48 protein-coding genes and 1 pseudogene are annotated in these 49702 nt (G+C 66.1%); 27 read left to right on the top strand and 22 right to left on the bottom strand.

What is annotated here, in order from left to right; translation table 11 throughout:
- Positions 1-382: 382 nt before the first annotated feature.
- The 4 genes from JMJ55_RS27110 to JMJ55_RS32195 form a co-directional block, all read right to left on the bottom strand.
- A complete protein-coding gene (locus tag JMJ55_RS27110) occupies positions 383-2221 on the bottom strand; it encodes a sensor histidine kinase (RefSeq protein ID WP_202828740.1) in 1839 nt (612 codons plus the stop codon).
- Positions 2222-2455: 234 nt separating this feature from the next.
- Entirely contained in the window at positions 2456-3895 is a 1440-nt protein-coding gene (locus JMJ55_RS27105) for an HWE histidine kinase domain-containing protein (protein ID WP_202828739.1), read from the bottom strand.
- A complete protein-coding gene (locus JMJ55_RS27100) occupies positions 3888-5405 on the bottom strand; it encodes an ATPase domain-containing protein (protein WP_202828738.1) in 1518 nt (505 codons plus the stop codon). The genes JMJ55_RS27105 and JMJ55_RS27100 overlap by 8 nt, the downstream gene beginning before the upstream one ends.
- Positions 5405-5623 (bottom strand): type II toxin-antitoxin system ParD family antitoxin, encoded by a 219-nt coding sequence (locus JMJ55_RS32195; protein WP_202828737.1) that lies wholly within the window; start codon positions 5621-5623, stop codon positions 5405-5407. The genes JMJ55_RS27100 and JMJ55_RS32195 overlap by 1 nt, the downstream gene beginning before the upstream one ends.
- 421 nt (positions 5624-6044) lie before the next feature.
- On the opposite strand from JMJ55_RS32195, the gene JMJ55_RS27090 reads away from it, so the two are divergent.
- The 3 genes from JMJ55_RS27090 to JMJ55_RS27080 all read left to right on the top strand — a co-directional run bounded on the left by JMJ55_RS27090 (position 6045) and on the right by JMJ55_RS27080 (position 7205).
- A complete protein-coding gene (locus JMJ55_RS27090; protein WP_202828736.1) occupies positions 6045-6251 on the top strand; it encodes a cold-shock protein in 207 nt (68 codons plus the stop codon).
- Between the two features lie 366 nt (positions 6252-6617).
- Positions 6618-6833: a hypothetical protein gene (locus JMJ55_RS27085; RefSeq protein WP_202828735.1), complete on the top strand. Its 216-nt coding sequence runs from the start codon at positions 6618-6620 to the stop codon at positions 6831-6833.
- A gap of 177 nt (positions 6834-7010) precedes the next feature.
- On the top strand, positions 7011-7205 hold the full coding sequence (locus JMJ55_RS27080) for a hypothetical protein (protein ID WP_202828734.1): 195 nt from the start codon (positions 7011-7013) through the stop codon (positions 7203-7205).
- A 235-nt stretch (positions 7206-7440) separates the two neighbouring features.
- Here the strand turns inward: JMJ55_RS27080 and JMJ55_RS27075 are convergent, their stop codons facing one another.
- Entirely contained in the window at positions 7441-10314 is a 2874-nt protein-coding gene (locus tag JMJ55_RS27075) for a PAS domain S-box protein (protein ID WP_202828733.1), read from the bottom strand.
- A 13-nt stretch (positions 10315-10327) separates the two neighbouring features.
- A complete protein-coding gene (locus JMJ55_RS27070) occupies positions 10328-10525 on the bottom strand; it encodes a type II toxin-antitoxin system ParD family antitoxin (protein ID WP_202828742.1) in 198 nt (65 codons plus the stop codon).
- A gap of 1234 nt (positions 10526-11759) precedes the next feature.
- Between JMJ55_RS27070 and JMJ55_RS27065 the strand changes: the two genes are divergently transcribed.
- Positions 11760-12707: a hypothetical protein gene (locus JMJ55_RS27065; RefSeq protein WP_202828732.1), complete on the top strand. Its 948-nt coding sequence runs from the start codon at positions 11760-11762 to the stop codon at positions 12705-12707.
- A gap of 175 nt (positions 12708-12882) precedes the next feature.
- Here the strand turns inward: JMJ55_RS27065 and JMJ55_RS31780 are convergent, their stop codons facing one another.
- Positions 12883-13011 carry a hypothetical protein gene (locus JMJ55_RS31780; protein ID WP_268885431.1) on the bottom strand — a complete coding sequence of 43 codons (129 nt, stop codon included), beginning with the start codon at positions 13009-13011 and terminating at the stop codon, positions 12883-12885.
- Between the two features lie 628 nt (positions 13012-13639).
- On the opposite strand from JMJ55_RS31780, the gene JMJ55_RS27060 reads away from it, so the two are divergent.
- Positions 13640-13909 (top strand): hypothetical protein, encoded by a 270-nt coding sequence (locus tag JMJ55_RS27060; RefSeq protein WP_202828731.1) that lies wholly within the window; start codon positions 13640-13642, stop codon positions 13907-13909.
- A 211-nt stretch (positions 13910-14120) separates the two neighbouring features.
- On the opposite strand, the gene JMJ55_RS27055 is transcribed toward JMJ55_RS27060, so the two are convergent.
- Positions 14121-14447 (bottom strand): hypothetical protein, encoded by a 327-nt coding sequence (locus JMJ55_RS27055; RefSeq protein ID WP_202828730.1) that lies wholly within the window; start codon positions 14445-14447, stop codon positions 14121-14123.
- Positions 14448-14656: 209 nt separating this feature from the next.
- Here JMJ55_RS27055 and JMJ55_RS27050 point away from each other — a divergent pair, with 209 nt between their 5' ends.
- On the top strand, positions 14657-14902 hold the full coding sequence (locus JMJ55_RS27050; RefSeq protein ID WP_202828729.1) for a hypothetical protein: 246 nt from the start codon (positions 14657-14659) through the stop codon (positions 14900-14902).
- A gap of 861 nt (positions 14903-15763) precedes the next feature.
- Here JMJ55_RS27050 and JMJ55_RS27045 read toward each other — a convergent pair.
- From JMJ55_RS27045 to JMJ55_RS27025, 5 genes are all read right to left on the bottom strand, one after another.
- Positions 15764-16720 (bottom strand): diguanylate cyclase, encoded by a 957-nt coding sequence (locus JMJ55_RS27045; RefSeq protein ID WP_202828728.1) that lies wholly within the window; start codon positions 16718-16720, stop codon positions 15764-15766.
- Positions 16717-19536 (bottom strand): hybrid sensor histidine kinase/response regulator, encoded by a 2820-nt coding sequence (locus tag JMJ55_RS27040; protein ID WP_202828727.1) that lies wholly within the window; start codon positions 19534-19536, stop codon positions 16717-16719. The genes JMJ55_RS27045 and JMJ55_RS27040 overlap by 4 nt, the downstream gene beginning before the upstream one ends.
- Entirely contained in the window at positions 19529-19882 is a 354-nt protein-coding gene (locus tag JMJ55_RS27035) for a hypothetical protein (protein WP_202828726.1), read from the bottom strand. Before JMJ55_RS27035 ends, JMJ55_RS27040 begins: the two co-directional genes overlap by 8 nt.
- Positions 19883-20126: 244 nt before the next feature.
- The gene (locus JMJ55_RS27030; protein ID WP_202828725.1) at positions 20127-20270 is read right to left on the bottom strand and encodes a hypothetical protein; all 144 of its coding nucleotides are present in this window, start codon (positions 20268-20270) and stop codon (positions 20127-20129) included.
- A 174-nt stretch (positions 20271-20444) separates the two neighbouring features.
- Positions 20445-21200: an alpha/beta hydrolase family protein gene (locus JMJ55_RS27025; protein ID WP_202828724.1), complete on the bottom strand. Its 756-nt coding sequence runs from the start codon at positions 21198-21200 to the stop codon at positions 20445-20447.
- A gap of 203 nt (positions 21201-21403) precedes the next feature.
- On the opposite strand from JMJ55_RS27025, the gene JMJ55_RS27020 reads away from it, so the two are divergent.
- The gene (locus JMJ55_RS27020; RefSeq protein ID WP_202828723.1) at positions 21404-21610 is read left to right on the top strand and encodes a hypothetical protein; all 207 of its coding nucleotides are present in this window, start codon (positions 21404-21406) and stop codon (positions 21608-21610) included.
- A 190-nt stretch (positions 21611-21800) separates the two neighbouring features.
- Positions 21801-22148, top strand: a complete 348-nt coding sequence (locus JMJ55_RS27015) for a MarR family winged helix-turn-helix transcriptional regulator (protein WP_202828722.1) — start codon at positions 21801-21803, stop codon at positions 22146-22148.
- Between the two features lie 93 nt (positions 22149-22241).
- Here JMJ55_RS27015 and JMJ55_RS27010 read toward each other — a convergent pair whose 3' ends face one another.
- Positions 22242-22520: a hypothetical protein gene (locus JMJ55_RS27010; protein ID WP_202828721.1), complete on the bottom strand. Its 279-nt coding sequence runs from the start codon at positions 22518-22520 to the stop codon at positions 22242-22244.
- Positions 22521-22723: 203 nt separating this feature from the next.
- Here JMJ55_RS27010 and dctP point away from each other — a divergent pair, with 203 nt between their 5' ends.
- A complete protein-coding gene (gene dctP / locus JMJ55_RS27005) occupies positions 22724-23764 on the top strand; it encodes a TRAP transporter substrate-binding protein DctP (RefSeq protein WP_202828720.1) in 1041 nt (346 codons plus the stop codon).
- A gap of 96 nt (positions 23765-23860) precedes the next feature.
- Here the strand turns inward: dctP and JMJ55_RS27000 are convergent, their stop codons facing one another.
- Both JMJ55_RS27000 and JMJ55_RS26995 read right to left on the bottom strand, forming a co-directional pair.
- The gene (locus JMJ55_RS27000; protein ID WP_236034100.1) at positions 23861-24334 is read right to left on the bottom strand and encodes a response regulator; all 474 of its coding nucleotides are present in this window, start codon (positions 24332-24334) and stop codon (positions 23861-23863) included.
- Positions 24335-24433: 99 nt separating this feature from the next.
- Positions 24434-25180, bottom strand: coding sequence for a Crp/Fnr family transcriptional regulator (locus tag JMJ55_RS26995; RefSeq protein WP_202828719.1), 747 nt, complete (start codon positions 25178-25180; stop codon positions 24434-24436).
- A gap of 265 nt (positions 25181-25445) precedes the next feature.
- Between JMJ55_RS26995 and JMJ55_RS26990 the strand changes: the two genes are divergently transcribed.
- The 4 genes from JMJ55_RS26990 (at position 25446) to JMJ55_RS26975 (ending at position 28945) form a co-directional block, all read left to right on the top strand.
- On the top strand, positions 25446-25856 hold the full coding sequence (locus JMJ55_RS26990; protein WP_202828718.1) for a response regulator: 411 nt from the start codon (positions 25446-25448) through the stop codon (positions 25854-25856).
- A 313-nt stretch (positions 25857-26169) separates the two neighbouring features.
- The gene (locus JMJ55_RS26985; RefSeq protein ID WP_202828717.1) at positions 26170-27024 is read left to right on the top strand and encodes a GNAT family N-acetyltransferase; all 855 of its coding nucleotides are present in this window, start codon (positions 26170-26172) and stop codon (positions 27022-27024) included.
- A gap of 216 nt (positions 27025-27240) precedes the next feature.
- Positions 27241-27651, top strand: a complete 411-nt coding sequence (locus JMJ55_RS26980) for an ester cyclase (RefSeq protein ID WP_202828716.1) — start codon at positions 27241-27243, stop codon at positions 27649-27651.
- A gap of 178 nt (positions 27652-27829) precedes the next feature.
- Entirely contained in the window at positions 27830-28945 is a 1116-nt protein-coding gene (locus tag JMJ55_RS26975) for an IS110 family RNA-guided transposase (RefSeq protein ID WP_202828715.1), read from the top strand.
- A 604-nt stretch (positions 28946-29549) separates the two neighbouring features.
- On the opposite strand, the gene JMJ55_RS26970 is transcribed toward JMJ55_RS26975, so the two are convergent.
- Positions 29550-30437, bottom strand: coding sequence for a LysR substrate-binding domain-containing protein (locus JMJ55_RS26970; protein ID WP_202828714.1), 888 nt, complete (start codon positions 30435-30437; stop codon positions 29550-29552).
- Between the two features lie 111 nt (positions 30438-30548).
- Here JMJ55_RS26970 and JMJ55_RS26965 point away from each other — a divergent pair, with 111 nt between their 5' ends.
- The 5 genes from JMJ55_RS26965 to JMJ55_RS26945 all read left to right on the top strand — a co-directional run bounded on the left by JMJ55_RS26965 (position 30549) and on the right by JMJ55_RS26945 (position 36461).
- Positions 30549-31715, top strand: coding sequence for an acyl-CoA dehydrogenase family protein (locus tag JMJ55_RS26965; protein WP_202828713.1), 1167 nt, complete (start codon positions 30549-30551; stop codon positions 31713-31715).
- A 10-nt stretch (positions 31716-31725) separates the two neighbouring features.
- Complete coding sequence (locus tag JMJ55_RS26960) at positions 31726-32850, top strand: ATP-grasp domain-containing protein (protein ID WP_202828712.1); 1125 nt, start codon at positions 31726-31728, stop codon at positions 32848-32850.
- The gene (locus JMJ55_RS26955; protein WP_202828711.1) at positions 32847-33716 is read left to right on the top strand and encodes a succinate--CoA ligase subunit alpha; all 870 of its coding nucleotides are present in this window, start codon (positions 32847-32849) and stop codon (positions 33714-33716) included. The genes JMJ55_RS26960 and JMJ55_RS26955 overlap by 4 nt, the downstream gene beginning before the upstream one ends.
- Positions 33717-33779: 63 nt before the next feature.
- Positions 33780-34730, top strand: a complete 951-nt coding sequence (locus tag JMJ55_RS26950) for a Bug family tripartite tricarboxylate transporter substrate binding protein (RefSeq protein ID WP_202828710.1) — start codon at positions 33780-33782, stop codon at positions 34728-34730.
- An 849-nt stretch (positions 34731-35579) separates the two neighbouring features.
- Positions 35580-36461, top strand: coding sequence for a replication protein RepA (locus tag JMJ55_RS26945; protein ID WP_328702785.1), 882 nt, complete (start codon positions 35580-35582; stop codon positions 36459-36461).
- A 117-nt stretch (positions 36462-36578) separates the two neighbouring features.
- Here JMJ55_RS26945 and JMJ55_RS31775 read toward each other — a convergent pair whose 3' ends face one another.
- Positions 36579-37145 (bottom strand): DUF3102 domain-containing protein, encoded by a 567-nt coding sequence (locus JMJ55_RS31775; protein ID WP_202828708.1) that lies wholly within the window; start codon positions 37143-37145, stop codon positions 36579-36581.
- Positions 37129-37812 (bottom strand): ParA family protein, encoded by a 684-nt coding sequence (locus tag JMJ55_RS26935; protein WP_202828707.1) that lies wholly within the window; start codon positions 37810-37812, stop codon positions 37129-37131. Before JMJ55_RS26935 ends, JMJ55_RS31775 begins: the two co-directional genes overlap by 17 nt.
- A 416-nt stretch (positions 37813-38228) precedes the next feature.
- On the opposite strand from JMJ55_RS26935, the gene JMJ55_RS26930 reads away from it, so the two are divergent.
- The 7 genes from JMJ55_RS26930 to JMJ55_RS26900 all read left to right on the top strand — a co-directional run bounded on the left by JMJ55_RS26930 (position 38229) and on the right by JMJ55_RS26900 (position 43126).
- Positions 38229-38525, top strand: a complete 297-nt coding sequence (locus JMJ55_RS26930) for a type II toxin-antitoxin system RelE/ParE family toxin (protein ID WP_202828706.1) — start codon at positions 38229-38231, stop codon at positions 38523-38525.
- Between the two features lie 2 nt (positions 38526-38527).
- The gene (locus tag JMJ55_RS26925) at positions 38528-38827 is read left to right on the top strand and encodes an addiction module antidote protein (protein WP_202828705.1); all 300 of its coding nucleotides are present in this window, start codon (positions 38528-38530) and stop codon (positions 38825-38827) included.
- Positions 38828-38876: 49 nt separating this feature from the next.
- Positions 38877-39203, top strand: coding sequence for a DNA/RNA non-specific endonuclease (locus JMJ55_RS31770; protein ID WP_202828704.1), 327 nt, complete (start codon positions 38877-38879; stop codon positions 39201-39203).
- On the top strand, positions 39103-39375 hold the full coding sequence (locus JMJ55_RS32190) for a DNA/RNA non-specific endonuclease (RefSeq protein ID WP_407927568.1): 273 nt from the start codon (positions 39103-39105) through the stop codon (positions 39373-39375). Before JMJ55_RS31770 ends, JMJ55_RS32190 begins: the two co-directional genes overlap by 101 nt.
- Complete coding sequence (locus tag JMJ55_RS31765) at positions 39369-39839, top strand: DNA/RNA non-specific endonuclease (RefSeq protein ID WP_202828702.1); 471 nt, start codon at positions 39369-39371, stop codon at positions 39837-39839. The genes JMJ55_RS32190 and JMJ55_RS31765 overlap by 7 nt, the downstream gene beginning before the upstream one ends.
- Before the next feature lie 321 nt (positions 39840-40160).
- Positions 40161-41246, top strand: a complete 1086-nt coding sequence (locus tag JMJ55_RS26905) for a hypothetical protein (RefSeq protein WP_202828701.1) — start codon at positions 40161-40163, stop codon at positions 41244-41246.
- A 1205-nt stretch (positions 41247-42451) separates the two neighbouring features.
- On the top strand, positions 42452-43126 hold the full coding sequence (locus JMJ55_RS26900) for a hypothetical protein (protein ID WP_202828700.1): 675 nt from the start codon (positions 42452-42454) through the stop codon (positions 43124-43126).
- A 47-nt stretch (positions 43127-43173) separates the two neighbouring features.
- On the opposite strand, the gene JMJ55_RS26895 is transcribed toward JMJ55_RS26900, so the two are convergent.
- The 3 genes from JMJ55_RS26895 to JMJ55_RS26885 form a co-directional block, all read right to left on the bottom strand.
- On the bottom strand, positions 43174-45393 hold the full coding sequence (locus JMJ55_RS26895; RefSeq protein WP_202828699.1) for a xanthine dehydrogenase family protein molybdopterin-binding subunit: 2220 nt from the start codon (positions 45391-45393) through the stop codon (positions 43174-43176).
- A 14-nt stretch (positions 45394-45407) separates the two neighbouring features.
- Complete coding sequence (locus JMJ55_RS26890) at positions 45408-45878, bottom strand: (2Fe-2S)-binding protein (protein WP_202828698.1); 471 nt, start codon at positions 45876-45878, stop codon at positions 45408-45410.
- 396 nt (positions 45879-46274) lie between these two features.
- The gene (locus tag JMJ55_RS26885; RefSeq protein WP_202828697.1) at positions 46275-47840 is read right to left on the bottom strand and encodes an ABC transporter substrate-binding protein; all 1566 of its coding nucleotides are present in this window, start codon (positions 47838-47840) and stop codon (positions 46275-46277) included.
- 326 nt (positions 47841-48166) lie between these two features.
- Here JMJ55_RS26885 and JMJ55_RS26880 point away from each other — a divergent pair, with 326 nt between their 5' ends.
- A complete protein-coding gene (locus JMJ55_RS26880; RefSeq protein ID WP_202828696.1) occupies positions 48167-49174 on the top strand; it encodes a tripartite tricarboxylate transporter substrate binding protein BugE in 1008 nt (335 codons plus the stop codon).
- A 348-nt stretch (positions 49175-49522) separates the two neighbouring features.
- Positions 49523-49702 (top strand): annotated as a pseudogene (locus JMJ55_RS26875) (ISAzo13 family transposase); the annotation flags it as partial.

The raw sequence follows: 49702 nt of genomic DNA, 5'->3' as shown, positions 1-49702 counted from the left end.
GCGCGCGAGCGGATGCCGGGGCTGCCGGTGCTGTTCATCACCGGCTATGCCGGCACGGCGCTCGTGCCAGGCGTCGAAGTCATCGGTAAGCCCTTTGATCTCGACACGCTGGCATCTCGAATCCAAACCATCCTGGAAGCAGATCGGCTGAAGATCGGCGCACCAAATGCGGGTTGAGCCATGCCGGTTCTTGGAACCGGGATCAGGTAGTGCGGTTACGGCAAGCATCGAAGCGGCGTTGTAAATGACGCCCGGGCAGCCGATCGCTACAGCCTTCGGTTGCCTTTATCAGAAGGGCTGCCAATAGCTACGGCAGCGGCAGTCATCCAGACCCTCTGCGTAGTCGGTAGTTTCCGGAGCAGGAGCCGAGCGAACGCCCGCATCACCTTCCAGCCGGCACAAAACGGATGGCGGCGCGCAATCCTACGGGCTCAAAATGCAGTTCGACGGTGGCTCCAGGACCGAGGTCCCGCGCCAAGCCCTGCTCGAGGAGCCGAGTCCCGAAGCCGCGCCGCGCCGGTGCAGGCCTGATTGGTGGGCCACCGGACTCGACCCACTCGACGATCGCGATGTCGTCGGCGGCACGCGCGTGGCGGAGGTGCACGTAGCCGCCCGGCACCGACAGTGCGCCATGCTTCACCGCATTGGTGGCGAGCTCGTGCAGCGCGAGCACCAGCGCTTGCGCCTGGGCTGGGGAGACAGCAAAGGACAGGCCGTCGCTGATCCTGACCCGCTCGCCGGCTTCCGCCCCGAGCCAGGGTGCCAGCGCCGCCCGTACCACCTCGCCAAAATCGGCCGGCTGCCAGTCGTTTCGCGAGAGCAGATCATGCGCGCGCGCCAAGGTTCGCAGCCGCGCGGGGAACTCCTCGGCGAAGCGCGCTGGGTTGCCGCCCACGCCTTTCAGGCTCTGGGCAGCGAGCGACTGGACGGTGGCGAGCGTGTTCTTCACGCGATGGTTCAATTCAGCGATCAGCAAATCGCGCCGCCGCGCCGCTTCGCGCAGTTTCCCCGCCGTCTCCTCCGCTGCCGCGGCGCGGCCCTCAGCGAGGGCATTCGCGCGGAGCGCGGCGCCAGAGCGGCGCAGCGCGCACCGGATCGTCTCCACCTCGGCAACGCCATCCTCTTCCGATGGTGCGCGCGCTTCGGCCCCACTTGCGCCCAGCTGCTCGGCATCGCCTGCGAGGGTGCGCAGCGGCCGGAAGAGCCTGCGCGCGAGCAATGTGGCGAGGGCAGCACCGAGCCCAATGGTCAGCGCCGCACCAAGGGCGAAGCGGAAGGCCGGGTTGCGCCACTCCACCTCATGCGTGGCCAGCGGCAACGTTACCGCGAGTGTCCAGCCCGGCGCCTGCTCCAGGCGCTGGAAGGCGACAACAGCATCAAAGCCGGCCAGTGACGTGCCCTGGAGCAGTCCACCGTCGCGGCCACGCACGCCCTCGACATACCAGGCCGGCGCCGGCCGCCCAAGGAAGTGCCCGTGCTCGGCGGAGCGTGCCACCACCCGGCCCGCGCCGTCGGTGAGCACGGCGAAGCCCCCTGGCTGAGCTACCTGGCGTCGCGCCAGCAGCGCCGAAAGGCGCTCCGGTCCGAAGGCGAGCAGCAACACGCGGCGCTCGCCGGGCGCGGCGCCTGCTACCCCGGGCGGCAGCGGCCGGAACACCGCGATCACCGGCCGGCGGACTGTGGCGCCTTTGAACAGGTCACTCACGACCGTTTGCCCCGCCTCCAGCGCGCGCGAAACGAAGACCGCGCCCGCCCCAGCCGGCAGATCTTGTCTAGGTGGGATCAAGGTATGGAATCTCTGGCGCATGCCGGCATCCAGCAGCGAAACCCAGCCGCCGAAGGCTCTCCCAACCGCGGCCGCCTGGGGGTAGGCGGCATCGAGATCCCCGGTTGCAAGTGGCGGTGAGGCGGCAAGGGTATCAAGCGCCTCGGCGGCCGCCTCGAGCTCTCGGTCGAGCGCAGTGGTAAGGGCGCGGGCCGTGCCGGTCAGGCCGAGCTCGGCGGAGCCGCGGTAGGCCGCCCCAAGCTGCCAGACCGTCGCCGCGCCGAGCAGCAGCGCCGGCGTGAGAGCGAAGAGCACGATCGCAATCAGATAGGTGCGAAGCTGAGGTCGAACCCGCTTCGGAACAGACTCTTGAGCCATGGGGAGCGTGGGCGCGACCTGCGGCGACGCTGGCTCTCTCGCCTCGTCGGCCGCCGCGCGGCTCTGGTCGAGACGCATGCTGCTCAATCCACAACCGACGTCACCAAATCAACTAGCGTTTCGATAAACGCCTGCCTTGAACGCCATCCCGATAACGTGAGCGGAAGGCGGAGTTCCCGTCCGAGATGCCGCAACAACGTCCTCGTCAGAGCTTCGTTTTTGTTTCGCAAGACCACGGTGTGCCGTTAAGGTACCAACCCGGTCGGCGCGGGTCCGACACTCCGCGCCGATCGCAGTAGGATGCTGGCCCAGTTAATCGGCCGAAATTGTCTCGCGCGTGAGCGGCACCTCCATGTCGCAGACCAAGCCGGAGGGAGTCCAGTCCAGCGAGACGCTGCCATGCAGCTGGCCGCGTACTGTGCCGGTGAGCACCCTGGAGCCGAAGCCATTCCGCTGCGGTGGCGCCGCGATCAGTGGCCCGCCGCTCTCCACCCAGCGCAGCCGTAGACGATGTCCCTGCTCCAGCTGCCAGCGAATAGCCAGGCGGCCGGCCGGCACCGAGAGCGCGCCATACTTCGCCGCATTGGTCGTCAGTTCATGCAGCGCCATCGCCAGTGGTTGCGCCTGGGTCGGCGGTAGCATCAGATCCTCGCCTTCGAGCGCAACGCGCGGCCCATCGACTGCACCATCCATGAAAGCGGCGAGTTCATGCCGCAGCAGGGCCCGCAGATCGGCACCGGACCAATGCTCGGCGGCGAGCAGCGTATGCGCCCGGGCCAGGGCTGCGACCCTGCCCTCGATGGCCTTGGCATAGGCGCTGGGGTCATCCCGCGGCGTCAGCCGCAGCGCCGCCTGCACGACTGCGAGCACGTTCTTGGCCCGGTGGTCCACTTCCCGCGTGAGCAGGATCTGCCGCTCCTCGGTCTGCCGCCGTTCGGTGACATCCATGACCAGCACGGCGAAGCGACCTGGCTCCGGTCGGTAGGCGTGCAGCTCGAACCAGCGCCTCGGCCGCGCGGTGTGGTCCAGCTGCCGAGTGGGCTCCCCGGTCTCGACGACGCGGGCGCATACGCCGAGCCAGGGCGGCTCGACGCCGGGCAGGACCTCGCCAGCCGTGCGACCCAGCGCATAGGCCCTGCGGATGCCCGTCAGCCGCTCGAAGGCGGGGTTCAGCTCAAGGTAGCGGTAGTCCACCGCCTGTCCGCTCGCGTCATGGATCAGCTCGCAGAGGGCAAAGCCCTCATGCATCCGTTCGAACAGGCCGCGCCAGTGCGCCTCGCTGGCGCGCGCGGCTGCGGCATCCGCCTCGCGACCCAACAGGTGGGCACGGAGCTGCCGCTGCCGCTGGCGCGCCCGCAGCACCGAACGGGCAGCCCCAACGAGGGACAGGGCGTTCAGCGGGCGTTCGAGGAATACCGCATTGCCGAGCACCTCCGGCAGCCCGAGCTCCGCCACCGCTGTTCGACCGGCGACACCGCCGCGGGTCAGCACGATAAAGGGTAGGTCAGACCAGGGCAGCTGTGCCGCCAGCGTCTGCGCCAGGGCTGCAAGGTCCGGTCTGGACAGCGCCTCGTCAGCGACCAGCACCGCGCCCGTGCTGTCATTGATGGCAGCGCGGAGGGCTGCGACATCGGGCACCGTCCGGCAGGTGATGCCGGCGCGGCCTATCAGCTCCGCCGCGGTCACGGCATCACGCCCTGACGGGGTGAGGATGAGCAGCGGGCCGGCATCTTCGGTGGTCGGCTCAGGCATCCGCCGCCGGGCGCTCCGACAGCAGCGGTGCCTCCCCGCCCAGATAGGTCGGGGTGCCGGTGAGCACGCCCTGGAAGGCTGTCAGCACTTCACCTACGGTCACGCCCTCATCGCCGCCGATCCGTAGCTCGCGGATGGTTTCCTCATGTGGGCCGCCGCGGTTCTTGATGACCGAGACCGCCTTGCGGACGCGCCCGCTCGCCTCGAAAAACCGCAGCAGCAGGATGGCGTCGCAGAGTGCACTGACGTCCAGATTGCTCTGCATGGTCCCGATCAGGCCCCTTTGCGGATTGATCAGGAGTGTCAGGACACCGCGCTGGTTCAGGTAGGACAGCAGCTCGTGCAGCTGCAGCAGCAGCTGGTTTTCCTGCGGCATCGCAGCGAGGTAGCCGCTCAGGCTGTCGATGACCACGATCCGGGCGCCGGCCGCCTCGGCGTCGGCGCGCAGCATGCAGGCGAACTCGCCTGGTGAGATCTCGCCGGGGTCGATCTGGCGAAGTGTGACGCGCCCCGTGGCGATATGCGGCTCCAGGTCGAGCCCGAGCCTGGCCAGCCGGGTCAGCAGAGTGCCCTCGCGCTCGTCAAACTGGTAGATGGCGCAGCGCTCGCCGCGCTCCGCGGCGGTGTGGACCCATTGCATGGCGAGGGTGGACTTGCCGGCGCCGGCGGGCCCGCTCAGCAGCAGGCAGGTGCCCCTCAGCGGCCCTCCGCCGAGCAGATGGTCGAGCTTCGGAACGCCGCTCGTCACCGGGTCGCCGACGAAGGGCAGATGGTGGTCGGCGGCGACCAGGCGGGGGAACACCTCGAGGCCACCGCGCCGGATGACGTAGTCATGCCAGCCCTCGCGATACTGCGTACCGCGCATCTTCGCGACCTCGACCCGGCGGCGGGCACCACCAAAGTCGAGCGTCCGCCGCTCTAGCGTGATGACGCCATGGGAGAGGCTGTGCAGCTGCCGGTCCGGGATGCCGTTCGTGCCGGCCATGTCGTCCACCAGCAGCACCGTGGCCCCGCGCGCGGCGAAGAACTGCTTGAGCGCCAGCACCTGCCGGCGGAAGCGCAGGCTGTCCTGGGCCAGTAGCCGCATTTCCGACAGGCTGTCGAACACCACCCGCACCGCGCCGGTGCGCTCGACCTCCGAGGTGATGAGGCCAACGGTCTCGCCGAGCTCAATCTCCCAGGGATGCAGCAGCGTGGTATCCCGCTCCTGCCCAAGGGCGGCCTCGGCGGCGGCCAGCTCGAACAGGGCGATGCCGTCGAGGTCCCAGCCATGCGACGCGGCGACTGACTGCAACTCCTCGGCTGTTTCGGAGAGGGTGACGTAGAGGCCTGGCTCGCCCCGGTCACGGCCTGCCAGCAGGAAGCGGAGGGCGAGGGTTGTCTTGCCCGAGCCAGGCGCGCCCTCAATGAGGTAGAGCCGATTCGGCGCCAGGCCGCCGCCAAGGACGTCGTCGAGACCATTCACCCCAGTGGGGATGCGGGCCGGACTTTCGCCTGCTTCGGCTGCCATCACCGGGCACCTCGCTGGACCCAGGACGGCCTCCGGTGCGCTGCCGGCGGTGAGGCACTATCCCTTTGGGGTCTGGCCGCGTCCTGCTCAATCAGCAGCCGAAGGCCGGTGCGTACGACCTCGCTGGCGGTGGCGTATTCGCCGGAAGCCACGCGCTCGGCGACATACTGGACCAGGGGCTCCGTCAGGGCGACGTGCAGGGTGTGCTTGGCAGCCATGGAGAAATCCTGCCGCCACTGAGCGCGGGTGTCACCCCTTGCTGCCGGTCTATTTATTTGTAACCAAATTGGAACTATTCGCCGGCCTCGCCCCGACGATGGTGCGGGTAGTTCAGTGGAGTTTGCACCGCCATGGCAACGCCGCGCCCAGACAGGTGTCTCCGTTCAGGACGCGCTATTCGTTCGAGAGCTTCGGCGGCCGTTTGCGGTACTCACCAAATGGCCGCACGGTTGGGCCTGCCCGATTTTGCTTGTAGTTGATGTGCTCGGTACCCATTTGGATCCAGTCAGCCTCGTTTGGTTCGGCCTGCTCTCCATGCTCACGATTGAGCGCCGAGCCTGGTGTCCGTCTCCTCCACGAAGTTCGATCCGCCCTGCAATGTCGCCGGATGGCATTTTGTTTTGTGAACGGAGCACCACCATGCCGACCGGCACCGTCAAATGGTTCAATGCGACCAAAGGCTATGGCTTTATTCAGCCGGATGATGGCTCGAAGGATGTTTTCCTCCACATCTCCGATATCCAGCGCTCGGGTATTCAGGAGCCCCGTGAAGGCGACAAGCTCGAGTTTGAGCTGCAGCGTGGCCAGCAGGGCAAGACCTCGGCCAGCAATCTGAAGCCGGCCTGAGGGCTCTCGATGGGGCGGCCTCCGCTGCCCCATCCGCCGCACGGATCCTTTAGGGATAGTGCGGGTATTTGGGTGCTCTCTCCTGTGAGCGCCGTGCAGGGCAGCGCTATCAGAAGTGCTGCGACAAGAGGACTAAGTGAACACGACATAATTGCGAGCCTCGACGAGGCTCGGCTCGACGATTGAGACTGCTCGGGCAGTGCGGCCGGTTGAAACGCCTCGCTTCCCTGAGCCCTCCGGTCTGACGCAGGACGAGATCCGCCAGATCATCCTTGACCTGATCGGTTGACGACAGGCAGTGGGGCGCGCGGGCTGCCCGGCCGCTTGATCCCGCAAGGGATCTGACCCGCCCCGCGAGAGTGCATCATGCAGCACATCCACTCCTTCTCGGTCGGCCAGAGCGTCGAGCTCATCACCGGCTGGTATGACGGCGACATTCCGCGCGGTGCCTACACGATCCAGCGCCTGCTGCCGAACGAGGGGATGGACCGCGAGTATCGCGTGCGCCACCAGAGCGGTGGCCAGGAGCGTGTGGCGCGCGAGAGCCAACTCCGTCCCGGTTCAACTCCGCCCTTGGGCTGAGGCAGCAGCCAGACAGGTTATGGCCCGCCATCATGCCCGTTGGCATGCGGCGGACCGGTCGCCGGTGTTGTTGCCTCCGGCGCTTCGGGTCGTGACCCGGGCAAGCGGTCGTCCCTCTCGGCCGTGAGGCTGATCCATAGCCTCACCTCGAACGAGATCGGATATCAGGAATACATTGTGACCCAAACCAACAAGACGAAGCTCGAAGCTGTCAGTTCGGTCGCTGAGGCGCGCGTCGAGGAGGAGATTGCCTACCTCTCGAAGCGGCACCGCGTATCGCCTGCCATCGTGCGGGAAATTATCCGCCGCATCGGCACGAGCGAGCGCTCAGCGGTCGAGCGGGAAATCCGCAAAGGTATGGCACGCCGCTGAAGCAGCCAGATCTGGCACCATGAGCAGCCAGTCTATTGACCATTAATCCGGGTAACCGACTACACGCCGTACTGTAGCCCGGTGTTAAAAGATCAAGGATGAGCAGAGTGCCGCATCGACGATCAGCCGCCGATTGCCACGCAGCGCATCGCAGTGCGGCTGACTTCATTAACTAACGGCGTAAGTGCCTGCCCGCGTACATGAACCACCGGCCCGGCCCTCCTTCAGTCGCCATTCATCTCGTGGCCGGCGTATGTGGGCCAGCCTCTTTGCCGGAAGCCGGACGGCGCCCCAGCGGCACCTCCATCGTGCAAACCAAGCCTGCCGTTTCCCAAGTGAGCGATACCGTGCCGCCGAGCTGGCCGCGCACCGTGCCCTCCAGCACCCGCGAACCGAAGCCGCGCCGCGAGGGCGGGCCCGCAACCGGAGGGCCGCCCGTCTCCACCCAGCGCAGCCGCAGTTTGGCTCCGGCGCCGCTCTCGACGCGCCAAGACACCGAGACGCGCCCCCCAGACATGGATAGGGCTCCGTGTTTCGCCGCGTTCGTCGCCAGCTCGTGCACCGCCATTGCCAGCGGCTGGGCGGTGCCGGGCGGCAGCACCACCGGACGGCCGTCCAACTCTACGCGCTGGCCGGTCAGGAAAGGCGCCAACTCGCCCCGCAGCATCGCGTGCAGGGACGCGCCACTCCAGCGCCCCTCGGCCAATAGCGTCTGCGCGCGGGCCAGCGCCGCGACGCGGCCCTCTACGGCTCGCACGAAGGAGGGCACGTCGCTTGCCCGCGTCAGCCGCAGCATGGTCTGCACGACGGTGAGGGCGTTCTTCGCGCGGTGATCCACCTCGCGTGCCAGCAGCGCCCGTGCCTCCTCCGCCGCCCGCCGCGCGGTTACGTCTTGGCCAATTTTGAGGAAGCCTCGAATACCGCCATCGGGTCGGCGTAACGCCGTGGCGCTGCCCTCAATGAAGACGCGTGCGCCATCCTTGCGCAGGTGCCAGCGCACATTGGGTGCAGTGCCTTCCCGGCGGGCCGTCTCGCGTTCCTTCTCGTCCTCGCCCCGCTCGCGGTCCTCCGGTGTGAAGGTGATGGCCACGGGCTGCCCGATCGCCTCCTCCGGGCTCCAGCCGAAGACGTTCGTGGCGCCCGGCAGCCAGGTATCGATGCGGCCTTCAGGGTCGGTGGTGAAGATGGCGTAGTCGCGGGCACCCTCGACAATCAGCCGCAGCCGCTCCTCCCGCTCGCGCAGCGTTGCTTCGGCGCGCTTGCGGTCGTGGATGTCGACCGAGGCGCCGAACCAGCGGAGGATCTTGCCGGTATACGGGTCACGCTGGGGCTCGCCGCGGACCAGGAACCAGCGGTAGTCACCGTCCTTCGAGCGGATGCGGTGCTCGACGAGGAAGGGGCCACCGGTCCGCCGCGCCTCCTCGAACCGCTCCATTGTCGGCGCCGCGTCGTCCGGATGAACGAAGCTCACAGCGACGTCCGAGGCGGTCGTCGACTCGTGGGCGGTGCCGGTGTAGGAAAACCACTGCTCGTTGAAGAACTCCACCCGCCCTTCGGCATCGGTGATCCAGACGATATGCGGAACAGCGTCGGCCATCAGCCTGAACCGCTCCTCGCTCTCGCGGAGTGCGGCCTCGGCGCGGACGCGCTCGATATGCGCCCAGGCGCGCTCGACCACTGTTTCAAGCAGGCCGATCTCCCCCGGCGTCCAACTGCGAGGCTCGGACTCGTGCACGGCCATCATCGCCACTAGCCGGCCCTCCTTCACGAGCGGGCAGCAGACAATCGCCTTGATCCCAATCGCGTTGAACATGCCGCCGCCGTCCTCGGCGGGTAGCTCCTCATCCACGTTCCGCACGACGAGCGTGCGCCCGGCCCGCATGTCAGCCGCCGCACGCGAGCCGAAGATATCCAGGGTATATTCCCCGGCGCTGCTGGAAGCGCCGTCCGTCCAATCATCCCGGATGGTGAAGCGGTCATTATCTGCCTGCACATCGGCATAGGCACAACGGGTGACGCCCAGGTGAGCGCCGAGCAGGCTGGCCGTCATCGCCATGACCTCACGGGGGGCAGACGCGTGCGCCGTCGCGCTGCCCAGGCTGTCAAGAAACCTGAGCCGCTCCTCGCTGTCGCGGAGCGCCGTCTCAGCCCGCGCGCGTTCCACGGCCGCCCAGGTGCGATGCGCGGTGTCCTCGGTGAGGCTGATCTCGGCGGTGCTCCAGCGTCGCGGCCGCGGTTCGTGAACGTAGAGGATCGCTACCAGACGCCCGGCCTTGAGCAGCGGCACGACGACGAGCGAGCGGGTGCCGATGCTGGCCCAGGTGGCGGCATAGGCGTCGCCGGCCGCCCTTGGGTCAGTCAGGCAGTCCTCTACCACCAGGGTGCGGCCGGCCAGGAGCTCCGCGATGACCGCCGGCCCGAAGCCGTCCAAGAGGCGGGCCTTGCCGGCCAGGCTGGCAACAGTGCCGTCGGTCCAGTCGCGGTCGACGGAGACGATCTCGCCCGCCGCGTCGATCTCGCCATAGCCGGCCCGTGCTGCCTTGACCTGTCGCCCGAGTGCTTCGGCCGCAGCGAGTGTGATCTCGTGCGGATCGGCCAGCCCACGTAGCCGCTCCTCCAGCTGCAGGAGGAAACCCTGCCGTCGCTCGGCCAGCACCTTCCCGGTGGTCTCGACAACGGTGTTGAGGAAGCCGGCGACACCGCCCGTTTCGTCGCGGACCGGGCTGTAGCAGAAGGTGAAGAAGGCCTCACTAGGATGGCCGCTGCGCTCCACGATGAGCGGGAAGTCCTCGATGAAGGTGGCCTCGCCAGCCAGGGCGCGCTCGGCGATCGGCTCTAAATCCTGCCAAGCCTCGCTCCAGACCTCGTTGAACGGGCGGCCGAGCGCCTCTGGCTTGGCGCCAAGGATGGGCCGGAAGGCGTCGTTGTGGATGGTGACTAACTGCTGCCCCCAGACGATGCAGGCCGGAAACTTCGAGCCGAGCACCATGCCGACCGCGGTCCGCAACGACTGCGGCCACGCCTCAGGCGGTCCGAGCGGGGTCGCCGCCCAGTCATAGGCACGGACCAGTGCCCCCATCGCACCGCCACCCACCGGAAAGCCGGTCAATGGTCCCTCTGCGTCACCCCGCACCGCGACGCTGCTCCGCTGGCCGCCGAGGCTCGCGCATCTGCCGCCTCCGCTCGTCTTCTTCCAGCAACCGCAAGGCGGCGCGAACCACTTCGCTGGCGCTACGATAGCGGCCGGAGGCGACCCGGCCGTCGATGAAGGCTTCCATTTCGGGCGTAAGGGAAACGTTCCGGGTCTTTCTAACAGGCATTCTCGCAGGACAGGCGGAGCGCATGCCCTGTGTCAATCTATGATGCGAAGACGGCAGACTTCAGCACGAGCGCACAGGACCAACGTGACGCCTTAGGCGACGAGACATAGGTGATTGCGGTCTTGGCTCGAAGGGATGCCGAAGTGGCACCCGTTCGGCCGCCTCAGTCGCCACCCACGGCCTTCAGCAGCCGGGCGAGGTCATCGCGCCGGTAGGATTTGGGCAGGAGCGGCACGTCGGCGCATCCTGGCCGCCTCGGGCCGGGGTGGGGTCAGGCCGCCAGCCCACGCCCGAGCAGCCGCCCAAACTCGTCCTTGACCACGCTGTACGGGGCCAGCATGGAAACCCAGCCGTCTCGGGGAAGTAGGCGGCGGTGAGGGGCTCGCCGGCCGCATACAGAGTGTGGTGGACAGGAAGCTCGACCCGCTCGAGCCGCAACAGGAGACGGGCGAGGTCCTCGCGCGGCAGGGCCGCGAGCAGTCGGTTGTGGGGCGTAGGGATGAGTTGGTCAAAGGGTGCCATGCGAGGCTCCAGCGACATGGATGTCGGCGGGAGCACGGTCGTGTCTCTCAGGCACCCGCGCCGGACGGTGTCCGCGGGCGATGAACTATCTATAGGGTGCGCGACGCCGGTTGTCGGCGCGAAACCGCACAGCAGGGCTTTCAAGTTCGGCCCCGCAGTCGATTACGATCATGAGGCCAGCCTAAGTTTGCGGCCGAACCCATGCTCTCGCTGTCAGCATTGCAGATCCGCCTTGACCCGCAGGGAGCATCCACACATGCGATAATGCCCCCACGGGGTAAGTCAACGGTTCACGGGTGAGGGCGCAGAGGGCGACTTCGCGGGCCTAGGCCTCATCGTTGCGGACGGTGGGGGCCACGGGACTGACGGTCTATTGCATGAAGATGGACTAGACCAAAGCTCCTAATTGGCGGCCGACTTTCTGTCGCTTACAGGTAGGGTCAGTTGCCAATGACGGCGTCTGCATTCAGAAGCATGTGGTCCAGGCTATGCGAGCGCACTCTTGGCGACCCTACGCGTAATGCACTGGGCGCAGGATACACGATGTCCCAAGCCGCAGCGCAGCGCGCTTGCTGACGGAGACTTTGCCTGTGTGCCGTGGCAGTTGCCGCTCCCGCCAGCGTATTGCTCCGGATGGACGAAGGAGCGCACTTTGCTTCGGAGCCCAGGCACGTCGAGCAAGACGGAGATCCGAATCGAACAGGCGACATGCTTGCCGGCCGAATGGGATGCCTTTGCCCTTCGCTGCGAGGCGTCGTATCGCTGCCTCAGCGGTTGGATAACCATCTGGCAAATTCAGCACCAGTTGGCCTTTCGCGTCCGTCGCTTTGAATGCTTCCGGAACGTGGAGGGCGCCTGGGTCAAGATCGGGCAGTGCGCCCTGGGCATGGGGTGGAAGTCGAGGATCTTCGCTGATGGCTTGCAGTTGCTGCCAGAACAGCAGGGTGCTTGGTCCGCTTGCATGGAGGAGTTGCTTAGGCGCCTCGGACGGGGACGCTATCTCTATGGCTCAGACTGGAGTGTCGAGCCGCCGCGTGAGGAGCAGATCGGTCGTTTGCCTGGCACGGTGGTTACTAATGTGAGCCGGCACATCGTCGAAGGCGTCCATTTCAGTCGTTGGGATAACTGGGACAGCTACGAGCGCAGCGTGAGCGCAAATGTACGGCGCAATGTGAAACGTGCTGTCTCGATCCACAAGTCCGCTGATATGGCGAAGAAAGTCGGCTTGGCGGCGCTGTTGGGCAGCGATCATCTGCTTCGCTGCAAGGCAGCGATGTATCAGCGGAAGGCGGTTCGAGTTCCGAAGGCCAGGATTGTCGCAGGCCATGTCTTGCGATCGCTGGCCGTCCCCGATTACGCATTTTGCGCGGTATTGCGCGAAGGCAGCAACACGCTTGCAGCGCTTGGCGGGCTCGAGATCGGGCGGCTGGCTTACTACTTCGATGGTGGATCCGCACAGGCGGATGGCACTGGCTGGCTGCTAAAGATGGCTATCATGAAAGGATTTCAGGCGCGGCATCCGACTGGCCGCTTTCTGATGGGAACATCCAGAGTTACGAGTGAGCTTACCGAAGGCTGGACCAGCGCTGTTCGGTATCGCCGCGATGCACGGGTGTCAGGCTTCCCCACGAGCGTCGTGCGGTTCAGCTATTTCGGCTGACTACCTGGTTAGCGTTCAGAGCGCTGAGGGTCACACCTCACCACAACGAGGAAGGCAAGCAGAAGGCTTGGCCCATTCGCACCCAGCCACATGATGATGGCGAGCGGGAGGTGTCTGGACGCTGTTTCAGCTTCGGCGGAATTGCAATGAAAATCTTCGAATGGCCGCCGACTGATTAAATCTGCAGGCCTTCATCAAAGATCAGCAAGGCGGCGAGCGGGGGCAGAATGTAAACCGCTTCGATCAGCCCAACGTTGAATGCCGTCCGGAACAGGAAGGCGAGCATCACCATATCTTCGATCATGCAGCCTCCACCGGTCACTGGTAGCAACCACTACAGTCTACGGTAGCGATTGTGCCGGAACAAGACCGCGGTGGGGGTCAAACGACGGGCACAGCGTCCGTCGCTGTAACGGCTACGACGAGGCCCAGGGTCTGCTCGTCGCGCCGCCGCCCGGCTGGCCGCACTGATGCTGGCGCCGAGGAGCAGGCCCGCTGCCAGATCGGTGAGAAAATGCGCCTCCACGATCATCAGCGCTGCCTCGGTCGCCAGGCAGCCGAGCACGTGACGAGGCGTACCGCGAGCCCGAGCGGCCACGCGAAGGCCGCCAGCACCCGCAACACGATCATATGGTCGGAAGGAAAGCTGCTAGGCGTAATCTTCGGCGGCGTACTCGTACTGTAGATGTCGGGTGCCGCGAGTAAGGAGGAAAGGCCTGAAGTCGGCGCTGAGGTGGTCGCGCGGGAACGTGAACGATATACGTTTCGTTTCTGATAAATAGTTGCAGGTTTGCATTGGAGAAGACCGATCAGGAAGGCTTCGGGACCGAGATCGCCATTCCTCACAGTCAGTCGGCGCGGACCTGTTTCCGATAGCGTCCTGGACCCTGCTGCAGCGTTACCTGCCGCGACACCAGCGCAGGAGACGAGCCATGATGGGAGACCAGAGGCCGCCCGGGACCAGCACCGCTTACGATCGGATAAAGGCGGCATTTGGCTCGGGCGCCACCCCTTTCGCGGTCCACCACTTGGACCGCGTTCACGCCGCCGACTACTTGGTTGCGGCCTTGAGAGCGCAAGTTACCTGGGCTCAGGCGGAAGCGGACATCCGCGCCTATCTTGCAACGCAAGGCACGATACCGGACCTCATTAATGCGGAAGTCGACCGTGCGCGGGATCTGCTGGAGCCCTGGTTAACCTAGCCTCAAGAATGACCACAGCGCCTGCCGGTGCAGCGGCCTGCGAGAACGACCCCCTACCGCAGGTGAGGCTGCCGAACCGGATCTACCGTAAAGGAAAGACCGCCCTGGGGGAGCTGCCTTGAGGTGCAGAGAATACGTTAGAAGAAGCAGTTCTCCAACGCAGCTCCCAATGGGCCGGTTCGCGGGCGTTCCGCACTAGCAGCGGCGCTGGTTAGCTCGGCCAGTCGTCTCTTGCTGGGTCGCGCACTTGCACCCCCAGCCGAGCCGCTGTGGCCTCGAGCAGGGCTACGTCCCCCTCCCGCCACTGCTTCCGTTTCAGCAGAGAAGTCGCTTCGGCCGCCGGCATCCCAAGGGCGGCGCCGATGCCGGCAGGTGTCGTGACGCCCAGATGATCCAACTCGCGGCCAATCGCCATCCGCAACCGGATGGTTTTCAGCTGATCGGCGGTGCGGCGCCGGCGCTCCTCGGGTGTGATCTTCGGCTTCGCGGGCGGCATTTGGTTAGAGGGTGACAAGCTCATGCTGCGGATGTCGGGCATCACAGCCGTCAGCACCAGCCCACGCAAGCAATGGAACGCGACGGAGCCGATAGCCAGGTGTGGGCTTGGTCAACGGTGGGGGTGGGGCAGGGCCGAGCGGGAATAGCTATGGGTCGCCCCGGCGCCCGCGGCGTCAGCCGAGGGCGAACTCGAGGGCACCAAGGAAGCTTTGGTGATTACCAGGAGGTGCCAGCCCGGCGGAGCTGGCGGTGGTGGTGGAAAACATGATCAGCCAGGACAAGACCTATCCAGACAAGGTGTCCTTTCATGCCGACCGCGATCGGCTGACTGGTATATGCCTGCAGTTCAAGGTCGCGGGGCAGGCACCGCGGATCGAGATGGAAACGGCGGCGCGGCGATCCGGTGAGACCGGCTTTATCAGCTCCGATGATTACGAGCTGGGCCAGTTGGCGCTGCTGAGCAGTCTAGGCAAAGCCTCCGGTCCCTCAGACTAGCCTGCGACGCCCCGCAGAGGCCAAGTCAGCGGTGCCGGTAAAGCCTGTCGCCGCAGGGGGCCGACTTGAACAGCCTCGTCGACATGGAGACCGACCACCCTGCGCCAACGGTGCAGGTTGGCGGTATGCTCAATTTATAGGTGATCGACATCGCGGGAGCCGATGAATACAGCAATCTGTTGCCGCGACTAACTGATGCTGTTACAAGCTGGCGCGACCTTGGTTGGTCGACTGACCGACAACGGCCAAAAAAAGGACGGCGCCCGAAGGCGCCGCCGAGTTTAGGGAGGAAACGTCCAAGAAAGGCAGGACACGAACAGTGTCACTGCCCTTGGGCAACTTATGCGCTTCCCATCCGAGCGCAACCCAAATTGTGCAGCGCAGCAAATCCGACGAGCGGATGGGCCTAACCTTCATAAGGCAGCGGTCCGCTGAGAACCTTCGACCACCAACGGAAGGCCTGAGTTCGTACTGCGCGGGGGCATCCACCCGCTGGAGAGCGATATGTGGCGAGCGGAGGGAGAGGCCTGCCTGACTGGCCGGCCTGACTGCGCCGCCGAGCTGGCTCCAATGCGTCACCGCTAGCACAGTGAACCGGACGGCAATCCACGCCCTCATCGGCTCAGCGATGCTGGCAGGCTGGGTGCGCCGCTGTAACCTGGCCTGCGCCGAAAGCTGGAATGCGGTCACAGGGCCGGCGCTGGGGATCTTCGCCCGTTGGTAAAGCTCATCGGCTATAGGGCACGCTCACATGCGATAAACCCTGCGCGGGGCAAGTTAGCTCTGCTATCTGATGCTCGCTCCCGTAGCTCGAAAGCACCGATCACAGCGTCGACAGGAGAAACCTCCTGCGAGGTCTCATTATACGGTGGCGCCAAGCATGACCTCGGCGTTCCGAAATGTGCGCTCGTCGAAGATGCGGCCGAAGACGGCGTTGCGGCCGGCCGCTTTCGCCAAGTAGAGCTGTACATCGGCAGCCTTGATCCAGTTCATCGGATCAAGGCCAGGATAACAGGTTGCGGTGGCAACGCCGATGCTGACGGTGACGAGGGGCGCCGCATCCGAGCCGCCATGCGGGATCCCGAGCGCCCGCACCCGATCGCGGATCGTTTGCGCGATCTCCACCGCCTCCGAATGTGCCGCTCCCGGCAGCACGCAGGCGAACTCCTCGCCACCATACCGCGCGGCCAGATCTGACGCGTTACGCACCGCGCGGCTCAGCGTCGCTGCCACCATGGCGATGCAGCGGTCGCCAGCGCTGTGGCCATAGCTGTCATTGAAACGCTTGAAGAAGTCGATGTCGAGGATGATGACGGAGAGCTCCGCCGTATTCAGCGAAAGCCGCGCCGCCTCCCGCGCCAGGGTCGCTTCTAGCCTCCGGCGGTTGCCAAGGCCGGTCAGCGCATCCGTCACTGCGAGTCGCGCGAGCTCGTCCCGCATTCGCTTCATCTCAAGATGGTTTCGGACGCGAGCCCGGACGATCACCGGCGAGATCGGCTTATGAACGTAGTCGATCGCGCCGAGCTCCAGCCCGCGCACCTCCGCCGCCTGGTCACCAAGCGCAGTAGTGAAGATTACCGGCAGGTCAGCAAGCTGAGGGTCCGCCTTCAACCTTCGGCAAACCTCGTAGCCATCCAGGCCCGGCATCAGCACGTCGAGCAGTACGAGATCCGGCGCGGCGGAACGCACCACCTCCAGCGCCTCCTCACCGGAGGTGGCGAAACAGATTTCGTGCTCCTCCTCCAAGATCGCGCTGAGGATCTCGATATTCGTCGCCTCGTCGTCGACGATGAGGATCACCGCGCGCTGGTCCATCATGACAACTCCTCGGTGACGGCAGGCGAGGAGGCCAGCCCGTCAAGCAAGCAGATCGCCCGGTTGAAGTCGAGCACTGCCACCGCCTCCTTCAGCGGTCCAAGCTCTGATGAGCTGGCGAACGCCGCTTCCAGCACCTCCAGCGTCTTCCGCGCACGCAGGCTCCGGCGCTGCAGTAGCCCGCGCAACTCGGCGATGATTGGTTGGAGCGCCGCCGCGTTGGCGGGCTCGGCGGCTGCAGCCGGGCCGGTAGGCGGGACCAGCCCCCGTGCTGCAGCAAGGGCTGGCTCCATCGCCTGCTCCAGCCGGACGAGGAGCGCCTCGATCCCGTCGGGCCGCTGAGCATGGGCCGCGTCCTCCAGCAGACGCGCAGCTTCGGCCACATCGCGGATCTCAAGTGATCCGGCAACGCCTCTCAGTGTATGGGCGACACGGCGCGCGTCCTGCCACTCTCCCCTACCAAAGGCCTGCCGCAGCTCCGTCACGGTTCCGGCGAAGCGCGTCCCGAAATCCACAATCAGCTTCCGCAGGAGCGCACGCTTTCCGTTGAGCCGGTCGAGCGCGGCGGCCAGGTCGAAGGGCGGCAGGCTGTTGGGCAGCCCATCCTGCGCGACAGGTGCCGTCGCGGGCGTGACCGGCGCCTGGTCAGCCGCCGATGGTTTCAGCCAACGGTCCAGCGCCGCGATCAGCAGGGCGGGATCGACCGGCTTGGCGATGTGGTCGTTCATCCCGGCATCCAGGCAGCGTTGCCTCTCCTGCGCATAGGCATGCGCGGTCATGGCAATGATCGGAAGCTGCTCGGCATCGAAGTTGCGACGGATTGCGAGCGTCGCCTCGATGCCGTCCATCTCCGGCATCTGCACGTCCATTAGCACCGCCGCGAAGCGGCCCCCCGCGGCGAGTACCTTCTCTACTGCCACACGGCCGTTCTCGGCGATCTCTACATGAAGGCCGGCGTCGCCCAGCAGCTCCACCGCCACGTCCCGATTGATCTCATTGTCCTCCGCCAGCAGCACCTGACTGCCGCGTAGCGCCGGCGCGACCTTGCGCGATGCTTCTATCTGGGCAACGACCCGGCTCGGCTGTACTCGGGCGCGGCTGGAAAAAAGGGAGTGGATGACATCTTGGATTATCCCGGGATCGACGGGCTTCACCAGGAAGGCGGCTATGCCAGCGGTCTGCGCCTCGGCCAGCACCTCCTGCCGGCCATGGGCGGAAACCAGCATGACTGCGGGGGACGCGCCGAAGCGGCTGTCTTCGCGAATGCGGCGGGCCGCCTCGATGCCGTCCATGCCGGGCATCTTCCAATCGAGTAGCACGAGGTCATAGGGCTCACCCTGCGCCGCCCGCGTTTCCATGGCGCTAAGGCCCTCCGCGGCCGAGGCTGCTAGATCGACGGGAACCGACCAGCCAGCGAAGATTGCCTGCAATACTTCGCGCGAGGCAGGATTATCGTCGACGATCAGGACGCGGAGGCGCTGCAGCTCTTCCTGCGGCAGAGATTCGGGCGCAGCCGACGTGGCGGCTACGCGGAGCCGCGCCGTGAAATGGAAGCGGCTGCCCTGGCCCGGGCGGCTCTCCACCTCGATTTGGCCGCCCATCATCTCCACCAGTTGCCGGCTGATAGCGAGACCGAGACCGGTGCCGCCGAAACGGCGGGTCGTGGAGCTGTCCGCCTGGGTAAACGGACGGAAGAGCCGCGCCCGTTCTTCCTCGGTCATACCAATGCCGGTATCCGTTATCGCCACCTCAAGCAGCAGACTGTCCTCCGGACCCGGCCGGCTGCCGATGGCGAGTGCGATTTCGCCGCGATCGGTGAATTTCACTGCGTTGGTCAGGAGATTGAGGATCACTTGGCCGAGCCGGAGGGAATCACCCAGCAATTGCTGCGGCACCGCGGGATCGATCCGGACGCGGAGCGCAATGTCCTTCTCTTCCGCCCGGTCGGCGGCGATGCCAATGACGCTGTCCAGCGACTGGCGCAGGTCGAAGGGTACCGTCTCAAGGCTCAGCTTGCCTGCCTCAATCTTGGAAAAATCCAGGATGTCGTTGATCAGGCCAAGCAATGTGCCGCTCGCCGTCTTGATCTTCAGCAGGAAGTCGCGTTGCTTCGGCGTCAGCTCGGCTTGCAACGCCAAGTGGCTGAAGCCGAGGATGGCGTTCATCGGCGTACGGATCTCGTGGCTCATATTGGCGAGAAACATGCTTTTCGCCATGTTCGCCGCCTCCGCTTCGCGCGTGCGCGCCGCGACGCGCAGCTCCAACGTCTCGTTGGTGCGCATGATCTCGGCGCTCATTGCCCCGACTCGCGCGAAGGTCTGCACGAGGCGGTTCGCCAGCCAGACCAGCACGGCGGTCTGGAAAGCGACGATCGCGCCATGCAGCCAGACGCGGTTGAGATCGGCCCCGCTTGGGAAGACAGCGGAAGGAACAACGAAATTCAGCATCAAATGGTGCAGCGCGACGGTCACCGCGGCGACCATCACCACCCGCCAGTCGCACCAGCCGATCAACAGGGCAAGCGCGGCAAAGAAGTACATATGCATGTCCATCTGCCACGGGTGCCCCGCAAGCAGATAGACGAGGAGCGCCGGCTGCCCGATTAGCGCAATGGCCGAGAGATAACGTGTTGCCGGCTCGCTGCGTTGAGAGGCCCAACTGAGGTGCACCAGCGCCGCCATTGCAGCACTGGCAAGCGCAGCCGGCAGGGCTGGGCGCCCCAATGCAAGGGCGATGAGCGCCATTACCGGCGCATGCAGCCAGAGCAGCGACAGGAGCACGGCTCCGAAGCGGCGCCGCAGCCGATCAAGCTCATCCATCAATGGAGTCCTTTGCGCCACCGAGGCAGCCGCGCAGCCGCACGGCATCCAGCACAAGCCAGGCCCCGGCGCGGTAAAGCGCCGCCGCGAAGCCAGGGTCGTCGGAACGGGCGATGACGACGTTATGCCATCCCCCACTATCGAGTAGAATTCCGCCCGCTTCATCAACTAATGCGAGCATGCGTCCCGGCCCAAGCCAGGGCGGGCCGAGCACCGCATACTGGGTTGCTCCCGTCCGCGGCATTAGGCCAACGGCCATGATGCCGAATAGGCTCGCCATCAATAGCAGGGCGGCAGGCAGCAGCGGCACCCAAGCGGATCGGCGGGCAATCGTCGTAGCATGCATGGCGTGGGCTCGAGACCCTGCTGGGGACAGTTTGGGTCGTTGCGAGCCCACGGCCATATTATAACGGAAGCGTCGCCGAACAGCGATGGGTTTTAACATCTGCGTGAGCAGTGCGCCTGCCCGCCAGACGTCCTAGCCCGCATGCCGCGAGGATTGGTGTCGGCGAGGATTTGGCTATTCGCCCCCCGCCCGTGAGCTGCCCCTCGGGCCATTCGCCACCCGTCTCAGCCACGTGGCCGCGGGACTATAGGTGATCCAGCACCGCCGACGCGTAGCGGCCTTCCGTCATCAGCTTGCCGGGGCGGGCACCGCGCGGCCAGAAGCTGCTGATCCAGTGCTCGCTGCGGAAACTCGGCGGGTCGGTCGCCTGCTGGATGCCGAAGCTCATCCAGGGCTTGCTGTCGCGCGGTATGGCGCGCCGCTGTTGCCGACCGCAACAGGCGCTGCCTCTAGAAAGGCCTCGGCGCTGTCCGCCTCAGGAGGCGTCGTAGTGCGGCTGCACCGCCAGCCAGCGCTCGCTACACGAATGCGCAAGCTTCGCGTCACACGCGATAAGTCGCCCTTACCGCGTGTCCCAAAAGCCTTGCTTGCCGATCCAGGCGTGGATCAGCTGCGCAACCTCGTCCGAGTTGTGGTCCATCATCAGCATGTGGCTGTTGCCTCGCACACCTACCTCGGGAAGGTCGAGCCACTCGATCTCTCCGCCAGCGGCCGTCACCGCGTCTCGCCAGCGCTCGTTCGCCCTGAGCAGGTTGGTCCAGAATGGCACCCGGTCGAGGTAGTCGCCCCAGATTACGAGCTGCGGCACGCCTTTGATCCGTGCGGCCTCGACTTTCTCCGGGTTCGGGGCCCCGGACGGCTCGACCACGATCAGCGCCTTGACGAGGTCGGGATTATTGAGGGCCGCCGTATATCCAAACTTGCCGCTCTGGCTGTGCACCACAAGAATGCAGGGGCCGACGCGCTTGACCAGGGCGTCGTAGGCGGCCTGGGTAGCGGCGTCGTTCGTCACCCAGCGTGGCACCATCTGCTTGGCGAACTGGTCGAACGCCTCGAGCGGGAACTGCTGGTCCTCGAAGGGACGACGTTGGGCCGCCTCCCCGCTCCAGCTCCCGGCCGGGCCGAAACGGAACAGCTCCCAGGCTTCCCTCTTCGTGCGGAACAGCGGCTCACCCTTGTAGATCTCGGGGAAGCGTGACCAGCCGGAGCGCCCCCGCTCGACCGCGTCCGAGACGTAGGTGTTGTAGCCGGCGGCGAGGAAGAACTGCTGCCACCCCGGCTTGCCGTCCGGCTTCGTCTCCCAGTTCGCCCCGGTCATGCCGCCGCCGTCCTGTCCCTACCAACGTCGCCCGTCGTCGACCAAGCCCGAGCGCTCATGCACTTCAGGTCATCTGGATCTGCCCAGAGAAGGTCGGCATTGAGTGCCGTTATCCGACCCACACATTCTGCATCCTGCCCCTTTATGTAACGGAAGCGACAACTCGCCACCTACTTGCGCGTAGCTGTGTCGGGAGGTGGCTCATGATCGACCCCGACGATCGCGAGGCTGGGTTCTACTGGATCAGCATTGGTGGTCAGGAACCCGAGGTCGCTCAGTGGCAGTCCGAGTGGTGCCAGTGGCTGGTGACCGGGCGCGAGCGACCGCTTTCCGACGCGCGGTCCATGGAGGTTGTGGTGCTGAGCAGCGTATTGGCGCCCCCAGCCCTTACCGCACCCGCAGGCAGGTAGAGGCTCGCCACATCCCCCGACAACGGCCTCTGTTGGGCTCATGCTCGGTGCGGTGAAGAAGCGGGTGGTTATATTGCAGCCCCCGCTGGACCTGGCAGCCTCGGCCGTTTGTTGCGAATTTCTTTTAAAGAGTAAAGCGGCTGCGACGGATGAACTCGCTTGTCAGCGGTGCCGGAGGCGCCATCACTCCATGAGTAAGACGCTTTCCACAGACGAACTCCTGAGCGTTATCCACGGGGCACTCCTATCCGAGGTGCGCCGCGAGGATGCGGACCTTACCATGCGGCAGATCGCCATCCTGCTGATGGTCTACCTGACCGACGAGCCGCAGACCGTCCGTGGTCTGGCCGCCCACCTTCGTATCAGCAAGCCCGCCGTCACTCGCGGCATGGATCGGCTGGTGTTGTTCGAGCTGATCCGCCGGGAAGAGGAGCCCGAAGATCGACGCAGCGTCATCGCGGTCCGCACCGCGGCCGGCGCCGAGATGATGGAGCGGCTCAAGGCAGCGCTGAAGGCAACCCGCAGCGACGCTGGTTAGCTCGGCCTATCGTCGCTCGGTGCTTCCGGCACCTGCACCCCCAGGTGGACCGCCACGACCTCTACGAGCGCCACATCTTCCGCGGCTTTCGGATCAAGCTTGCGGAGTAGTCGAGGTGACGACCTCCACCTTGTCATCTAGGAGTGGAGAAGACGGCACGGGGCCACGCTCGCCCTGGATCATCAGCAGCGTGCCGCAGATCATGCCGCAGACTGCCAGAATGTGAGCCCAAACATTGGAGTTCGGGTTCTTCCAGGCCAAAACCCACAGCACGGCCGTGACAACGGCCGAGATGATGATCCATCGCCACATGTTGGCCGAGACATGGGCGCCCACATACGCAGTTGATGCTCGATAGGCCCGCATTGGCATCTAGGTATTCCTTGTTTGGAGCGGACCCGGCCAACCAATATAAGCCGACTTGAGCAGCAGCCACCAGCGGCATGCTGTGCTGGTGGTTGGACACAATCGGGCCGAGGCCTCTACCTGCGATCCGTATCGCCCTGATTTTCCATGGCGCTGCCGGGTTCTCCTCCTATTGTTGCGCAAGGTTGAGGGCAGCGGAGAGGAGGCGCATGGCTTTGCGACAGTCGGTGGCGGTGGCGCTTAGCCTCGCGCTCGCGGCGCCAGCTGTAGCTGATGAGCGGTTGCGCTTCGACGTCATCAGCGGCTTCCTCGGGCCCTGGCAGTTCCGCACCCTCGAGCAGCCCTTCTGGCTGCAGGAGGTGCCGGCGCTGACCGGGGGCCGCGCCGCCGCGGCGCTGCGGGCCGGCAGCAGCCTCGGCGTCACCTCGGAACAGATGCTGACGGTGATGCGGAATGGGGTAGCGACCTTCGGCACGCTGGAGCTCCGCGCCCTCACCCTTATCGAGCCCGAATGGGGCGTCGCCGACCTGCCCCTGCTCGCCAATGACGAGGTCAGTCTGCATCGTGCCATCGACCTGTGGCGGCCCCGGATCGCCGCCCAGATGCAGGAGAGCTACGGGATCGAGCTGCTGGCGGTGTTCATCCGTGCGCCGCAGGTGATGTTCTGCAACCGGCCCTTCGCCAGCTTGCTCGACCTGGCTGGCCGAAAGGTCCGCGTCGCCTCGGTCAACCAGTCGGACCTGATCGTCGCGCTCGGCGCCATCCCGGTGGTGCTGGAGCTCGAACGGGTCGTCAACAGCATCCGGGCGGGAGCGCTGGACTGCGCGGTGACCGGGGCGATGCCGGCCAGCGTCACCGGCCTGACCCGGGTCACCAGCCATGCCTCGACGGTGCCGCTCGGCTGGTCCATGGCCTTCTTCACCGCCAATGGGGCCCGCTGGGCGGCCCTGCCGGAAGCGGTGCGCGCGCCGCTGCGCGAGGGCATCCAGCGGATGGAAGGCGCCATGTGGCGGGCAGCGGAGGCGCAGCGGGCGGAGGGCGAGGCCTGCCTGACCGGCCAGACTGTCGGCTGCACTGTCGAGCCGAGCCGGATACAGCACGTCGGCGAGAGCGCGGCAGGCAGGGCGGCGCTCCGCGCCCTGTTTGCCTCGGCGGTGCTGCCGGGCTGGGTGCGCCGCTGCGGCGCGGCCTGCGCCGAGAGCTGGAACGCGGTCGCGGCGCCGGTGCTAGGGGTCTTCGCCCGTAGATAAGGCTTACTTCATTGCTGCCGTTCACATGCGATAAGTTCCCAAGGCGCAAATGAGCCGGCCCTGCCTCGTCGGAATGCTTGCAATGGCGAGTATGGATCAATCTCTCCAGAAAGCGCCGGCACCATCGGGAGTGAATGACACAATGGCTTCGAGGACCGCGACCAGACGCTCTGTGGCAAAGGGTTTATGCAACACTGGCGCAGCGGCGTGCGCGCCCATGTCACAGTCCGTGCCGTAACCCGTGGCGAACAAAAACGGCACGCCAAGCGCGGCCAGTTGGTTAGCAACTGGTGTCACTGACTCGCCAGCAAGGTTGATGTCCAGGACTGCAGCGTCCAATCCGCCATCCTGGGCCACTCTCTCGATGATCTGCAGAGCCTCAAACACGGTTCCGGCGGAGCCTACGACCTCCGCTCCCGCCTCGCTCAAGCCATCCTCAAGCAGCATCGTCAGCAGCGCCTCGTCCTCGACAATCAGGACGCGGCGATCCCGAAGCGTGGTGCGTCTTTGCGGCATGACCTGATGTTGTAAACCGGCTTGGTTGTCGTTCGCGGTCAGCATCGCGGTCATCTCTCATGACGCGGGCAGCCACGGCCGACCCTGACGCATAGAAGACCCTGGGCGTCACTTTGTCTGTTCGACACCAAACACGGAGTAGAAAGCGGTTGCTCAGCCCGCCGATGCCGCTGGCGCTGCCGAGCGAGGACCCAGCAGCCTGGCGTACTCGTGGCGAACCGTGTGATAGCACTCGCAGGTGGCGGCTTCGAGGCCAGGACGGTCGGTAATGGTCATGCGACCCCGTACGTAACGGATCAGGCCAGCCCGGCTCAGTAAGCCAGCGGCGATGGACACGCCCGGACGGTTCACGCCGAGCATCATCGCCATGAACTCGTGGGTCATGGGGAACTCGTCAGCACCGGCGCGGTCGTGTGCGGTCAATAGCCAGCGGGCCAAACGGTTTTCGATGGGGTGACGCGCGTTGCAGGCCCCGCCCTGTGTCACCTGGCCGAGAAAGGCCAGCGCATAGCGCAATAACAACGCCCGCAGAGCAGGGCTCCGGTCCATTGCTGCCTGGAATGCCGCCGCGCCGATCCGCAGAGCGGTGCCTTCCAGCTGCACCCTGGCGTCGGTCAGCGAGTGGCTGTCGCCAAAGACCAGCGCCAGGCCGAGCAGCCCCTCCGGTCCGGCGATGCCGCTCTCGACCTGCGCCCCGTCCTCGAGGGTCACGAGGACAGACACCATGCCTGTTTCGATGAAGAACACCGCATCCACCGGCCCGCCCGCAGCGTGCACGGTCTGATCAAAGGGCAGTTCGACGGCCTCGAGGTGGGGTTCCAGGTGCGCCCAATCTGCCAGCGCCAGGGCCGCGAGCAAGCCATTGCGGACGGACGACTGCTGGATCGTGGACTGGCTCATGCGGCTCTCCTGCGCGTGATACGGCGGGAGCGCTGGCCTCTCTCAGGCACCTGCAGCCGGGGATCCGTGCAGGCGATTTGCTCGACATAGAGTGCTGGTGAAGAATTCCCTAACAAAATCTGCTCTTCACGGGCCGGCGTGTCTGTGCCGGGACGGCCATGGCGCGAGGTTGGTCAAGTATTTGTTCGATTTCGAACGTACGAACCAGCCGGCTTCGCGTTGCCGTAAGGCCCTCTGACTACCGTTAAGGGCGGGAGTTGGAACGATGCGCATTCTGGTCGTCGAAGACGAGGCGCTTATTGCCATGATGCTCGCCGACGGCCTGGAAACTGCAGGGCATGAGGTTATGGGGCCGGTGACGACCGCTGCCGCGACTGTAAGACTTTGCGAGGCGATGCTGCCCGACCTGGCTCTGCTGGACGTCAACCTAGCGGGCGGCGACAACGGTGTGACCCTGGCGCGCGACCTGTTCGCACGCTGGCATCTGCCAGTGGTCTTCGCCAGCTCGCAGCCGGTGGATGTAGCTCGGGAAGCCTTCGCCGCGCTCGGCATCATCCAGAAGCCTTACCGGACGGAAACGGTGCTGCGCAGCATCGAGGTCGTGCGCGCGGTGCTGGATGGCCGAAAGCCCTCGAACATGCCGGCGGGCTTCGAACTATTTCCTCCCGGTGCGTAGCCCAAGTCCTTAACCGAGCCGTTTGGCATGGTGTGCAATCTGTCAGGGCCGAGTGGTCCTCCTCACCCCTTCGCCAGCATCGCCCAAGCCCGTGCGGCTGCCCCGTACATGGACAGCAGCAGACCCTTCTTACATGCGATAAGTCGCCCATCCCGGGGGACTGTAAAGGCGTGCTGCAATGCCGGCGGCGCCTTGCTCGTGCGCCGCCCACTACAACGTGGAGTAGAGCGCCTGCTTTCACTGCAACCGATGTATTTTGTTGCTGCCGATAGCCTCGGAACCGCGCAAGCTGGGGTGTGGGGAGGCAGCATCGATGCCTGTGCAAATTCGCCGAGCAGTTGCCGCGGATGCCGAAGCCTGCGGCCGCGTCATGCATGCGGCCTTCCGCGGCGTTGCGGAACGGCACGGTTTCGAGCCAGATATTCTGTCCGATGAGGTCGGTGCCGGTCTGGCCACAACCCTCATCGCCTCGCCCAACACTTTTGTCGTGGTGGCCGAGACGGACGGCCAGATTATCGGATCGAACTTCCTGCATCTCGGCGATCCCATCCGCGCCATAGGCCCCATCACCGTTGATCCGCCGCAACAGCGTGCAGGCGTGGGCCGCAAGCTTATGGAAGCAGCGCTCGAATATGCTGGCTCTGGATCCCCGGTGCGTCTCTGCGGAGATGCCTTCAACACGCAGTCGGTTGGCCTTTACGCCTCGCTGGGTTTCGAGATCAAGGAACCGCTGTTGCTCATGCAGGGGCGCTGCCGTGACGCGACCGGTGATGCTCGGTTGATGACGGAGAACGACATCCCGGCCTGCACGAACCTCTGCGACGCAGTCTATGGCACGACGCGCTCGGTCGAACTCGGCGAGGCTTTGCAGGCATTTCGTCCCGTCTTAGTCGAACGCCAAGGAGTGGTGAGCGGCTACATGTCGGCGCCCAATCTTTGGCTCATGAATCATGGCGTTGGCCAATCGGAGCGCGATATGCGGGCACTTATCGCCGGAGCCTCAGGCGCGAGCCAGGAGCCGGTCTCCTTCCTGCTGCCGGTCCGACAGGCAAGCCTGTTCCGTTGGTGCCTGTCCCAGGGCTTGCGGGTAGCAAAGCCCATGGCCCTGATGGCGCTCGGCGACTACTCCGAACCGAAGGGCGCTTGGTTCCCGTCCGTGTTTTACTGAAGGCGGAGCGGTGGTTCTGAGGAAGATGGCGGGGGCCATCTGCCGCGATCGGAAGGGCCGACGGGGTGCACAGAGCGGCAGACGGATATGGCACGCATCCTGGGTTGGTAAGGGCGTGGCACAGCGTGGACACAGACCGCGACGCTTGAGGTTCGCGATCCCAAGCGCATAGGCTCATGGGTAACGCTGAAGCAACGGAGTGCCAGGGAGGATGTTATGTCGACCATGGAGACCGCGAGGGCGTTCTTTGAAGCTTGCGAGGCCGGTGAGGGTTGGGCCGCCTGTGGCGGCCACTGTGCACCGGATGCAACCTTTGCGGCGCAGGCGGGCGCTCTGGCCGATGTAAAGTCGCTGCAGCAATACACCGAGTGGATGAAGGGCATCCTCACCGTCCTGACCGACGGCACCTACGAGTTGAAGGCCTTCGCGGAGGACCGCGAGCGCGGGCAGGTCTGCGCCTTCGCCACCTTTATCGGCACGCACAAGGCGGGCGGCCCGGTTCCGCCGACCGGCCGGACGACGCGCACGGACTATGTTTACGTCATGCGGTTCCGAGACGGAAAGATCACACATATGACCAAGATTTGGAACGATGGCTATGCGCTCAAGGAACTCGGCTGGGCCTGACGGACGGGCTAGGCCCTTGCGTCTTCTCGTCGCTCACGCTCCGGAAGCGGCGAGACTGCTTCCGCTCAGACTAGACCAGATGTCCGTCTGAGGCGGGGTGGCCCGCCTCGAACTGTGCAGGAATGACGAGGGTTGCGCTGGCTGGGCCGGCGCCTTGCCTCAGCACAGGAGACGGGCCGTGGGAGAGAGTATCACCTTTGTTGGGCTGGATGTGCATAAGGCGACGATCGCGGTCTGCGTGGCCGAGGCCGGCCGGGATGGCGAGGTGCGGTACGTCGGCGAGATCCCGAACGAGCCGGGGGCGCTCGACAAGCTAGCGGCCCGGCTCGGACGGGGTGGTCGGACGCCCCGCTTTGCCTACGAGGCCGGGCCGTGCGGGTACGGGGTCTACCGGCACCTCCGTCGTCGCGGGCACGATTGCGTCGTGGTTGCGCCGAACCTCATCCCCCGCAAGTCGGGCGAGCGGATCAAGACGGACCGGCGGGACGCGACGGCGCTGGCCCGGCTGCATCGGGCGGGCGAACTGACGCCGGTCTGGGTGCCAGAGCCAGAGCACGAGGCCATGCGGGACCTCGTCCGGGCCCGGGCCGACATGGTGGAGGCGCTCGGCAAGGCGCGGCAGCGGCTACAGGGCTTCCTGCTCCGACACGGGCGGGCCTACGACGGCAAGCGTTGGACCTGGCCGCACCGGAAGTGGCTCATGGAACAGACCTTCTCGCAGCCGGCACAGCAGGTGGCCTGCCAGGAATACCTCGACGCGGTGAACGAACTCGAGGCGCGCATCGAGCGCCTCACGGGCCGCATCCGCGACCTCGTGCCGGCCTGGAGCATGGCGCCGGTGGTCGAGGCACTGCAGGCCATGCGCGGCGTCTCGCTCATCGTCGCCTCGGCGCTGGTGGCGGAGGTCGGTGACTTCACGCGGTTCGACAACCCGCGTCAGTTGATGGCCTACCTCGGTCTCGTGCCATCCGAGCACTCCAGCGGCGCCAAGCGTCGGCAGGGCGGGATCACCAAGGCCGGCAGCTCGCTTGCGCGCCGCATGCTCGTCGAGGGCGCCTGGACCTATCGGCTGCCCGCACGGATTTCAGCGCAAATGCGGCCTCGGCTCGCCGGGCTGCCGCGAGAGGTGCGCGACGTCGCATGGAAGGCGCAGGTGCGGCTCTGCGCCCGATACCGCCGGCTCCAGGCCATCGGCAAGCGGCCGCAGGTCGTCGTGACCGCGATCGCGCGCGAGATGGTGGGCTTCGCCTGGGCGATTGCCCGCATGGTGACGCCCCCCGTCCGGACAGCCTGACGCCCCGATCGGGGCAGCAAAGGAGGAAGGGTCCAACAGACGAGACGCTTGGGCGAGGAGGTGGGAGCGGTCAGGGGAACCCTCGAAGACACTACGGGGAGGCCACGTACCGATCCCCGCTCCTAGACAGAGGCAGCCCCGCGACGATCAGGGTCATGCGGTATCCAACCCGCGCATCAGAGCTGGATCAACCGTCGCTCGTCACCCGCCTCCTCACCCAAACGCCTCTGCATTTATCACAACGCCTGCACGGCGAACGGCAGCGTGCGTCCACCCCTTGAAGCGACGGACATCAGAGGTGTTTGGTCCCGGGATTTGGTGGTGCGGGTCGTGGATGAACCTGGACGGCCCTTCCGACCAGGCTTTGCAGAATTCAGCAACGCACTCACAGGCGTCATCCCCTCAGCCCAAGCTTCCTCGCTGAATTAGACATTTACCAATGGGCGTTCCGGCTTGTCTGGACAGGGTGTGGGCTACAGTAAGCCGCACCGAGCCTGGCGGCTGAGCATGGGCCACACGTTTCTCCTAGGCAGGTTATTGTGCTTGGCGGCGCCACGATAGGGTGCCATCGCGCCGCTGGCCGCTCTCGGGCAGGGTCTGCTTATCAGTGCTCTGCCGCAGCCGCTTCGCCCGCCACCCAGTCGAGGAAGGCGCGTACGCTGGGCCGCATGGCGGCTTCGGCCGGGCAGACCGCGTAATAGCCGCGCCCGCGCCGCAGCACGGTATCAGAGATCTGCTCCAGCCGCTGCGCCGCGATATCCGCGGCTAGGTAGCGCCGCTGCGTGAGCCCGATGCCGAGCCCGTCGGCAACCGCCTGCCAGACCAAAGCAAGGTCGTCGAACTCCAGCTTGCGCTGCGGTCGCCCCTCGATCCCGGCCGTGCGCAGCCATTCCGCCCAATCCTGCGGGCGGCGCTGATGGATGATGAAGGTTTCCCGCAGGATCGCCTCCGGCCCGTCGGCAGCCAGCCGGTCCCGCGTGCCGGGCGGGCCGAAGGCGACCAACTCGTCCTCGAACAGGCGGGTCGCGACGAGGCCAGCCCAGCGGCCATGGCCGTAGCGCACCGCGACATCCACCCGGTCCCGCTCGAAATCCACCGAGTCATAGCCGGATGACAACGCCAACTCGATCTCTGGATGGCGCGCATGGAAGGAGGAAAGGCGCGGGATCAGCCAGCGCACCAGAAAGGTGGTGTAGGCATGCACCGCCAGGCGCACCCGCCCGGGCGTGGCACGCAGCGCATCGGTCGCCTCCACGATCTGGCCGAAGGCCTGGGCGACGGATTGGGCATAGCGCCGGCCCGGCTGGGTAAGGCGAAGCGCGCCGCCCTCCCGCTCGAACAGGGAGACCTGGAGGACATCCTCGAGGTTCCGCACATGCCGCCCAACCGCGGTGGGCGTGACCGATAGCTCCTCCGCGGCACGGGCCAGCGAACCGTGCCGCGCCACGGATTCAAAGGCCTTCAACGCGTTCAGCGGCGGCAAGCGGCGCATGGGCCCTCCCGGCGCGCAGTTTAGGTCGGGGGGATGCTGCGGAAAAGTCGATGGCCGGGGCGTCGGCCGCGGGGCAGGCTGGTGGGGAGGACATGGTCGGGACAGGACGGCATGGAGTTCAGGATCGGCCCCGAGCAGCGCGAGATGGTCGCCTCGGTGCGTGCGCTGGCACAGGGGGAATTCCGGCGCGACGCGCCGAAATGGATGGACGGCACCTTCCCCTGGCCGAACATGAAGAAGCTCGCCGGGCTCGGCGTCCTCGGCATGTCGGTGCCGGAGGAGTATGGCGGCCTCGGCCTGTCCATTCTCGACAGCGCCCTGATCCTCGAGGAGATCGCCAAGGTGGACTATGTCACCGCCATGGCGGTGCTCGGCGAGGCCGGGGTGCAGACCCGCGTCATCTCCCATTACGCGCCGAAGGCGATCAAGGAACGCATCCTGCCGCAGGTCGTCTCCGGCGACTGCATCCTGTCCATCTGCATGACCGAGCCGCATGCCGGCACGGATGTCGCCAACTACCGGACCAACACCGTCCGCCGCGGCAACCACCTGGTGCTGAACGGGACCAAGACCCTGATCTCCCGCGCCGAGGAGGCGGGGATGTTCGTCGTCTTCACCCGGGTGGAGGGGCAGCCGGGGCGGGAGGGCATCGGCTGCGTGCTGGTGGAACGGGGCACGCCCGGCCTTGCCGTCACCGGCACCTACCACACCATGGGGGGCGAGAACCTGCATGAGGTGCAGTTCGAGAATTGCGAGCTGCCGCCTGAGAACCTGGTGATCGAGGAGGATGGCTTCCGCAAGCTGCTTACGGCCTTCAACACGCAGCGCTGCCTCAACCCCAGCATCTCGCTCGGCCTCGCGGAAGGCGCCTTCGACGAGGCCGTGTCCTATGTGCGGGAGCGCACCCTGTTCGGCAAGCCGATCGCCGACAGCCAGGGTATCCGCTGGAAATTCGCCGACATGTTCAAGGAGATCGAGGCGGGGCGGGGCCTGCTCTATCGTGCCTGCCTGACCGCCAACCCTTTCCCCGATCCCTTCATGGCAGCGACCGCCAAGGTCTTCTGCAACGAAATGTCGATCCGCGTCACCGGCGAGGCGCTGCAGGTGCATGGCGGCTACGGCTTCACCGATGAATACCCGGTCTCCCGCCTCTATCGCGGGGCGCGCTACGGCTCGCTCGGCGGCGGCTCCTCGGAATCGCTGCGGGACCTGGTCGGCAAGCGCATCCTCGACGGCACCATGGGCCCGGAGGGCATCATGGGCCTGAAGACCTACTGAGGAGCGGCCCATGCTGCTGGTCGAGGCCGATGGCAAGGCGCTGCTGGCGCGGCATGGCATCCGGGTGCTGCCAGCGACGCTGGTGCGGCAGGAGGAGGGCTTCCGCCCGGAGGGGCCCGGCCCCTGGGTGGTCAAGGCGCAGGTGCCAGTCGGCGGTCGCGGCAAGGCGGGCGGCATCGCTTTCTGCAGGGATGCGGCGGCGGTGACGGAGGCGCTGCAACGCCTGCTGGGAGGCACGCTGCGGGGCCATCCGGTGACTGCCTGCCTGGTGGAGCAGGCCGTCGCAGGGGCCGAGGAGCACTACCTGTCGCTGCTGGTGGACCCTGCAAGCTACGGTGTCCGCATCGCCTGGACTCGCGCCGGCGGCATCGAGGTGGAAGAAGCGGGCGAGCTCGCCACCCGCCTCGCCCCGCCCGAGGAAGGCGCGATCCAGGCCGCGGCCGAGGAGCTGCTGGCCGAGGCCCCGCCGCGGGACCGCGCGGCGCTGCGCGATGCCGTCGCGGGCCTGGCGCGGGCGCTGCTGCGGGACGGGCTGCTGCTGGCGGAGGTGAACCCCCTTTTCCTCGGGCCGGACGGCGCGGTCGCGGGCGATGCCAAGGTGGTGCTGGACCTGAACCTGGCCGAGACACGCACCGACCTGCGCGACCTCGTCCTCGCCCGCCCCGAGGCTTATCCGGACGCGGTCCGCAAGCTGGAGGAGGGGTTCGACTATGTCGAACTCGACCCCGAGGGCGAGCTCGGCCTCGTCACCACCGGCGCCGGCCTGTCGATGGTGGTGGTGGACGAGATGCAGGCGGCCGGGCTGAAGCCGCTGAATTTCTGCGACCTGCGCACGGGCCAGCTTCGCGGCGACCCGGCCCGGCTGGTGCGCGTGCTGGGCTGGATCGCGGAGCGGCGCCGGGTGCGCGTCGTGTTGGTCAATATCTTCGCTGGCATCACCGATCTCGGCGAGTTCGGCCGGCTGCTCTCGGACGCGCTCGACCGGACCGGGTTGCGGCTGCCGGTGGTGGCGCGGCTGGTCGGCAACGGGGCGGCGGCCGGCCGGGCGGAGCTGGAGCGGCGCCACCCGGAGATCGCGGTCGTGGACAGCCTGCCCGAAGCCCTGGCCCGCATCGCGGCGTTGCGCGCGCCATGATCGCCAGCCTCTCCGCCCGGACGCCTGTCCTCGTTCTGGGGCTGACCGGCCGCATGGGGCGTGCCCATGCCGCGCATATGCGCCGCTACGGCACGAATATCGTCGGCGGCACCGCCATCCGCGCCGATGCGCCGGCCGAGCAGGACGGCATCCCGGTCTTCGCCGACGTCGCGGCCGCAGTGGCGGCCACGGGGGCGCAGGCCGCGATCGCCATGGTGCCGCCGGCCGGCACGCGGGCCGCCGCCGAAGCTGCCTTCGCTGCTGGCATCCGCCTGCTGGTGACCATCGCCGAGGGCGTTCCGGTGCATGACTCGATCGCCATCGGCCGCGCGGCGCGCGCTGCGGGCGCGACCTGGGTCGGCCCCTCCACCCCCGGCCTCGCCCTGCCCGGGCGGATGAAGATCGGCTTCCTGCCCGATGTCGCGCTCTGCCCCGGCGATGTGGCGCTGATGAGCAAGAGCGGCACCCTGTCCTACGAGGTTGGCTACCGCATGGCACAGCGAGGCCTCGGGCAGAGCCTCTGGGTCGGCGTCGGCGGCGATCCGGTGAAGGGGGTGCGCTTCGCCGAGCTGTTACCCGTCTTCCAGGCCGATCCCGCCACCCGTGCCATCGTCCTGGTGGGCGAGGTCGGCGGGGTGGAGGAGGAGGAATTCGCCGCGGCCCTCGCCGCCACGCCCGACGCCAAGCCCGTCTTCGCCATCATCGCGGGGCGGGAGGCGAAGGAAGGCGTGTCCATGGGCCATGCCGGCGCGCTCACCTGGGGCGAGTTCGGCACACATGCCGCGAAGCAGGCCAGGCTGACCACCGCCGGCGCGCGCTGCTGCGCGACCGTCGAGGCGCTGGTGGAGGCACTGGCCGCCGGCTGAGTACGCAACGGGGGAGGACAGGGTATGACCGGCCGCGAGACAGGAAGCCCTTTGGGCTCCGCAATGACGCGCCGCGCGGCGCTGGCCCTGTCTGCCCTGGCCGCGCCAACGCTTGCCCAAGCTGCCTGGCCGCAGCGGCCGGTGCGAATCGTCGTGCCCTTCGCACCGGGCGCCAGCAACGACCTGATCGCGCGCGCCGCGGCGAATGGGCTGCAGCCCCTGCTCGGCCAGCCGATGCCGGTCGAGAACCGCCCCGGCGCCGGCGGCGCGATCGGCGCGGCGAGCGTCGCGGCCGCCCCGCCCGATGGCTATACGCTGATGATCGCGACGACCTCGATCGCCATGGCGGCGGCGGTGCAGCCCACGCCCTACAATCCGGCGCGGGACTTCACCGCCGTCCGCCAGCTCGCCGAGGCCCCGATCGGGGTGGTGGTCGCCGGCGACTCGCTCTTCCACAGCCTGGGTGCGCTGGTCGAGGCGGCACGCGCCAAGCCGGGCAAGATCCGCTACGGCTCGGCGGGACCGGGGACGGTGAACCACTTAGCCGGCGCGCTCTTCGCATTGCGCGCCGGGCTGCAGCTGGAGCACGTGCCCTATCGCGGCATGAGCCCGGCGATCCTCGACATGCTGGGCGGCCGCATCGAGATGGGCTTTCCCTCGCTGCCATCCGTCGCCGGCCAGCTGCGCTCCGGCGAGGTGCGGCTGCTCGCCGTGCTCGCGCCGGTGCGGCAATCCGACATGCCCGAGGTGCCGGCGGCGCGGGAGCAGGGCGTGGATATGGAACTGCTCTTTTGGTGGGGCATTCTCGGCCCGAAGGGCCTGCCCGGCGCGGTGGTCCAACAGCTGGATCAGGCTCTGGAGACGGTCCTCGGCACGCCTGAGATGCTGCGCTTCCTGGCTCATGAAGGCGCCACCCCCAGCCGGATCAATCCGGACGAGTTCCAGCACCTCTTGATCGCTGAAACAGCGCGCTGGGCCGAGATCGTGCGCCTAGCCGGCATCACCGTCGGCTGAGGTGTGTCAGGCCGTCGTTTGCTCTGTGGGGGGATTGTCACAGCTCGGACCCGGCGGCCAAGCCCACCCCTTGAGCTTGATCACATGCGATAATGATCGCTTACCACAAGTGAAGAGAGGCTTGCCGCAATCAGGTCAAACCGCCAGGTTCTGGGTCGAGGTTGGGCCGCCGGCATTGGTGCCTGAGCAGGGCACCGGCCTCACCCCAGCCGGTATGGCAGCGCTGGCCTCCGCCCAGACCTATGCGCGGGCGGCGCTCGCGCCGGAGCAGCTTTGAGTCTACGCCGCCGACTGAGCGCGATTCTGCAACTGGTGCTCGGAAGTGGAGTGCGAGCCGCTGCCAGCAAGAGCCCGCGGCGGTGGCGGCCTATTTAGCCTTGCTCGCTGGCCTATTCTCCCCGATCGGCGCTCGATCGCGGGTTCGCCGCGATTGGTTACCAGCACCGCCTTCGCGGGCTCAACTGGTTAGTCAACCAGCTTTTCATCCGCATGACGCTGCACGGCATTTACCGTCGGACGGCAGCCGTATGTTCCACCGAATCGGACGGTGGGGGGTTAGGTATCGCTTTAGCCGGTTGTCCCCAGGTGGCCGTCCAGGGAATGGGGGGAGAAGGATCGTAACCGGGGGGAGAGGTATCGAAATGCCGAGTCTTCCCGGGGGGGGAAGTATCGGACTCTACTAGTTTGAATCCAAATATCTTCCACTAGCTTGCGATACCTAACCCCCCGTTGACGCTGTGGGGCCCTGAAGCCGAAGGTCGGCGATAGTGCAAGGGTGATTCGATGGGCGACGTGGACGGCGGTGTGCGGCGACTAGTGCTTGTGCATGGCAGGGACCGTGCGCGAACCATGGTCGAGCCCGAACAGAAGGCGCTTGTCGATATTGCCGCTGAGGTCATGGGAGATGAGGACGGCCGGATCGGCATCACCTACACCGGGTTCTGCCTCACCGGTCTACCGCACAAACGTCTGCCCGATGATCAGGGCTGGGAAAAGCGGGGCCACCGCGTCACGTTACAGATCGAGCCTGGACGCAACGGTGTCGGCACACCTGTTAGGTTTGTTGGCGTGCCGTACGGTGCGCGTGCCCGCATGATCCTCCTTTACCTGCAAACGCAGGCAATAAAGACGGGATCACGTGAGGTCGAGCTCGGGCGAAGCATGCGCGACTGGCTCGGTCGTATGGGCCTTTCGTGGGGCGGCGAGACAGGTAGAGCCCTGCGAGAGCAGGCAACCCGGATTTCGGCGTGCAGTCTGAAATTTCATTGGGAAGGGGATACCGCTGCCGGGTGGGACAAGGGCGGCTTCGTTCGTTCAGGCCTCCGCTTCCACACGCGCGCGGACGACGAACGGCAGCCGACTTTGTGGGAAGACCGCGTCATCCTAGACGAAGTCTTCTATGAGGTTCTGCGGAAACACCCGGTCCCGCTACGCGAGGCTGCATTGAGAGAGCTGGCTGATCGCAGCCTCAGCCTCGACATCTACATCTGGCTTGCCTACCGGCTGCACACTCTGAAGAAGCCAACGCCGATCCGCTGGGCGGCGCTGCAGGAGCAGTTCGGCACACAGACCAGCCTACCGACGAACTTCCGACGCGTTTTTAAGAAGGCGCTCGCCCCGGCGGTCGCGGCCTACACCGAGGGTCGAATCGAGTTCGATGACGACGCTGGACTTGTCCTTCACCCTTCTCCGCCCCCCATCGCGCCTCGGATCGTCGCAGTGGGGGGTTAGGTATCAGATTCCCTGTCGATACCTAACCCCCCAGCCTGAGGCTTCGGTCGTATCAAAGTTCCAACTTTCTGCGCTGGCTATTGCTCTCAAACTTGGCATGCCCGAAACTGCTGTTTTTCAACGATGCTCCAGCTCAGCTTCCAGCCTCGCGATCTCCTCTTCCAACCTCATACGCTGTTTCCGGAGCAGGTCGAGACGGACGCGGCGTTCGTCAATGCCGTCCTCCCTCCTACCCTTTCTGCGTCGCCACTCGATCAGCTCAGCACGTTTGAGCTCGGGCCTAATAAGCCCGTCCTGCTCAGCTTCCTGTAACAAAGGCTGTTCCAAAGTGGAGAGCAGGTAGATTGTCGAGTAAGAGCCGGGCAGGCGCTCCATTGGCACTGGTCCAGACATCGCCCAGCGCGCAGCCTCGCGTAACTGGTAAGCAGTGCGTGCCGAGAAGGGAAGTTCTGCCTCGACTGCAGCAACGTACTCGCCATGCGGCAACATATCCTTTGCCCTGATCAGTAACTGGCCGATCTCGAGAAAGGCACCCTGTGCCCGGCTCCAAAGGCGAGAGATCTCGGAGACGAAGTCCTCCGCACGTTGGGGTTCAGCTTTAGCTGCCTTTAGCGCATGAACCCGCGCATCGCCTTCGATAAGAACAGGCGGTGGTGGGACGTCGAGCTTAAGCCGCCGGGACACGCTTTTTCTCCTTCCTCGTCGCCTCAGGCCGAACTGACCCACGGCCCCATACCTTTCCGCGCACGTAACTCCAGACTGCCTGCATCTCCTCTGACCCGGCGTGACCGGGAACATCAATGAGGCCGAGGCCCTTGGCTCCTGCACGGGCGTAATCAGTACGGTCGGCGACCTCTACTGGGCAGAGTTCGCCCGCGTCGAGCAGGAAGGATTTTACTGCATTAATGTTCACCCGCGGCTTGACGAAGTTGAGGACCGCAACGGCAGGGCGTTCCTCCTCACGCAAGTGCTTAAGAAACGGTGCTACCGATTCGGCATCATCAAAAGTAGCACGGGTCGGCACTACAACCAGATCGGCACGACCTAACAAAGCTTGAAATGACGCCGGTTGCGTTTCAATCGATGGTGGTGTGTCGATGAAGAGCGCGTCGAAGCCGTCCAGCTCGCCATCGTCCAGGAGGGCGTCTGCCTCAGACCATGCCACTTTGAAGTGCGGGATAGCTGGTACGGTCTTTGGCCTGCGACGGCTCCAGATCGTCAGTGTTGCTTGTGGGTCCAAATCAGCCGTTACCACCCGTAATCCGCCATGGGCAGCAACAGCAGCCAGATTGCGGCAAAGGGTGGTTTTTCCCACACCTCCCTTGCCAGCCGAAAACAGCAGTCGTTTCATTTCGTCCCCCAACGACAGCCAGATAAGACTCTTAGCTGCCAGAGACCGAATACCGCAACGGAGAAGAGGCAGCAGAAGACTGACCGGTTAAACTTTTCCCGAGCTACTAGTGAACGGAATGCTGAGTGGCATAGCAGACTTCGGCCTTTGACGATCGTCCTAAACCGACTCTGAAAGATACTCGGGCTGAGGGCTGCGCAGGTGACGCTGCAGCAGATGGATGAACGCCAGCTTCCGATCGTGCTCTGCCAGCACCATGGTTTCGATCTAAAACCAAGATTTGGCGGAGTTAGACACGATGTCGGGTTGTTTGGGGAGTAATTATCGACCGGATTTTGTGTTGGCCCATCCGAGCCGAATGTCCTGATAAGAGACAAAGGCTTGCAGGAATGTCTCCCGCAGGATACAGTCCGAAGATGATCGAGGTTCGCACCACCGCCGTCTTCGATGCGTGGCTGCGGGATCTTCGGTCCGGTACTGACCGAGCGATTGTCGCCAAGCGGATCTCGCGGCTGGCCCGTGGCCTCTTTGGCGATGTGGAGCCAGTGGGTAAGGGCGTGTCGGAGCTGCGCATTCATCACGGGCCAGGGTACCGCGTCTACTTTGTCCGTCAGGGCAGCACAGTGGTCGTGCTGCTTTGCGGTGGCGATAAGAGCTCACAAGGCCGGGACATCATCCGGGCTAAGGAGATCGCGCAGAAGCTGGGAGGCTAGCCATGGCTATCGAGACCAAGCCCTTCGACCCCGCAGACTACCTCGACGACGAGGAGAGCCGTCTGGAGTATCTGCGTCAGTCTTTCGCCAGCGGTGACCCGGCCGACATCGCCGAGGGCGTCGGCACTGTGGCCCGCGCCCTCGGCATGAGCCGTATTGCCAACGAGGCCGGGCTCGCCCGCCCAGCGCTCTATCGGGCGCTCACCGAAGGGGGCAACCCGTCGCTCGCCACAGTGGCAAAGGTGCTGAGCACCATGGGGCTCCGGCTCACTGTCGAGCCGGCGCGCCCCGATGCAACCTGAGTAAGAGGAGAGCCCCGCAGGTCAACCGATGAGCCGAGCCAGGTATTGGGTGCTGACCGCCGCCCGGATGGCCGGCACCGTCCCCGGGGCTGCGTACGGCGCCGCCTCGGCCTGTCCTGAGCACCACCCCGGGGGTGCTGCACCGGACATCATGCGGCCGCAACTAGCAGCCGAGACGAGGGAGCTGTGTTTCCAGGAATGCAGCGTTTCCTACAGCGGGATCTCCCGCACGCCGCTGGCCGCGGCTGAACATCTCACCCGCGAGCGGATCCAAGATGCCCGAGGCCTGCAGCGGGAGAACACGTTCCATGAAGAGGAGCGCCTTCCGCCTGGCGAGCGGGCACGCCTCGGCGATTACGCCCCGCTCGGGCTTTGACCGCGGGCACATGGCCCCGTCAGGCGACATGGCCCCACTCGAGGGTCAGGCGGAGAGCTTCTCGCTGGCGAACCTGGTCCCGCAGAACCCTGGCTCGAACCGCTGCCTTTGGGAGGGCACCGAAAGCGCCGTGCGCGAACTCGCCCTCCAAGAGGGTGAGTCTGGGTGCTGACGGGACCGATCTTCCAAGGCGAGGAGCTCCAGCGGCTGAACCACCGCGTGCTGGTGCCGACCAGCCTCTACAAGGCTGTCTGCCTGCCATCCCGGCGGGAAGCGGCCGCCTACGTCGCCTCGAATGCCCCGGGGATGGCATGGCGCACCGTCTCCCTGGCAGAGCTGCGGGACCTTGCCGACTTCAACGCCTTCCCGATCCTTGCTGCCGAGGTGCAGCGGCGCGCCATGCGACTGCTCGAGCCAAGGCCGCACAATGTCCGCGGAAGCTGCGGCGAAGCAGGGACGGCGGTTGCCGCAAACCACCGGCCGACCTCACCCGGGAGTCCAATCCCGACCCCAAGGGCGCCACTCGTAACCAGCAGCTCTGGCTCGGGCGGGAGCGGCAACACCGTCCTGATCATCGCGACGCTGGCTGCGGCCATCGCCTGCTATCTGCTCAATCGCGTCCTGGGACGACGCTGACGGGAGGACGACCATGAGCTTCAAGCCTTAAGCCGATGAGGCCGCCGCACTCCAAGTCGGCAGTCTCCCGACCGAGAACCGCCTCGACCGTGTCTCGCTGGCCGGCAGCCTGGACCTGACGCGCGACAAGATCGGCCTGCAGCGCGCCAGGAGGCTGCGGGACCTTCTCGCATCGGTGGTGATGGAGTTGGAGCGACAGAGCGGTGCACTGCTCGAGGCAACCAAGACGACCGGCACCGACACCGTCAAGAATCCCTTTGGATAGGGTCCCTGCCTGGCACCGCCGCCAATGAGAGTGACGCAAGGATGTTTAGGGTGTGCATGACCCGATGGGTGCTGGTGCTCCTGGCGCTGTTCCTGCCTTGCTTGGCTCCGGCGCAGCCAATGCCGAACCGGATCTATGCGCTGGAAAGTGGCATGGCCCGGATTCCGGTGCCGGCAGGCAAGGCTTGGGAAGTCCACGATGAGGCCGGCCGTGTGGTGCGTCCCGTCGCGCCGGCCGATCCGGACGGCGCACTGCGCCTGCCTGCAGGCGGCTGGTATCGGCTCTTCCGCGATGGAGTGCCCTTCGGCGGCCGCTTTGCTGCCGGGTATATCGTGCTCGTCACCGGCCAGTCCCAGGCGGCCGGCCTGTTCGACGCCACCGACCCACGGGTTGGCGCACATCCGGCCGGACCGGGAGATCCGCCAGCGCCACCTGTCTCGGCGGTGCTGGAGGGCTGCTTCGGCCGCCCCGGCTGTCCGCCGGAGGGCACGCGCTGGATCACATCCGGCGCGGCGCTCGGTGCCCGCATCCTACTGGCCGAGTTGGCACGGCTGCGGCCTGGCATTCCCTTCGCACTAGTCAATGCCGCCCGGGGCAATACCGGCATCGCTGATCTGGTCGACCTTGCCCGGCCGGCGGATGGACACCTTGCCAGGGTGGCACGGGCAGCGGCGCCGGTTTCCGCCCTGCTGGTGCTAGCGCATGGCACCACGGATGCGCAGCGGGGTACCCTGCCGGAAGCTTATATCGCGGGAATCGGCGAACTGGTCAGACTGTTGCGAGAAGCCGGCGGCAATCCCGTCATGCCGGCGCTGCAGGCACCGCTCTCGCCACTGCAGGATGCCTATGGTCTGCTCGGCTCTGGGCGATTAGCCACGTGGGCCGGGCTCGCCGCGGGCGAGGGTTGGCTTTTCGACCTCCGTTTGGCGCAGCTTCGCCCGCTGAACTCTGCCACCACCACCCATGCCGGGCTGATCCGGGCGGCCCAGGCCGAGGCGGCGCGCCGCTATGGCCTGCTGCCGGGCGGCGAGATGGCAGAAGTGGAAACCGGTACGGACGGCATCCACTGGTCGGCTGAGGGGCTCCGCCGGGCGACGCGGGAAGCGGCGGCGGCGGTAGCCGCCGCCTTGCCGCCTCCCTGATCTCGCTTGACCGGGCAGTTATCGCCTGATTGAAGGCAACGCCCCCACCAACCCGCGATGATTGGTCTTCCACATGGCGGCCGCTAGGCACGAAACGGCGCGCAAACCGGCCTCAAGCGCCAGGATCACGCCACCAAACCAGCACCGTCACTCGTTGCAGACTAGCACTTGAGAATTAAGCGGCGGGTCGTGGGGTTACCAAGGTGTCGGTGTCAACTACGAGGACGATGACCGCAAAATGTAGTCGGTCCAGTATTATGCGGCGAGCTTAGCATCAGCTGCATTGAGGAACTGGAACCCGCATTAGCCTGTGGCGCTGCTTCGTGGAATGTCTTGTAAAAGTCCTCGGCCGTGACCTTGGCAGACCCCGCATCATACCCCGGCTGTTTTGCAGAGACGGTAGCTCTCGATAACGGATGCTTATGTCAGAAGAAGATCAGGTTTTCTCCTGCCATTCCAGGCGGAGCATGTCTACCGGTGAGAAGCGGCACATCGTCACCGCGCCTCAGCTGAATGGCTCGGTAACGATGGCCGGTCGGGTCGTCGAGGTCGTGCAGATTGCATGTGGCCCATCGAGGCCGATGGGGGACCTTCCCCACCCGGCGTAGTGGGAGGCTCCTGCAGAGGCTTGGCCCGATGTATTTCGCGCAAAAGCAGCTACGGCTGCTCGGCAGCAAGTAGCGCCTTCCATGACGCAGGAGCCGACGCCCCCAATCGCGCATGTCATGCCGATGTGGGAGCCATCAGCGCAGCAGCCAGCCTCGGAGCAAGGGAGGTCGGCCGCGTTACCAAGCGTCACGCCTGTCACGGAACTTCCCGAGCCGCACAGCCCAACGTCAGGCGGGTCGAAGGTGGTGCGGCGTTTTGCGGATCCCTTCACCGAGGATGATGACCGCAGCCAACTGCATCCGCTGCGGCTACTTGGCTGCAGCGGAATGATGGCTTTCAGGGCTACCGAGGCAGCAGCGGACCTGCACCAGTGATCGCCCGATCTGCCGGACTTGCATATCGGCGCAGCCGTAAGCCCCCACCCATGGGCAGTTTTGGCCCTCCTGCGGCCTCGCCCACGAGGACGGGAGACCGCCGTAGCAATGCTGGCAGCGATTGCGCACTCGCCGCGTTGCATTGCTCATCAGCGCATACCGGCAACTGCCCCGGTGCGCATCCGTTCTGCCCCGGCTAATTATTCGGCAGGGAGGCTAGGAATGGGCGAGGCATCTCTTGTGCGGGGTCTCACCCGGCGCTTGCTCGTCGCTGGGGGACCTACGGCTGCGCTGGTATGCATGGTGGGCCGGGGCGTCGCCCAGGTCAGGTCCGATGCGACGGGGCCCGCAAGCGACATCACCCAGGACTGGCATCCTGCCGCCAAGGCTGTGGCCGAGGAGATGTTGCGGCGCTATGGAGCGCCACAGGAAACAACTGCTACCATGCTTATCTGGCGAGGTAATGGCCCCTGGAAGCGGACTCTGGTGCATAAGACACCGGTCGAACACGACTTTCCCACGCGGCACATGGATGTGCTGGAACAGGTTGTCGAGTATCGCGTCCCGCTCAACTTCTTCGAGCCACTGGCCCGGTTCAATGGCAGCATTCTACCGGACCGCACCCGAGGTGACTTGACGGCTTGGTGTGACCGCGAGGCGACCAACATTCTGGTGCTGAATCTCGCACATGACATCATCCGCGGCGGTAAGACGGTTGAGCAGGCCCGCGAGGCCATGGCCGCCGGCATGCATGAGATCGGCGCCGGCTCCATCCCGGCGGATGCACGGGAGTTGCGCCTTGGCTCGCCTCAAGGCGACCTGCGCGATCCCGACAGCCCCATGGTTGCACCCGGCAGCAGCCAGGGCACCCCGCAGGGTCCCCTGATCGTCCGGTAGCCCGCTTATCGGGAGCAACAGCCCCGGCAAAGGCTGTCAGCCGTGTCTCAGCTTGCCTGCAGCGCCGCTTTCACCCGCGCCGGCGTATACGGCACCGAGCGCAGCCGAACGCCGGTGGCATCGAACACCGCGTTGGAAATTGCCGAGGGGATCGCCGCGGCCGAAGGCTCACCTGCACCCCAGGGACGCTCCTGCGGCCGGTCCAACAATTCGATTACCACCTCCGGCACCTCCGGGAAGGTCAGGATCGGGTAGCTGTTCCAGTCGAGGCTCGTGACCATGGAGCGGTCGAAGGTCAGCTCCTCCTTCAGCGTGCGGCTGACCGTCTGCACCACATTGCCCTCGATCTGGTTGCGAAGGCCGTCCGGGTTGATCACCTGGCCGCAGTCATGAACCACGACGAAGCGCGGCACACGGATCTCGCCGGTGCTGCGGTTCACCTCGACCTCGGCGACCGTGCCGATATAGGTGCGGTTCAGCTCATACTTCACATAGGTCATGCCGCGGCCGCGCATGACGTCGCCACCGCCGTTCCGTTGCGGCGAGGGGCGGCTCTCCCACTTCGCCAGGGTAGCCAGGCGCCGTAGTAACTCCTCACCGCGTGGGTCGCGCAGGTGCCGCAGGCGGAACTCGAGGGGATCGACGCCTGCCGCCGCGGCCAACTCGTCCATGAAGGCCTCATTGGCATAGGTGTTCTGCATCCGCCCAGGCGTGCGGATCCAGGATGGCTTGAACGGCGTCTCCGCCAGCCGGTGGCAGGTGGTGCGCACTGCGGGGACGGTATAAGGCAGCGCGGAGTTTTGGATGATGTTGCCCGGTGCCATCGAGGACTCATGCGGCAAGCCGGCCAGTTCTGCAGGCACCAGCGGCACGTTCCCGGCCGCGCCTTCGGGAATGAAGAACTCCGACTCCCAGGCGGCAATATTGCCCTTGTCGTCGAGGGCGGCGCGGAGATCGATCAGGGTAGGCGGTCCCTTCGGATCCCAACCATGCTCGTCCTGGCGCGACCACTGCACCCGCACCGGCTGGCCGCCCATGGCGCGCGTCAGTAGTGCCGCATCACCCGCCGCATCCTCGTGCCCATTACGGCCGTAGCAGCCGGAACCCTCAAGGTAGATGCAGCGCACCTCCCCCTCGGGCATCCGCATCATGGCAGCGATTTGCTTGCGCAGCGCGTGGGTCATCTGCGAAGCCGTCCAGACCGTCAGCTGACCGTCCCGCAACTGCGCCACAGCACAAGACGGGCCGATAGACCCGTGGGTGTGGATCGGGAAGTCATAGGTCGCGCTGAGGCGTTTCGCTCCACCAAGCATCGCGTCCGCAGGGTTGCCGACACTGCTGGTGACGTCGTCCTTGGTGACGCGGGTGCCGCGCACATGCTCCCACAGCCGTACCTGTTCGGGCAGGCCACGCCAGTCGGACCAATCGGCCTTGAGGGTCTGCGATGCCTTGATCGCCGCCCATTCATTTCGCGCTACTACGGCGAGGAAGTTGCCCTCGCGAACCACCTTCACCGCCCCCGGGATGTCGCGCACCGACGCCTCGTCCATGCTGCGCAGCGTCGCGCCGATCGCTGGTGGGCGCACGACCCGAGCGTGCAGCATCCCATCCACGCTGAAGTCCTGCATGTAGGTGAAGCGGCCAGTGCACTTGGCCGGGATATCGAGCCGCGGCACCGACTGGCCGACGATACGGAATTCGGCCGGGTTCTTGGTCGTGACCTCCTTGTCGACCTTCAGCGTGAACCCGCGGCCGCCGAGGAGGTCGCCGTAGCCGATGCCCTGGCCGCCTGCCTTCGGGCGCACCACGCCGTCTTGCACCGCGAGGTCGTCTGCCGGCAGGTTCAGCCGACGCGAAGCAAGATCCAGCAGGTGCTTGCGTGCGGTTGCTGCCGCCTGGCGGATCTGCACCCCGCCGTTCTGGACCGAGAGGCTGCCATAGGTCGGCCCCTGGTCTGGCGTCAGTGCCGTATCACCCTGGATGACCGTGACCTGAGCGAGCGGCACGTCGAGCTCTTCGGCCGCCATCTGGGTCAGCGCCGTGCGGACGCCGGTCCCGAGATCCACCTTGCCCGAGAATACCGTAACCTTGCCGTCGGCGCCGATGGCGAGGAAACCGTCAACCTCATCGAGGGCCACTGTCTTACCTGGAGCAGAGGCCGAGCTCCCGCCCTGGGCCTTGGCTGGAGAGATGCGGTGACCTAGGGCAAAGCCGATGACGAGTGAGCCGCTCTGGAGGAGGGCGCGGCGGGTCGTGGCTGCGGACATTGTCGATCTCTCCACTACCGAGTGCCGGCCGCGCGCTGCACGGCTCGGAGGATCCGGACATGCGTGCCGCAGCGGCACAGATTGCCGGCCAGCGCCTCCCGGACCTCCGCATCGCTCGGCCTGTTGTTACCGTTCAGGAGGGCGGCAGCCTGCATGATCATGCCGTTGATGCAATAGCCGCACTGCGCGGCCTGCTCCTCGATGAAGGCACGCTGGACCGGATGCGGCTGCTCGGGCGAACCCAGCCCCTCGAGTGTGACCACCTTGCGGTCGGCCGTCAGCGAGGACAGCGGTGTGATGCAGGAGCGCACAGCCTCACCGTCCACATGCACCGTGCAGGCACCGCACTGGCCCAGTCCGCAACCGAAGCGTGGGCCGTGCAGGCCGAGCCCATCCCGCAAGGCGTAGAGCAGCGGCATGTCGGGATCGTCCACCTCGACCGTCCTCGGCTGCCCATTGACGTGGAGAGGTACGGAACTGACCATCGACTTCCTCCCGCATGACTATTGGTGCCGGGGCGCGGACCCAGGGCACAAACTCCTCAACGGCCGCCACCCGGTGCGGTTCTAGTCTCGCCAGCAGCCTTCAGGGTTCCCGACGATGACTGCCGGCGACACTGCTAGGGCAGGAGCCGCCTGCGTTTGGGCGGTGCGCCGGCAACTCCGCCCGTCGTTGGAAGAGCTGAAGGCGCGGCCCCGTCCCAAACCTTTTGGGACCGGCCTCAAAATAGGCTGCCACACAGTGCGGCTGCTGATGGCACGCACCGAAACCGCACTCGCTTACTACGCGGGGCCGGAACGGGTTTGCACGGCTCTCGCCCACCTGCCCGCTGACGTAATTCCGAAGGATCGCCGGCCGCTTTAGCCTGCAAGGCCGAGGCGTCAAGGGACTGGCTTCGCCAGGGTCGGTTGGGTGAAGTTGGTCGGGCTGGGGTCGTAGACCACGCGGTCGCGCCGGCCTGCCCAGCTGTTGCGCAGGTTGATGATGGGGATAACACCCATATCGTCGTAGAGCACCCTTGCCGCCTGCTGGGTCAGCTGCTTGCGCCGGGCCTCGTCCATGGTCGTCAGCGCCAGGGCCAGTGGCCGGTCCATCTGGGGATTGGAGTAGCGCTGCCGGTTGAAGGGACCGTGGCCGAGATCGGGGTCGCGTGTCATCACCACCTGGCGCAGCGGGTTCAATGTCAGGGCGCTGGTGAAATAGGTCATGAACAGGCTGAACTCGCGGTTGGTGGCGCGGGTGAACAGCGTCGGTGGCGGCAGCGCTTCAACGCGCGTTTCCACCCCGATACGGGTAAAGGCCTGGGCCAGAGCCTGCAACAGGTTGTCGTCATTGACGAAGTGCCCATTCGGGCCATGGATGGTTAGGCGGAAGCCGTTCGGATAACCGGCCTCGGCCAGCAGGGCACGGGCGCGAGCCGGATCATGTGGCAGCGGTTCCAGCCCCTCCAACCGGTGCTCGGCGATGGGGGAGGCGAATTGGTCGGCGGCTGAGGCCATGCCGAGATAGAGCCGCTCCGCGATCGCTTGGCGCGGAATGGCGAGCGCCAAAGCCCAGCGCACCCGCGGATCGGCAAGCGGGTTGCGCGCCAGCGGCTTGCCTTGCATGTCGGTGACGAAGGGCGTGGTGTCGCGCATCGAATCTGGAAAGAGATAGACGAAGGTCAGGCTGTCCACCTGGAACAGGGCAAAGCGCCGCTCCTGCTGCAGCCTGGGGATGTCCTGGACAGGCACGTAGTCGATCAGGTCCACCTCGCCGGCCAGCAACGCCGCCGTGCGGGCGCCGGGGTTCGGGATGTAACGGTAGACTACCCGGTCCCAGGGCTCGGTCGGGCCATACCAATGCTCGTTCCGCGTCAACTCAATCCGCTCGGCGTGCCGCCAGCTCACGAAGCGGTAGGGGCCGGTGCCGACCATCAACTTGCCACTGTTGAAGTCGGCGGTCGTCGCCGACGCGCCATGGATACGATGCGACAGGATGACTGGGGAGGCCATGTCGAAACGCATCAGTGGATTGGGCTCGCGGGTGTGCAGCCGGATGGTTTCGCGGTCTACCACCTCGATGCTGGTAATGCTGCGCACTGCCGGGGTGAACAGCGCCGGGCTGTTCGGCACAGTGGGGACGCGAGCGAAGGTGTAGGCAACGTCTTCAGGCTCGAAGGGCGTGCCGTCATGGAAGCGGGCTTCGGTGTTGAGCTTCACCTCCCAGGTCAGCTCATCGACCATGCGCATACTGCGCGCCAGCCGCGGCTGGAACTGGACCTTGTTGTCCAGCTCGAACAGTGGCTCAAAGATCAGCCTAGCGATCTGGGTATTCTGCTGAGTGTTATGATAGTGCGGGTCGAGCGCGCTGGGCGGGGTTTGCGCCCCGATGGTCAGCGTGCGTTGCGCCGTGGCAGGCGCCGCCAAGGCAAGACAGGCGGCCGCGGCGAGCAGCAGGTGACGCATGTTGCCTCCCAGTGCCAGATCGGCCGGTATTCCGGCTTCGGTGAGCAGGGTCAGACGCCGGTGCCGGCAGTGTCAACTGCAGAAGCGGGATCACCGGCGAGCTGAGCCCATCGCGCGGTCTGCACCACGACCCCTATGGCGACGCCGCGCGGACGCGAGGGGGCGCACGTCTACCTGCGGTCCTTCATCGACGAGATGAGGCCCTCGGGCATGGTCGCCGGGGCGCTTCAGCGCTCGAACCAGCCCGACGCAACCGTCGCGCCGTGAGGGGCGCTACGAGGGAACGGCTGCTAGGCCCCGGGCCGACGATCTTCAAGGAGGACGATGTGAGCAACGACGCCACGACCAGCGGGCTGAACCGCAGGGCACTTCTCCTCGGCGGGCTGGCCTCTGCACCACTGCTCGCCGCCTCCCGCGCCCTCGCGCAGGCAGGCTACCCGGACAAGCCGGTAAAGCTGCTGGTGCCGTTCGCGCCCGGGGGCACCACCGACATCGTCGCCCGCGTGGTTGCGGGCGGCGTGGCTCCGCACTTCAACAACCAACCGCTAGTGGTGGAGAACAAGGGCGGCGGCGGCGGTGCGATCGGCGCCGCCGAGACGGCGCGGGCCAGGCCCGACGGCTACTCGCTTGGCATCGCCACGGTCTCCACGGTGGCCACCGTGCCGGCGATCCAGCCCTCGACGCCTTACGACCCGCTCACCGCCTTCACGCCGATCACCAACATCGCGGCAACCCCGAATGTGGTGGCGGTGCATCCCTCGTTCCCGGCCAAGACCTTCCAGGCTTGGGCCGAAGAGGTGAAGAAGAACCCGGGCAAGTACTCTTACGCCACCTCGGGCACGGGCAGCATCCTCCATCTCCAGATGGAGCTCTACAAGAGCCTCACGGACACGGACATGGCCCACATCCCGTACCGCGGCTCGGGCCCGGCGCTCAACGACGCGGTGGGCGGGCAGGTGCCCATCATCATCGACAACCTGCCCTCGGCGCTACCCTTCCTCCAATCGGGACGGCTCGTACCCATCGTGCAAGCCTCGCCCCAGCGATCCGCTTCGCTGCCGGATGTGCCCACCTTCAAGGAGGTCGGTCTGGAGCCCGTGAACCGCACCGCCTTCTACGGCATCGTAGGACCGAAGGGGCTGCCGCGCCCGATCGTCGACCGGGTGCGCGACGCCGTGCTGAAGACGCTCGCCGAGCCAAACGTGCGCGCGCGCATCGAGGAGACCGGTTCCTTCATCGTGGGCAACACGCCGGAGGAGTTCGCGGCCGAGATCAAGACCGAGTACGAGGTCTACAAGAAGGTGGTGCAGGAGCGGAAATTGCAGCCGGAGTAAGGACCGCAAAGGTTCTAACGGCTTCACTCCCGCGTGCCAGGGGGTGTTGCCCGAGTTCGAGCGCACAACGGGCATCAAAGTCGTAACAACGTCGGACGTGTCTCAGGGCACAGGCCTGACCACCATAAAGGTCCGACTCGAACGCGGGGCACTCCCGGTGGGCTGGGGACGGGGGAATGCGAGTTATCCCCCAACAGCTCTCCGGCGCCGGTCGCGTTACGCTGGCGCGTGTCCCACCACCTTAGGTTCTGACGCAGAATAACTGAATCGGATGTGATGGCGGTCTGGCGGCCAGGTGGTCAAAGGGGCTGCCGGTGGCTGGCTTTGATGGCGTAATCCGCTGGGGTGATCGATATCGACGACATCCGCGCGCGGTACCAGCAGGCCTGCAAGTTCCTGGATGAACGTGGGCGGCGCTTGTTCGCGGCCAACGAGGCCCTGGCGCTGGGTTATGGCGGGGTGACAGCAGCGTCGGCGGCGACCGGGCTGGCGCGCAGCACCGTCCGGCGGGCGATCGTGGAACTGCAG

Source organism: Belnapia mucosa (assembly GCF_016775475.1).
Lineage (GTDB): Bacteria > Pseudomonadota > Alphaproteobacteria > Acetobacterales > Acetobacteraceae > Belnapia > Belnapia mucosa.
This window is presented reverse-complemented; position numbering and strand designations above follow the sequence as displayed.

What these genes read in the sequence shown, in the direction of transcription:
- JMJ55_RS27110 (WP_202828740.1), bottom strand. Translation starts at nt 2,221, where the DNA reads ATGCGTCTCGACCAGAGCCGCGCGGCGGCCGACGAGGCGAGAGAGCCA.
- JMJ55_RS27105 (WP_202828739.1), bottom strand. Translation starts at nt 3,895, where the DNA reads ATGCCTGAGCCGACCACCGAAGATGCCGGCCCGCTGCTCATCCTCACC.
- JMJ55_RS27100 (WP_202828738.1), bottom strand. Translation starts at nt 5,405, where the DNA reads ATGGCAGCCGAAGCAGGCGAAAGTCCGGCCCGCATCCCCACTGGGGTG.
- JMJ55_RS32195 (WP_202828737.1), bottom strand. Translation starts at nt 5,623, where the DNA reads ATGGCTGCCAAGCACACCCTGCACGTCGCCCTGACGGAGCCCCTGGTC.
- JMJ55_RS27090 (WP_202828736.1), top strand. Translation starts at nt 6,045, where the DNA reads ATGCCGACCGGCACCGTCAAATGGTTCAATGCGACCAAAGGCTATGGC.
- JMJ55_RS27085 (WP_202828735.1), top strand. Translation starts at nt 6,618, where the DNA reads ATGCAGCACATCCACTCCTTCTCGGTCGGCCAGAGCGTCGAGCTCATC.
- JMJ55_RS27070 (WP_202828742.1), bottom strand. Translation starts at nt 10,525, where the DNA reads ATGCCTGTTAGAAAGACCCGGAACGTTTCCCTTACGCCCGAAATGGAA.
- JMJ55_RS31780 (WP_268885431.1), bottom strand. Translation starts at nt 13,011, where the DNA reads ATGATCGAAGATATGGTGATGCTCGCCTTCCTGTTCCGGACGGCATTC.
- JMJ55_RS27060 (WP_202828731.1), top strand. Translation starts at nt 13,640, where the DNA reads ATGATGGGAGACCAGAGGCCGCCCGGGACCAGCACCGCTTACGATCGG.
- JMJ55_RS27055 (WP_202828730.1), bottom strand. Translation starts at nt 14,447, where the DNA reads ATGCCCGACATCCGCAGCATGAGCTTGTCACCCTCTAACCAAATGCCG.
- JMJ55_RS27045 (WP_202828728.1), bottom strand. Translation starts at nt 16,720, where the DNA reads ATGATGGACCAGCGCGCGGTGATCCTCATCGTCGACGACGAGGCGACG.
- JMJ55_RS27040 (WP_202828727.1), bottom strand. Translation starts at nt 19,536, where the DNA reads ATGGATGAGCTTGATCGGCTGCGGCGCCGCTTCGGAGCCGTGCTCCTG.
- JMJ55_RS27035 (WP_202828726.1), bottom strand. Translation starts at nt 19,882, where the DNA reads ATGCATGCTACGACGATTGCCCGCCGATCCGCTTGGGTGCCGCTGCTG.
- JMJ55_RS27030 (WP_202828725.1), bottom strand. Translation starts at nt 20,270, where the DNA reads ATGAGCTTCGGCATCCAGCAGGCGACCGACCCGCCGAGTTTCCGCAGC.
- JMJ55_RS27025 (WP_202828724.1), bottom strand. Translation starts at nt 21,200, where the DNA reads ATGACCGGGGCGAACTGGGAGACGAAGCCGGACGGCAAGCCGGGGTGG.
- JMJ55_RS27020 (WP_202828723.1), top strand. Translation starts at nt 21,404, where the DNA reads ATGATCGACCCCGACGATCGCGAGGCTGGGTTCTACTGGATCAGCATT.
- JMJ55_RS27015 (WP_202828722.1), top strand. Translation starts at nt 21,801, where the DNA reads ATGAGTAAGACGCTTTCCACAGACGAACTCCTGAGCGTTATCCACGGG.
- JMJ55_RS27010 (WP_202828721.1), bottom strand. Translation starts at nt 22,520, where the DNA reads ATGCCAATGCGGGCCTATCGAGCATCAACTGCGTATGTGGGCGCCCAT.
- dctP (WP_202828720.1), top strand. Translation starts at nt 22,724, where the DNA reads ATGGCTTTGCGACAGTCGGTGGCGGTGGCGCTTAGCCTCGCGCTCGCG.
- JMJ55_RS27000 (WP_236034100.1), bottom strand. Translation starts at nt 24,334, where the DNA reads ATGACCGCGATGCTGACCGCGAACGACAACCAAGCCGGTTTACAACAT.
- JMJ55_RS26995 (WP_202828719.1), bottom strand. Translation starts at nt 25,180, where the DNA reads ATGAGCCAGTCCACGATCCAGCAGTCGTCCGTCCGCAATGGCTTGCTC.
- JMJ55_RS26990 (WP_202828718.1), top strand. Translation starts at nt 25,446, where the DNA reads ATGCGCATTCTGGTCGTCGAAGACGAGGCGCTTATTGCCATGATGCTC.
- JMJ55_RS26985 (WP_202828717.1), top strand. Translation starts at nt 26,170, where the DNA reads ATGCCTGTGCAAATTCGCCGAGCAGTTGCCGCGGATGCCGAAGCCTGC.
- JMJ55_RS26980 (WP_202828716.1), top strand. Translation starts at nt 27,241, where the DNA reads ATGTCGACCATGGAGACCGCGAGGGCGTTCTTTGAAGCTTGCGAGGCC.
- JMJ55_RS26970 (WP_202828714.1), bottom strand. Translation starts at nt 30,437, where the DNA reads ATGCGCCGCTTGCCGCCGCTGAACGCGTTGAAGGCCTTTGAATCCGTG.
- JMJ55_RS26965 (WP_202828713.1), top strand. Translation starts at nt 30,549, where the DNA reads ATGGAGTTCAGGATCGGCCCCGAGCAGCGCGAGATGGTCGCCTCGGTG.
- JMJ55_RS26960 (WP_202828712.1), top strand. Translation starts at nt 31,726, where the DNA reads ATGCTGCTGGTCGAGGCCGATGGCAAGGCGCTGCTGGCGCGGCATGGC.
- JMJ55_RS26955 (WP_202828711.1), top strand. Translation starts at nt 32,847, where the DNA reads ATGATCGCCAGCCTCTCCGCCCGGACGCCTGTCCTCGTTCTGGGGCTG.
- JMJ55_RS26950 (WP_202828710.1), top strand. Translation starts at nt 33,780, where the DNA reads ATGACGCGCCGCGCGGCGCTGGCCCTGTCTGCCCTGGCCGCGCCAACG.
- JMJ55_RS26945 (WP_328702785.1), top strand. Translation starts at nt 35,580, where the DNA reads ATGGTCGAGCCCGAACAGAAGGCGCTTGTCGATATTGCCGCTGAGGTC.
- JMJ55_RS26935 (WP_202828707.1), bottom strand. Translation starts at nt 37,812, where the DNA reads ATGAAACGACTGCTGTTTTCGGCTGGCAAGGGAGGTGTGGGAAAAACC.
- JMJ55_RS26930 (WP_202828706.1), top strand. Translation starts at nt 38,229, where the DNA reads ATGATCGAGGTTCGCACCACCGCCGTCTTCGATGCGTGGCTGCGGGAT.
- JMJ55_RS26925 (WP_202828705.1), top strand. Translation starts at nt 38,528, where the DNA reads ATGGCTATCGAGACCAAGCCCTTCGACCCCGCAGACTACCTCGACGAC.
- JMJ55_RS32190 (WP_407927568.1), top strand. Translation starts at nt 39,103, where the DNA reads ATGCCCGAGGCCTGCAGCGGGAGAACACGTTCCATGAAGAGGAGCGCC.
- JMJ55_RS26905 (WP_202828701.1), top strand. Translation starts at nt 40,161, where the DNA reads ATGACCCGATGGGTGCTGGTGCTCCTGGCGCTGTTCCTGCCTTGCTTG.
- JMJ55_RS26900 (WP_202828700.1), top strand. Translation starts at nt 42,452, where the DNA reads ATGGGCGAGGCATCTCTTGTGCGGGGTCTCACCCGGCGCTTGCTCGTC.
- JMJ55_RS26895 (WP_202828699.1), bottom strand. Translation starts at nt 45,393, where the DNA reads ATGTCCGCAGCCACGACCCGCCGCGCCCTCCTCCAGAGCGGCTCACTC.
- JMJ55_RS26890 (WP_202828698.1), bottom strand. Translation starts at nt 45,878, where the DNA reads ATGGTCAGTTCCGTACCTCTCCACGTCAATGGGCAGCCGAGGACGGTC.
- JMJ55_RS26885 (WP_202828697.1), bottom strand. Translation starts at nt 47,840, where the DNA reads ATGCGTCACCTGCTGCTCGCCGCGGCCGCCTGTCTTGCCTTGGCGGCG.